At 36.2% G+C, this 57,671-nt stretch carries 54 protein-coding genes, 6 tRNA genes and 2 pseudogenes (1 of these 62 running past the window's edge); 50 read left to right on the top strand and 12 right to left on the bottom strand.

Translation table 11 applies throughout. The features are described 5' to 3' along the window. Nucleotides 1-56: the beginning of an acyl-CoA synthetase MbcS gene (gene mbcS / locus LO754_RS22345; protein ID WP_024364065.1), read on the bottom strand. It extends 1,522 nt beyond the left edge of the window; only the first 56 of its 1,578 coding nucleotides appear in the window; the start codon lies at nucleotides 54-56; the stop codon falls past the left edge of the window. A 269-nt stretch (nucleotides 57-325) separates the two neighbouring features. On the opposite strand from mbcS, the gene LO754_RS22340 reads away from it, so the two are divergent. The 18 genes and pseudogenes from LO754_RS22340 (at nucleotide 326) to LO754_RS22255 (ending at nucleotide 14,133) form a co-directional block, all read left to right on the top strand. Continuing rightward, a tRNA-Asn gene (locus tag LO754_RS22340) sits at nucleotides 326-402 on the top strand. Nucleotides 403-518: 116 nt separating this feature from the next. Next, nucleotides 519-593: transfer RNA gene (locus LO754_RS22335), tRNA-Glu, on the top strand. A 73-nt stretch (nucleotides 594-666) separates the two neighbouring features. Further along, a tRNA-Val gene (locus LO754_RS22330) sits at nucleotides 667-742 on the top strand. A gap of 14 nt (nucleotides 743-756) precedes the next feature. Beyond that, nucleotides 757-840 (top strand) — tRNA-Tyr (locus tag LO754_RS22325). Between the two features lie 20 nt (nucleotides 841-860). Continuing rightward, nucleotides 861-935: transfer RNA gene (locus LO754_RS22320), tRNA-Gln, on the top strand. Between the two features lie 13 nt (nucleotides 936-948). Then, nucleotides 949-1,021: transfer RNA gene (locus LO754_RS22315), tRNA-Lys, on the top strand. Between the two features lie 176 nt (nucleotides 1,022-1,197). Beyond that, nucleotides 1,198-2,100: pseudogene (rocF, locus tag LO754_RS22310) on the top strand (arginase). A 133-nt stretch (nucleotides 2,101-2,233) separates the two neighbouring features. Beyond that, complete coding sequence (sigW, locus tag LO754_RS22305; RefSeq protein WP_004225410.1) at nucleotides 2,234-2,797, top strand: RNA polymerase sigma factor SigW; 564 nt, start codon at nucleotides 2,234-2,236, stop codon at nucleotides 2,795-2,797. Between the two features lie 13 nt (nucleotides 2,798-2,810). Beyond that, complete coding sequence (locus tag LO754_RS22300; RefSeq protein ID WP_024364063.1) at nucleotides 2,811-3,434, top strand: anti-sigma factor family protein; 624 nt, start codon at nucleotides 2,811-2,813, stop codon at nucleotides 3,432-3,434. A 149-nt stretch (nucleotides 3,435-3,583) separates the two neighbouring features. Continuing rightward, the gene (gene cdaA / locus LO754_RS22295) at nucleotides 3,584-4,420 is read left to right on the top strand and encodes a diadenylate cyclase CdaA (RefSeq protein WP_024364062.1); all 837 of its coding nucleotides are present in this window, start codon (nucleotides 3,584-3,586) and stop codon (nucleotides 4,418-4,420) included. Continuing rightward, a complete protein-coding gene (locus tag LO754_RS22290; protein WP_231785294.1) occupies nucleotides 4,413-5,465 on the top strand; it encodes a CdaR family protein in 1,053 nt (350 codons plus the stop codon). The genes cdaA and LO754_RS22290 overlap by 8 nt, the downstream gene beginning before the upstream one ends. 320 nt (nucleotides 5,466-5,785) lie before the next feature. Continuing rightward, complete coding sequence (gene glmM / locus LO754_RS22285) at nucleotides 5,786-7,138, top strand: phosphoglucosamine mutase (RefSeq protein ID WP_231785293.1); 1,353 nt, start codon at nucleotides 5,786-5,788, stop codon at nucleotides 7,136-7,138. Between the two features lie 111 nt (nucleotides 7,139-7,249). Next, nucleotides 7,250-7,771, top strand: coding sequence for a type 1 glutamine amidotransferase domain-containing protein (locus LO754_RS22280; RefSeq protein ID WP_025220827.1), 522 nt, complete (start codon nucleotides 7,250-7,252; stop codon nucleotides 7,769-7,771). An 874-nt stretch (nucleotides 7,772-8,645) separates the two neighbouring features. Further along, the gene (glmS, locus tag LO754_RS22275; protein WP_024364058.1) at nucleotides 8,646-10,448 is read left to right on the top strand and encodes a glutamine--fructose-6-phosphate transaminase (isomerizing); all 1,803 of its coding nucleotides are present in this window, start codon (nucleotides 8,646-8,648) and stop codon (nucleotides 10,446-10,448) included. A gap of 664 nt (nucleotides 10,449-11,112) precedes the next feature. Next, nucleotides 11,113-11,820, top strand: a complete 708-nt coding sequence (locus LO754_RS22270; RefSeq protein ID WP_231785292.1) for a LytR/AlgR family response regulator transcription factor — start codon at nucleotides 11,113-11,115, stop codon at nucleotides 11,818-11,820. Further along, complete coding sequence (locus tag LO754_RS22265) at nucleotides 11,817-13,169, top strand: GHKL domain-containing protein (protein WP_231785291.1); 1,353 nt, start codon at nucleotides 11,817-11,819, stop codon at nucleotides 13,167-13,169. Before LO754_RS22270 ends, LO754_RS22265 begins: the two co-directional genes overlap by 4 nt. Before the next feature lie 102 nt (nucleotides 13,170-13,271). After that, complete coding sequence (locus LO754_RS22260) at nucleotides 13,272-13,736, top strand: hypothetical protein (RefSeq protein ID WP_231785290.1); 465 nt, start codon at nucleotides 13,272-13,274, stop codon at nucleotides 13,734-13,736. A 28-nt stretch (nucleotides 13,737-13,764) separates the two neighbouring features. Further along, a complete protein-coding gene (locus LO754_RS22255) occupies nucleotides 13,765-14,133 on the top strand; it encodes a hypothetical protein (RefSeq protein WP_231785289.1) in 369 nt (122 codons plus the stop codon). Nucleotides 14,134-14,217: 84 nt separating this feature from the next. On the opposite strand, the gene LO754_RS22250 is transcribed toward LO754_RS22255, so the two are convergent. After that, nucleotides 14,218-15,660 carry an MDR family MFS transporter gene (locus LO754_RS22250; RefSeq protein WP_231785288.1) on the bottom strand — a complete coding sequence of 481 codons (1,443 nt, stop codon included), beginning with the start codon at nucleotides 15,658-15,660 and terminating at the stop codon, nucleotides 14,218-14,220. 126 nt (nucleotides 15,661-15,786) lie between these two features. Continuing rightward, complete coding sequence (locus tag LO754_RS22245; protein WP_231785287.1) at nucleotides 15,787-16,494, bottom strand: DUF421 domain-containing protein; 708 nt, start codon at nucleotides 16,492-16,494, stop codon at nucleotides 15,787-15,789. A 198-nt stretch (nucleotides 16,495-16,692) separates the two neighbouring features. Here LO754_RS22245 and LO754_RS22240 point away from each other — a divergent pair, with 198 nt between their 5' ends. The 3 genes and pseudogenes from LO754_RS22240 to LO754_RS22230 all read left to right on the top strand — a co-directional run bounded on the left by LO754_RS22240 (nucleotide 16,693) and on the right by LO754_RS22230 (nucleotide 19,623). Then, nucleotides 16,693-17,214, top strand: coding sequence for a GNAT family N-acetyltransferase (locus LO754_RS22240; RefSeq protein ID WP_231785286.1), 522 nt, complete (start codon nucleotides 16,693-16,695; stop codon nucleotides 17,212-17,214). A 606-nt stretch (nucleotides 17,215-17,820) separates the two neighbouring features. Continuing rightward, a pseudogene (locus LO754_RS22235) lies at nucleotides 17,821-19,086 on the top strand (histidine--tRNA ligase). 33 nt (nucleotides 19,087-19,119) lie between these two features. Next, nucleotides 19,120-19,623 (top strand): GNAT family N-acetyltransferase, encoded by a 504-nt coding sequence (locus LO754_RS22230; RefSeq protein ID WP_108030753.1) that lies wholly within the window; start codon nucleotides 19,120-19,122, stop codon nucleotides 19,621-19,623. Between the two features lie 99 nt (nucleotides 19,624-19,722). Here the strand turns inward: LO754_RS22230 and abc-f are convergent, their stop codons facing one another. From abc-f to LO754_RS22215, 3 genes are all read right to left on the bottom strand, one after another. Beyond that, nucleotides 19,723-21,198 carry a ribosomal protection-like ABC-F family protein gene (gene abc-f / locus LO754_RS22225; protein WP_231785285.1) on the bottom strand — a complete coding sequence of 492 codons (1,476 nt, stop codon included), beginning with the start codon at nucleotides 21,196-21,198 and terminating at the stop codon, nucleotides 19,723-19,725. A 124-nt stretch (nucleotides 21,199-21,322) separates the two neighbouring features. Next, nucleotides 21,323-24,286, bottom strand: coding sequence for a lantibiotic dehydratase (locus tag LO754_RS22220; protein ID WP_231785284.1), 2,964 nt, complete (start codon nucleotides 24,284-24,286; stop codon nucleotides 21,323-21,325). A gap of 46 nt (nucleotides 24,287-24,332) precedes the next feature. Further along, on the bottom strand, nucleotides 24,333-25,205 hold the full coding sequence (locus tag LO754_RS22215; RefSeq protein WP_231785283.1) for an Rgg family transcriptional regulator: 873 nt from the start codon (nucleotides 25,203-25,205) through the stop codon (nucleotides 24,333-24,335). Nucleotides 25,206-25,417: 212 nt separating this feature from the next. Between LO754_RS22215 and LO754_RS22210 the strand changes: the two genes are divergently transcribed. The 25 genes from LO754_RS22210 to LO754_RS22115 all read left to right on the top strand — a co-directional run bounded on the left by LO754_RS22210 (nucleotide 25,418) and on the right by LO754_RS22115 (nucleotide 49,260). Then, nucleotides 25,418-27,010 carry an ABC transporter ATP-binding protein gene (locus LO754_RS22210; RefSeq protein WP_231785282.1) on the top strand — a complete coding sequence of 531 codons (1,593 nt, stop codon included), beginning with the start codon at nucleotides 25,418-25,420 and terminating at the stop codon, nucleotides 27,008-27,010. Further along, nucleotides 27,003-27,746, top strand: coding sequence for a S41 family peptidase (locus tag LO754_RS22205; RefSeq protein ID WP_167492696.1), 744 nt, complete (start codon nucleotides 27,003-27,005; stop codon nucleotides 27,744-27,746). Before LO754_RS22210 ends, LO754_RS22205 begins: the two co-directional genes overlap by 8 nt. Before the next feature lie 35 nt (nucleotides 27,747-27,781). Further along, the gene (locus LO754_RS23595; protein ID WP_255702602.1) at nucleotides 27,782-27,907 is read left to right on the top strand and encodes a hypothetical protein; all 126 of its coding nucleotides are present in this window, start codon (nucleotides 27,782-27,784) and stop codon (nucleotides 27,905-27,907) included. A gap of 32 nt (nucleotides 27,908-27,939) precedes the next feature. Further along, a complete protein-coding gene (locus tag LO754_RS23590; RefSeq protein WP_255702602.1) occupies nucleotides 27,940-28,065 on the top strand; it encodes a hypothetical protein in 126 nt (41 codons plus the stop codon). 32 nt (nucleotides 28,066-28,097) lie between these two features. Then, nucleotides 28,098-28,223: a hypothetical protein gene (locus LO754_RS23585; protein ID WP_255702602.1), complete on the top strand. Its 126-nt coding sequence runs from the start codon at nucleotides 28,098-28,100 to the stop codon at nucleotides 28,221-28,223. A 32-nt stretch (nucleotides 28,224-28,255) separates the two neighbouring features. Beyond that, a complete protein-coding gene (locus tag LO754_RS23580) occupies nucleotides 28,256-28,381 on the top strand; it encodes a hypothetical protein (protein ID WP_255702602.1) in 126 nt (41 codons plus the stop codon). A gap of 32 nt (nucleotides 28,382-28,413) precedes the next feature. Then, a complete protein-coding gene (locus tag LO754_RS23575; RefSeq protein ID WP_255702601.1) occupies nucleotides 28,414-28,539 on the top strand; it encodes a hypothetical protein in 126 nt (41 codons plus the stop codon). A 280-nt stretch (nucleotides 28,540-28,819) separates the two neighbouring features. Then, nucleotides 28,820-29,068, top strand: a complete 249-nt coding sequence (locus LO754_RS22200; protein WP_024364034.1) for a hypothetical protein — start codon at nucleotides 28,820-28,822, stop codon at nucleotides 29,066-29,068. Beyond that, a complete protein-coding gene (locus LO754_RS22195) occupies nucleotides 29,069-29,947 on the top strand; it encodes a phosphoenolpyruvate carboxykinase (ATP) (protein WP_231785281.1) in 879 nt (292 codons plus the stop codon). It begins immediately after the preceding gene. A 608-nt stretch (nucleotides 29,948-30,555) separates the two neighbouring features. Next, nucleotides 30,556-31,530, top strand: coding sequence for an iron-siderophore ABC transporter substrate-binding protein (locus LO754_RS22190; protein WP_231786373.1), 975 nt, complete (start codon nucleotides 30,556-30,558; stop codon nucleotides 31,528-31,530). A 174-nt stretch (nucleotides 31,531-31,704) separates the two neighbouring features. Beyond that, a complete protein-coding gene (locus LO754_RS22185; RefSeq protein ID WP_024364030.1) occupies nucleotides 31,705-32,721 on the top strand; it encodes a FecCD family ABC transporter permease in 1,017 nt (338 codons plus the stop codon). Next, nucleotides 32,714-33,754: an iron ABC transporter permease gene (locus LO754_RS22180; protein WP_231785280.1), complete on the top strand. Its 1,041-nt coding sequence runs from the start codon at nucleotides 32,714-32,716 to the stop codon at nucleotides 33,752-33,754. Before LO754_RS22185 ends, LO754_RS22180 begins: the two co-directional genes overlap by 8 nt. An 86-nt stretch (nucleotides 33,755-33,840) precedes the next feature. Then, entirely contained in the window at nucleotides 33,841-34,647 is an 807-nt protein-coding gene (locus LO754_RS22175; protein ID WP_024364028.1) for an ABC transporter ATP-binding protein, read from the top strand. A gap of 15 nt (nucleotides 34,648-34,662) precedes the next feature. Next, nucleotides 34,663-35,439, top strand: a complete 777-nt coding sequence (locus LO754_RS22170) for an IucA/IucC family C-terminal-domain containing protein (RefSeq protein WP_231785279.1) — start codon at nucleotides 34,663-34,665, stop codon at nucleotides 35,437-35,439. A gap of 299 nt (nucleotides 35,440-35,738) precedes the next feature. Continuing rightward, the gene (locus LO754_RS22165; protein ID WP_231785278.1) at nucleotides 35,739-36,743 is read left to right on the top strand and encodes an ATP-grasp domain-containing protein; all 1,005 of its coding nucleotides are present in this window, start codon (nucleotides 35,739-35,741) and stop codon (nucleotides 36,741-36,743) included. Nucleotides 36,744-36,747: 4 nt separating this feature from the next. Beyond that, entirely contained in the window at nucleotides 36,748-38,103 is a 1,356-nt protein-coding gene (locus LO754_RS22160; protein ID WP_231785277.1) for a diaminobutyrate--2-oxoglutarate transaminase, read from the top strand. Further along, nucleotides 38,097-39,509, top strand: a complete 1,413-nt coding sequence (locus LO754_RS22155; protein WP_231785276.1) for an MFS transporter — start codon at nucleotides 38,097-38,099, stop codon at nucleotides 39,507-39,509. Before LO754_RS22160 ends, LO754_RS22155 begins: the two co-directional genes overlap by 7 nt. After that, complete coding sequence (locus tag LO754_RS22150) at nucleotides 39,499-41,193, top strand: IucA/IucC family protein (protein ID WP_231785275.1); 1,695 nt, start codon at nucleotides 39,499-39,501, stop codon at nucleotides 41,191-41,193. The genes LO754_RS22155 and LO754_RS22150 overlap by 11 nt, the downstream gene beginning before the upstream one ends. Next, nucleotides 41,159-42,952: an IucA/IucC family protein gene (locus LO754_RS22145; protein WP_231785274.1), complete on the top strand. Its 1,794-nt coding sequence runs from the start codon at nucleotides 41,159-41,161 to the stop codon at nucleotides 42,950-42,952. The genes LO754_RS22150 and LO754_RS22145 overlap by 35 nt, the downstream gene beginning before the upstream one ends. After that, nucleotides 42,939-43,721, top strand: a complete 783-nt coding sequence (locus LO754_RS22140; RefSeq protein ID WP_231785273.1) for an aldolase/citrate lyase family protein — start codon at nucleotides 42,939-42,941, stop codon at nucleotides 43,719-43,721. Before LO754_RS22145 ends, LO754_RS22140 begins: the two co-directional genes overlap by 14 nt. Continuing rightward, nucleotides 43,714-44,931: a type III PLP-dependent enzyme gene (locus tag LO754_RS22135; protein WP_231785272.1), complete on the top strand. Its 1,218-nt coding sequence runs from the start codon at nucleotides 43,714-43,716 to the stop codon at nucleotides 44,929-44,931. The genes LO754_RS22140 and LO754_RS22135 overlap by 8 nt, the downstream gene beginning before the upstream one ends. Next, nucleotides 44,928-46,751 carry an IucA/IucC family protein gene (locus tag LO754_RS22130; protein WP_231785271.1) on the top strand — a complete coding sequence of 608 codons (1,824 nt, stop codon included), beginning with the start codon at nucleotides 44,928-44,930 and terminating at the stop codon, nucleotides 46,749-46,751. Before LO754_RS22135 ends, LO754_RS22130 begins: the two co-directional genes overlap by 4 nt. Nucleotides 46,752-46,865: 114 nt before the next feature. Beyond that, nucleotides 46,866-47,429 (top strand): cupin domain-containing protein, encoded by a 564-nt coding sequence (locus LO754_RS22125; protein ID WP_025220797.1) that lies wholly within the window; start codon nucleotides 46,866-46,868, stop codon nucleotides 47,427-47,429. Nucleotides 47,430-47,694: 265 nt separating this feature from the next. After that, the gene (locus tag LO754_RS22120) at nucleotides 47,695-48,636 is read left to right on the top strand and encodes a ring-cleaving dioxygenase (RefSeq protein ID WP_231785270.1); all 942 of its coding nucleotides are present in this window, start codon (nucleotides 47,695-47,697) and stop codon (nucleotides 48,634-48,636) included. Between the two features lie 15 nt (nucleotides 48,637-48,651). Then, entirely contained in the window at nucleotides 48,652-49,260 is a 609-nt protein-coding gene (locus LO754_RS22115; protein WP_024364016.1) for a flavin reductase family protein, read from the top strand. A gap of 115 nt (nucleotides 49,261-49,375) precedes the next feature. On the opposite strand, the gene LO754_RS22110 is transcribed toward LO754_RS22115, so the two are convergent. Then, the gene (locus LO754_RS22110; protein WP_231785269.1) at nucleotides 49,376-49,768 is read right to left on the bottom strand and encodes a RidA family protein; all 393 of its coding nucleotides are present in this window, start codon (nucleotides 49,766-49,768) and stop codon (nucleotides 49,376-49,378) included. 419 nt (nucleotides 49,769-50,187) lie between these two features. Between LO754_RS22110 and LO754_RS22105 the strand changes: the two genes are divergently transcribed. Further along, nucleotides 50,188-51,231, top strand: coding sequence for an AI-2E family transporter (locus LO754_RS22105; protein WP_024364014.1), 1,044 nt, complete (start codon nucleotides 50,188-50,190; stop codon nucleotides 51,229-51,231). A 116-nt stretch (nucleotides 51,232-51,347) separates the two neighbouring features. On the opposite strand, the gene LO754_RS22100 is transcribed toward LO754_RS22105, so the two are convergent. Both LO754_RS22100 and LO754_RS22095 read right to left on the bottom strand, forming a co-directional pair. Beyond that, nucleotides 51,348-52,682: an MATE family efflux transporter gene (locus LO754_RS22100; protein WP_231785268.1), complete on the bottom strand. Its 1,335-nt coding sequence runs from the start codon at nucleotides 52,680-52,682 to the stop codon at nucleotides 51,348-51,350. Continuing rightward, a complete protein-coding gene (locus LO754_RS22095; protein WP_024364012.1) occupies nucleotides 52,669-53,136 on the bottom strand; it encodes a GNAT family N-acetyltransferase in 468 nt (155 codons plus the stop codon). Before LO754_RS22095 ends, LO754_RS22100 begins: the two co-directional genes overlap by 14 nt. Before the next feature lie 84 nt (nucleotides 53,137-53,220). Here LO754_RS22095 and LO754_RS22090 point away from each other — a divergent pair, with 84 nt between their 5' ends. Continuing rightward, complete coding sequence (locus LO754_RS22090; protein WP_024364011.1) at nucleotides 53,221-54,054, top strand: MerR family transcriptional regulator; 834 nt, start codon at nucleotides 53,221-53,223, stop codon at nucleotides 54,052-54,054. 105 nt (nucleotides 54,055-54,159) lie between these two features. On the opposite strand, the gene LO754_RS22085 is transcribed toward LO754_RS22090, so the two are convergent. Together LO754_RS22085 and LO754_RS22080 are read right to left on the bottom strand one after the other, a co-directional pair. Next, nucleotides 54,160-54,513: a hypothetical protein gene (locus LO754_RS22085; RefSeq protein ID WP_024364010.1), complete on the bottom strand. Its 354-nt coding sequence runs from the start codon at nucleotides 54,511-54,513 to the stop codon at nucleotides 54,160-54,162. Between the two features lie 22 nt (nucleotides 54,514-54,535). Beyond that, the gene (locus LO754_RS22080; RefSeq protein WP_024364009.1) at nucleotides 54,536-55,228 is read right to left on the bottom strand and encodes a DUF2225 domain-containing protein; all 693 of its coding nucleotides are present in this window, start codon (nucleotides 55,226-55,228) and stop codon (nucleotides 54,536-54,538) included. A 475-nt stretch (nucleotides 55,229-55,703) separates the two neighbouring features. Here LO754_RS22080 and LO754_RS22075 point away from each other — a divergent pair, with 475 nt between their 5' ends. Both LO754_RS22075 and LO754_RS22070 read left to right on the top strand, forming a co-directional pair. Continuing rightward, entirely contained in the window at nucleotides 55,704-56,477 is a 774-nt protein-coding gene (locus LO754_RS22075; protein ID WP_231785267.1) for a Cof-type HAD-IIB family hydrolase, read from the top strand. 214 nt (nucleotides 56,478-56,691) lie between these two features. Beyond that, nucleotides 56,692-56,850, top strand: a complete 159-nt coding sequence (locus tag LO754_RS22070) for a DUF1540 domain-containing protein (RefSeq protein WP_069508162.1) — start codon at nucleotides 56,692-56,694, stop codon at nucleotides 56,848-56,850. 263 nt (nucleotides 56,851-57,113) lie between these two features. Here LO754_RS22070 and LO754_RS22065 read toward each other — a convergent pair whose 3' ends face one another. After that, nucleotides 57,114-57,530, bottom strand: coding sequence for a YuzC family spore coat inner layer protein (locus tag LO754_RS22065; RefSeq protein WP_231785266.1), 417 nt, complete (start codon nucleotides 57,528-57,530; stop codon nucleotides 57,114-57,116). Nucleotides 57,531-57,671 lie beyond the last annotated feature (141 nt).

The raw sequence follows: 57,671 nt of genomic DNA, 5'->3' as shown, positions 1-57,671 counted from the left end.
TCTAATTCCTCCGTGATGTTGTAAAGCTCTGGTGCAATTAAATCCTTTGTTACCATATGAACATTCCTCCCCAAAACAAATTTAATAGAAAATTCGTAAAACTATTTTTATTTTAACAATTACAATAATATACAGCAAGAATATTTGATACATTAAATAGAAATATTAGATTTAATAGAGAACTATTGAGGTTTGATATACGTCAATTCGAAAATTATGCAATAAATTAAATAATTTTGTTGAAAAAGTATTGCATAATTTAGAATGCTTGCTATAATAATAAATGTACTTAAGAGGTTGTCAAAACCAAATTAAATAGTATTGTTCCGAAGTAGCTCAGTTGGTAGTAGCACCTGACTGTTAATCAGGTTGTCGCAGGTTCGAGTCCTGCCTTCGGAGCCATTTTTTTGCACTTTTTTAACTAATTTATAATTTCAAAAAGAAATTTTTAAAAAATACTTGCATCAAAATGAAAATGATGTTAATATAAATCTTGTCTTGTTTGAGACATAATAAATGGCCCCTTGGTCAAGCGGTTAAGACACCGCCCTTTCACGGCGGTAACACGGGTTCGAATCCCGTAGGGGTCACCATTTTCAAAACATCGTAGTAATGCATAGGCTTAAAAAGATAAATAAACTGTGAAGAAATAACACCTGTTTCTATGGAGGATTAGCTCAGCTGGGAGAGCATCTGCCTTACAAGCAGAGGGTCGGCGGTTCGAGCCCGTCATCCTCCACCATATAGTGTTTTTTCGGAGGGGTAGCGAAGTGGCTAAACGCGGCGGACTGTAAATCCGCTCCTTAGGGTTCGGCGGTTCGAATCCGTCCCCCTCCACCAGTTTTATTTATTTAAATGATTGGGGTATAGCCAAGCGGTAAGGCAACGGATTTTGATTCCGTCATGCCTAGGTTCGAATCCTAGTACCCCAGCCATTTTTTCTTTTATGAGCCATTAGCTCAGTTGGTAGAGCATCTGACTTTTAATCAGAGGGTCGAAGGTTCGAGTCCTTCATGGCTCACTTTTCTATATATTAAATTCAAAAGTGTAACATTAACTACAGATACTAATCTCTTGCTGAAAACAGCAGGAGATTTTTTTACGTATTAAATGAATAAATATACGATTTATTGTTGGGTTGAGCCAAGTGTATTGTAGGCTTTACAATAGTCTTATCACCAAAAGGGGTATAAAAATATGAATAAACAACAAGTATCAATTATTGGAGTACCAACAGATTACGGACAAACACGAAGAGGGGTTGACATGGGTAAGTGCAATTCGATATGCGGGCGTTGTAGAGCGATTAGAGGCAATCGGACACGAGGTACATGATCAGGAGATATACTTGTTAGTCAAAAGCATGATAGTAAAGAAGTTGATAAACAGCTATTAAATTTAGAGGAAGTTATAGATATCAGTACCACATTAGCTAACCAAGTACATGAAGTGTTAGAACAAAAAAAATTTCCGCTTGTATTTGGCGGTGATCATAGTATTGCAATCGGTACGCTTGCAGGACTTGGAGAGCACTTTCAAAACCTAGGTGTTATTTGGTTTGATGCACATGCCGATCTGAATACACCTGAAACAACACCATCTGGTAATATTCACGGTATGCCACTTGCGGTTAGTATTGGATTGGGTCATGAACGTCTTGTACAAATTCGCAACTATGCACCAAAGGTTAAGCCTGAAAATGTCATTATTATCGGTGCACGTTCAGTAGATCCGGGGGAACGTGAGCTAATTCGCCAACAAGGTATTAAGGTCTATACAATGCATGAAATTGATCGACTTGGTATGACGCGTGTGATGGAAGATGCAATCGCTTACTTACAAGAACGTAAAGTAGACGGTTTACATTTATCGTTAGATTTAGATGGTCTAGACCCGCTTTATACACCAGGAGTGGGAACGCCGGTGCCTGGCGGTATATCGTATCGTGAAAGTCATTTAGCAATGGAAATGCTACAAGAATCAGGGATGTTAACATCTGCTGAATTTGTTGAGGTGAATCCTATACTAGACGAGAAAAATAAAACGGCAGATGTGGCAGTAGCATTAATAGGTTCTTTGTTTGGTGAGACACTAGTTTAATGTAAATTGTGAAAAAAATGTTTATCGCCACATCGTTTAAAAAACTTTTGTTATAATTGAATATAAATTGAAACTTTTCTTATAGTCGGGTCGTATAGTATAAGACAGTTGTAAAGGTGGAGAAGTAAACACAATGGATGCGTTAGTAAATAAGAGAATAAAACAAGTGCTTAAAGGCGATCAAAACGCATTTGCCGATATTGTGAGTCTCTATCAGCACAAACTGTACCAAGTATGCTACCGAATGTTAGGAAACAAGCAAGAATCTGAGGATATTGCACAAGAAGCATTTGTTCGCGCTTATATGAACTTGCATACTTTTGATCAAAAAAGAAAATTTTCGACGTGGCTTTATCGCATTGCGACGAACCTCTGCATAGACCGTATTAGAAAGAAAAAGCCGGATTATTATTTAGATGCGGAGGTAGCTGGTACAGAAGGGCTCGATATGTATTCGCAGATTGCAGCAGATGACCAACTACCAGAGGAACAGTTAGAGCAGATGGAGCTACAAGATCGTATTCAATATGAGATTGGACGATTGCCGGATAAATATCGTTCAGTTATAGTATTGAAATATATTGAAGAATTATCGTTACAGGAAATCAGTGAAATTTTGGATATGCCTCTTGGGACAGTGAAAACGAGAATTCACCGCGGACGTGAAGCATTACGAAAGCAATTAAACAATCTGTAGGAGGGGGAGCGTCATGAATATTTGTCCAGAGCATATTATTGATTATATGCATGATTATTTAGACGGTGACATTAGTCGTGAGCATGAGCAAGAGTTGAAACAACATTTGCAATCATGCGGTGATTGCAAGCAATTGATGCAAGAATTGAGTGAAACGATCGCCTTTGTGAAGAGTGCTTCCCATATTACAGCACCTCCGGATTTCGAAGCTGCGGTGATGGCACGTTTACCAAAACCCAAAAGTCGTGTAGGTATGCAAAAATGGATTCGTCGTCATCCGTTCTTTGTGGCAGCAGCAGTTTTCTGTTTATTTATGAGTGCTACTTTATTAGGTAGTTTCATGGATGATCAAAACTTCTCGGTCTCCAAACAACCAAACCTTGTTGTAGAAGGACAAACGGTTATTGTTCCAGAAGGAGAGGTCGTAAAAGGCGATATCGTCGTCAAAAATGGCGACTTACTTGTTGAGGGTGAAGTAGATGGCAATGTAACGATTATTAACGGTCAGTATATGGCATCTTCAGCAGTCGTTTCAGGCAATATCGAGGAAATTGACGAAGCATTCGAATGGTTATGGTATACTATCAAAAATTCCGTCAAGGCAGCAATGACATTTGAGGAAAAAGAAACTAAATAGAACTCTATACGTCCTACATGGTAGTGCACGGTAGAGGATGAAAAGTCTACTCATATGGGTAGACTTTTCATTTGAAAAAAGTTACATTTGAAAAGAATGTGCTATACTTAAATGTGTATGGATTCGCAATGAAAAGTGGGGGATGCCACGTGCAAATTATCGAACAATTCACGGATTTAACACCAGTGAATATTGCTATTAACTTCATAGATGTACTGCTCGTTTGGTACGTTGTTTATAAAATTTTAACCCTCATTAAAGGGACGAAAGCTGTCCAACTATTGAAAGGCATTTTCGTCATAATTATTGCACGTATCGCAACAGACTTTTTAGGGTTAGAAACTTTGGGGTGGATGCTAAAGCAAGTAATCGAGTTTGGTTTCTTGGCCATCATTATCATCTTCCAACCGGAAATACGACGAGGTCTAGAACAAATTGGACGAGGAAAGCTTTTCCAACGTTCGACAAGTCAAGAAGAAGAAGAGCAAACAAGACTGATTGAGGCCATGAAGAAGTCGGTTAGCTATATGGCAAAACGCCGAATTGGTGCATTAATTTCTATAGAAAAAGACACAGGCTTGAATGAATATATTGAAACGGGAATAGGTCTAAATGCAGAAGTTTCTTCTGAATTGCTTATTAACATTTTTATACCGAATACACCATTACATGATGGTGCAGTCATTATGCAGAAAGATAAGGTTACAGCAGCAGCTTGCTATTTACCACTTTCGGAAAGTCCGTTTATTTCAAAGGAACTTGGTACACGACATCGTGCAGCTCTTGGGCTTAGTGAAGTAACAGATGCGATTACGATTATCGTATCAGAGGAAACGGGAGCTATTAGTATTACGTTAAATGGAAATCTACATCGCAATCTTTCTCTAGAGGAATTCGAAACACTGTTACGCAAAATGTGGTTCGGATCAGCACAAGAATCGAATGCAGCCTCTAAGTTGACTTGGAGGGGGAAAAAGAATGGATAAAATGATGGATAGCCCATGGGTATTGCGAATCATTGCGCTTTTTCTAGCGTGCTTACTATTTTTCTCTGTTCGGACCGAGTTAGCTTCTACAGATAAAACTGCGATGACTGAACAGGTTGAAGTCATTCGAGATGTACCCGTAGAAGTTTATTATGATGATGATAGTCTCATCGTGACGGGTATTCCAAAAACAGTGAATGTCACGGTAAGGGGACCAAAACAAATCGCCTTACAAGCAAAATTAGTGAAAGATTTCTCAGTATTTGTAAATTTAAATGATTTATTAATTGGTGAGCATAGCGTTGAACTACAATACGAAAATATTTCTGATAAGTTGCAAGTGACGCTAGACCCAGCAAAAGTGAATGTAAATATAGAGGAAAAAGTCACACAAGAGTTCCGTGTAGATCCAGAAATGAATAATCGTTTAATAGATGAAGGATATTACTTAAAAGGAATGTCTGCTAACCCAGCAACTGTGTTTGTAACAGGGGCAAAAAGTGCTATTGAAAGCATTAGCTATGTGAAAGCGACTGTTACGGGTGAACAAGGCTTGAAACAACCTTTCTCTCAAGCAGCGGCTGTTAAAGTATTAGATCGTGATTTAAATAAATTAGATGTGATAATAGAACCAGAACAGGTTAAGGTACGGGTAGATATTGCTGAATATAGCAAAGAACTTCCTGTTACGATAAAGGAAACGGGCAAAGCAGCAGAAGGGATTACCATTAATCAATTAACCCTTGATACTACTAGCTTAAGGCTATTTGGCAAGAAATCTATTATTGATGTTTTAACCGAAGTACCTGTTGAAGTGGATTTATCAAAAATTACGGAATCGAAAACGTATGAATTTGATGTGAAATTACCAGAGGGTGCGACTAAAGTATCTCAACAGAAAGTTAAAATTAAAGCGAATGTTACAAAGGCAGAGAAAGCCGAAAAGGTAGATCAGGTGGATCCAGTAGAACCGGCAGAAAAGGAAACGATTGCTAATCCTACAGAGACAAATCCTGAACCTGTGACAGAAGATATTGATTCTTAAACAATAACTGACTATAATTTTAACTTGATTCATATATGAGATTTCCTGTCTCTATAAATTGTGTGATCCAGCAAAGCGAAAATGCTGACGAACATAATAGCTCAAGTTAGCACTTGTATAATTCCGTTATAGTGAATGTGCGACACTTGAGTACTGACATCTTTTTGCCTTAGAGCCTTTGAAAGTGATTTGAAGAGGCCTATATACTAGTAGATAAATAAAAAATAGACTTTTCCAAAAGTAAGCAGACGAGCCGTCCGATTGTCCGCAGGAAATAAGCATGATGCGGTCGTCTTGCATTGAAGGAGAGAACAATTAGAATGGGTAAATATTTTGGAACAGATGGCGTCCGTGGCGTCGCGAATAGTGAATTAACACCGGAGTTTGCATTTAAACTAGGCCTTGTAGGTGGCTATGTTTTAACAAAGGATGCAACAGGGCGTCCAAAGGTATTAATTGGTCGTGACACACGTATTTCAGGCGAAATGCTTGAAGGTGCACTAGTAGCTGGGCTTTTATCAATTGGCGTAGAGGTAATGCGTCTTGGTGTAATTTCTACACCGGGTGTTGCTTATCTTTCCCGAATTATGAGTGCAGATGCAGGCGTCATGATTTCAGCTTCACATAACCCAGTTGCCGACAATGGCATTAAATTTTTTGGTCCCGATGGTTTCAAGTTAACTGATGCTCAAGAAGCAGAAATTGAAGCAATTCTTGATGCTCAAGAAGATACATTACCACGTCCAATCGGTGCAGATCTAGGCATTGTAAGTGACTATTTCGAAGGTGGACAAAAGTATATTCAATACCTAAAGCAAACGGTAGATGAAGAATTTGATGGTATTCATGTAGCGCTAGATTGCGCACATGGTGCAACATCATCATTGGCAACTCATTTATTTGCCGACTTAGAAGCAGACATTTCAACAATGGGTGCTTCCCCAACAGGTCTGAACATTAATGACGGTGTTGGTTCAACACATCCAGAAGGTCTTGCTGCATTTGTGACTGAAAAGGGTGCAGATGTTGGTTTAGCATTCGATGGAGATGGCGATCGTCTTATTGCAGTAGACGAAAAAGGTAAAATTGTTGACGGTGACCAAATTATGTTTATCATTGGTAAACACTTAAATGCAGTTGGTCGTTTGAAAAAGCAAACAATTGTCTCAACAGTGATGAGTAATATGGGCTTCTACAAGGCTGTTGAAGAAAACGGCATGCATAGCGTACAAACGGCTGTAGGCGATCGTTACGTTGTGGAAGAAATGCGTGCTAATGAATACAATCTTGGCGGAGAGCAATCTGGTCATATTGTGTTCTTAGACTTTAATACAACGGGTGATGGCTTGCTAACAGGTATTCAACTCGTTAGTATTATGAAAGCTACTGGCAAAAAGTTATCAGAGCTTGCAGCAGAAATGACAATCTTCCCGCAACGTTTAGTCAATGTACGTGTAACAGACAAGCATGCAGTGACGGAAAATGCTAAGGTGGCAGCTGTAATAGCAGAAGTTGAATCAGATATGGCTGGAAACGGTCGTATTTTAGTACGTCCTTCTGGCACTGAGCCACTTGTTCGTGTAATGGTGGAAGCTGCTACAGAAACGGATTGCGAAATTTATGTAGAACGTATTGCCAATGTAGTACGTACGGAAATGGGTTTAACAGAATAATTATAAATTACGCGATCTCCCACCATTGGGAGGTCGTTTTTTTATGTTTGAAATTTTTGAAGGAGGGAAGTATAAAACAGAGTCACAATAAACAAGGGGTGTTTAATTTATATGGCTAAAATTGCAACAGTAATAACAGATATGTTTGAAGACGTGGAGTATACAAGTCCAAAGGCAGCATTAGAGGCTGCCGGGCATGAGGTCATTACAATTGACATTGAAGCAGGAAAAGAAGTTGAAGGTAAACATGGTGAAAAAGTGAAAATTGATAAGGGAATCGAGGAAGTTCATGCTTCAGAGTTTGATGCACTGTTTATTCCAGGTGGCTTTTCACCGGATATTTTACGTGCAGATGATCGCATTGTAGCCTTCGTCAAAACGTTTATGGATGACATGAAGCCAACCTTTGCAATTTGTCACGGGCCACAGCTACTGATTACAGCCAAAACATTAAATGGACGTGATGCAACAGGCTATAAATCCATACAAGTAGACTTGGAAAATGCAGGTGCTATTTTCCATGACGAAGAAGTATTTGTTTGTCAAAAGCAATTAGTAACAAGTCGTACACCAAAAGATTTACCAGCTTTTAACCGAGAAATTGTGAAATTACTTGCAAGCAAAGAGAGCTAAGCGTCGTTCCTTTTTAAGAGGCTGGGACATAACCTTAAAATATTAAATAGTGGTACATTGGTGTTGATAAATTATCGCTAATTAAATAAAAAGGAAAAACTAGTTGTTGGTAGCAAAGGCGGTGACTCCTGCTCAGGACGCACACAGCGTAAGACGCAGGCATTTTACAAGTTAGCGATGGTTGCGGCTTACTGTGCTGAGCGGAAAGCACCGCCGAAGCGGACAACAACGACACAGCAAAAAAGTGTTAGATTGGTGGCGGTCAATCTAACACTTTTTCACTTTTGTCCTAGCCATTTTGCTATTGTTATACAATCATGCTGGCATTTCTCATCTTACACTTTGATAGTTTGTCACAAAAAAAGTAGCTAAGGGTTATTTTTAATAACGAAAATTTGACGAATAGCATATGATTGAGTATTATGGAGAAGCTGACGGCTTGGGTGACCTTGTCCGCTTAGCAAGTGCTAAAGGAGGAAAGGAAGCACAAAAATCGGAAAACAATTATAGCGCCTGAGCTGAAGAAATTGGACGAAGACATCTTCAGCAGACGAGGTGGAGGTTTATCGAAAATTCGGCGGATGCCTCCCGATCGACATACCCGATTGTCATTTTTCATTTTGAAAGCATTTGAGTGATTGAATGTACAGAAAATGGAGAAGGTATAAGTAGAGCAATAGATAAATAGGAAAACTTCACGTATCGAGCAAAGCACTATTTTAGATAGCTGAAATAGTCTGAGGACGTGCGCGCATAAGTATGTTTATTTTCGTTTTGAAAATAAGCGGTACTGTTTACGCCCACCGAAAAATTTCGATAGGCTGAGGTCTAGTTTGTCATTGCGTTAATATGACAATATCGGAGGAAATATAATATGTGTGGAATTGTAGGATATATTGGTGAATCAGATGCTAAGGAAATTTTATTAAAAGGTTTAGAGAAGCTAGAGTACCGTGGCTATGACTCAGCAGGTATCGCTGTACGCAACGAAGAAGGCGTAACAATCTTCAAGGAAAAAGGTCGTATCGCCGATTTACGTGGAGCAGTAGACGAGGATGTAGCGGCTAAGGTAGGGATCGGTCATACACGTTGGGCAACGCACGGAGTACCTAACCGTTTAAACGCGCACCCTCATCAAAGCGCATCAGGTCGTTTTACGATTGTGCATAATGGTGTGATTGAAAACTATCATTTATTACAAAAAACATACTTAAAAGGCATCCCAATGAAATCTGACACGGATACAGAAGTAATCGTGCAGTTAGTAGAGCTATTTGTGAAAGATGGACTGCAAACAGCAGAGGCGTTCCGCAAAACATTATCTCTACTACACGGCTCTTATGCACTTGCATTATTAGATGCTGAAGCGGCAGATACAATTTTTGTGGCGAAAAACAAATCACCACTTCTTGTAGGTGTAGGCGATGGTTTCAATGTAGTTGCATCAGATGCGATGGCAATGCTACAAGTAACTGATCAATTTGTGGAATTACACGATAAAGAAGTCGTTATCGTGCACAAAGGTAGTGTGCAAATTACAAAATTAGATGGCACAGTAGTGGAGCGTGCACCTTACACAGCAGAGCTTGATATGAGCGATATTGAAAAAGGTACGTACCCTCACTATATGTTAAAAGAGATGGATGAACAGCCAACAGTTATCCGTAAAATCATTCAAGCGTACGAAGGTGAAAATGGCGATTTAACAATTGATGCAGCGATATTACAAGCATTGCAAGCTGCCGATCGATTATACATTATTGCTGCCGGCACAAGTTACCATGCAGGTTTAATCGGTAAACAATATTTCGAGAAAATGGCTGGTATTCCGGTAGAAGTGCATATTTCAAGCGAGTTTGGTTATAACATGCCACTACTTTCAGAAAAACCACTATTTATCTTTATTACCCAATCAGGTGAAACAGCGGATAGCCGCCAAGTACTTGTGAAAATTAAAGAGCTTGGGTATCCAACATTAACGATTACAAACGTACCAGGTTCAACGCTATCACGTGAAGCAGATTATACATTATTATTACATGCAGGTCCTGAAATCGCTGTAGCTTCAACAAAAGCATATGTAGCGCAGGTGGCAGTACTTGCACTAGCAGCATATGTGACAGCAAAAGCAAGCGGTAAAGGCTTAGAATTTGATTTAAAACAAGAGCTTGCAATTGCGGCCAACGGTATTCAAACAATTATTGATGCAAAAGATGTATTAGAAGACATCGCAGAGGACTACTTAAAAATTGCACGCAACGCTTTCTTCATTGGTCGAAATATCGACTTCTGTGTAAGTCTTGAAGGTGCTTTAAAACTAAAAGAAATTTCATATATTCAAGCAGAAGGTTTTGCAGGTGGCGAACTAAAACATGGTACGATTGCTTTGATTGAAGAAGGCACACCCGTTTTCGCCCTTGTCACACAAGAATCGGTAGCCTTAAATATTCGCGGCAATGTCAAAGAGGTAGCTGCACGTGGAGCATACCCATGCATTATCGCTATGGCTGGCGTAGACGAAGACGGCGACCGTTTAGTGATCCCGCATGTCAACGAATACTTAACACCACTTGTTTCAGTTGTACCATTACAGTTAATTAGCTACTATGCGGCACTACACCGTCGTTGTGACGTTGATAAACCTCGTAACTTAGCTAAATCAGTGACTGTGGAGTAGGGCTTAGAGTTGTGGGTGTTAATATTATAGATTTAAAATAAAGATGTACCGTTTATAAAAAAGATGTATCGTTTAAAATAAAGATGTACTGTTTTTAAAAAAGTTGCACCATTTTGTCCCTTTTTGATGTAAGAATTCTAAGTGAGTTTTAATCAAACTTTTTTATAAAAAATAACTCCTACACAAAATTAAACCCATCCATTTTGATTAATCTTTTTTCAAAATGGATGGGTTTCTTCTATTGCAAAATCAGCATTTGTAGCACGGTTTTAATTAAACTTTATTTTAAACCAACAAATATAACTGGTTCTTTAACACGCACGCAGTGAAATTTCTTAATCATTCTTTGAACGTCCTGCTGTAGAAGGCATTGTTATGTCCTGCTAACACAATGGGCTATTGAAGAAATTGAGGTAGCTACAACAGAACGATTGGTTAAAAAATAAAAAACTACACATGGACGGTTGGGCATATGCCGCCGTTTCATGTGTAGTTTTTTATTGGCATTATCCTCTTTGTAGATAAAATCTCCAAAACATATCCTTATAGAACTACAATTTTTTTATTAGGGGCTTGGTAAGTCGATACATCCTGTTGCTGTGCAACATTTATTTGACTTTCTCTATTTTAATGATAGACTTTCGACACAAGAGAGGTGATGCTTTTGAATATTTGGATATGCGATGATGAGAAAGCTATAACGAACGCAATTACAACTAAAATTAAAGTGCGTTACCCTAACGTACAAATTAAACAATTCCACAATGGGTTTGACTTACTAAACCAAGAAGGCTCTTTTGATGTATTATTTTTAGATATTGAAATGCCTGATATAAAAGGTATAGTCGTAGCTGAAAAATTAAGAGCACGCCAGCATGTAAACCCGATTATTTTTGTAACAGCATTCGAACAATATGTTTTTCAGGCATTTGACGTGCAAGCATTTCACTATTTATTAAAACCTTTTGACACGAAAAAATTGTATGAGGTATTACATACAGCACTTAACAATCGTTCTAGTCAGTTGATTGACTTACCTTATCTCATTATTAAATCTGGTTTTGACTTACAAAAAGTTTTTTACCACGAAATTCATTACATTGAAGTTTTGGGTCGTAAACTAACAGTACATATAGAAAATGGCTCATACACATTTATAGGGCGACTTAAACAGTACGAAGAAAATCTCGGCAATAGCTTTTACCGAATCAACCGCTCTTATTTAGTCAACCTTGACTATATTGCCAGCTATACTAAGCAACAAATCATATTAGATAATGGAACGATATTACCTCTTTCGCAAAAGAAATATACACAATTCCTTCAAGCTTATATGCATTACATCCATCATAAAGGATACCTACATACATGAGTTATGATAGCTTTGACATAACGAACACAATTTTCAATTGGTTAATGCAAGTTTGTACAGCTTATTTTTTCTATCGTTTTTGTCGTATTTTTATTCAGCATTCGTATTTATTGATTATCGCAATGGGCTATTTTATTGCGGTTATAGTACTAGAATGGTTGATAGGTGATATATCAAATTTTGGTGTCTATTTATTTGCATCATTAACAGCCTTTTTACTATTACTACCAATAAAAAATAGTTCTATCTATTTAAAGTTTTTTATTGTCATTACTTATTTTTCAATACGTTGGATGGCGCCAACAATTGTTATTATTTTATATCGCCCAATTAGTGATCTATCGTTTTACCTAGTAGAAAAATGGATTATTCCTCATCTATTTGATGTAACAATTGGTTACTTCGGCTATTCAATTTGGTTAATGTTTCTGCTCCTTGCTTTCTATACAATGGGCTTATGGTGTGTCATCCATTTTTACGAAAAATATATACGCATGCACCCACGAACGTTTGTAAATCGGGAAATTTTACTCCTTATTTTACCGCCGCTTATTGGGATGTCGAGCTATTTTATGATGAATCAATATCACCAAGTCATTGACGAACAGATTGGTCTAGGCGTTATAGATCCGTTTTTAAAATATTGGGGGATTCATAATTGCATTATCATTGCAGCAATGTTTGGCGTGCTTATTTTAGTGCAAAGACTTGATTTACAACGTGTACAGCAGCAAAAGCAGCTAGTCCTTGTCAATCAAACCCATCAGCTACAAGCGCATCTTCAAAGTATTGATAATCTATACAAAGACATGCAACGGTTAAAGCATGATGTGAAAAATCACTCTGCTACGGTTGAGAGGCTTATTGAAACGAAACAATTAACAGAAGCTAGCGTGTATTTAAACAGCATGCAACAGCAAATGGATTCAAAAGTGACCTCTTCTATTACAGGACATGCGATTGTTGACATTTTAATTCAAGAAAAAATAAAAAAGGCGCATGCACAAGCTGTTGTCATTGAGTCTACATTCTCCTATCCAAGCTATGTACATTGCGATGTATATGATTTTTGTATTATCCTGCATAATGCAATTGATAATGCGCTGACTGCTACAAAGAATCTACCTAATGCTTTGATAAGTATTCAATCGACGCAGCATAAATGTACGTATATCTTAACGATGACTAATCCACTCCCAACTTTTGTGAATGAACAAGGTTGCGGGACTGGACTTGGACTTCAAATCATACAAGACATTGCCAATAAATATAACGGGGCTATGCAAATCAACACAAATCATCAAATGTTCGAATTACATATCATGCTCCATTTTCAAGCACAATCATAATCTTGTATACTCTCTATGCTTAGCATAGAGAGTAGTTTTCGTTTATGACATAAAAAACGTTTTCCATGACATAATTCAACATTTTATGTAAGTTGCGTCGAAATGAAAAGTAAGATTTTAATTCGAGGTGATTGTATGTCCATCTATACTAATAGTTATTTACCTATCCAAAGTTATTTAGCGAATATCGTAAGCAATCCAAAATTAAATTTGTCTGCACAACAACAAAGAACCTTCCAAGAGGTTTTAAATGAAACTACACAACAATTTACAAAGGAAGCTGCTAAATCAAATACGCAAGCTATGCAAAACAATCAAATGTGGAAATTAATTGGTGCGGTAGGTATGAATAGTGCGGGCTTTAGCGATTTATTAATGTCAGGTATCTATACTAACTTAGGAACTTCCTCTTACCCTTTTGCAACTTTAACAAATGGGTTCAATGCTGGTGCATTTAATGCGTCAAATTTTCTTAGTAACTTGTATTATCCGAAAAATATGTCTAGTAATAATACTAATCTCTACAGTTTTTATAACAATTTAAATCAAATGAGAAACAAATTTTAAACTTACTACATTCGAAGGGAATGATTCTATGTATATAACCTCTAACAATAGTGCAACTGCTGCTAAATATGCACAATCCGTATTATCCAATCCAAAAATTCAATTAACAGAACAGCAAAAGTCAGATGTGGAGGCAATCGTAAAAAAGCACAACGCGCAAAAATCGGAAACGTATACTAAAGCAGCCTCACTTACTTCATTTACTGCTAATCCCTATAATCCATTTTATGGTGTGAAGGAGCCAGCAAATCCGTATAACTACTCAGCAGAAGAAATGCTTCAATCTAATGCCAGAAGCAACTTACATTCAGTTAATTTCACAAAATTAAAAGAGCAATTGGACTATAGACAAAATGTGGTGATGCGAAAATTTCAGTTTCTTCGAGCTCAATTATAGGAATGCTAGAGTAAAGCCTTAGTAAATAAGCCCAGAAAATTTTACAATGCGTAAAAATTTCTGGGCTTGCTAGCTCTTCATAGTTTATTTATCGCTCACTAGTTGTGGGGCTGGCTTTAAAAAGAACCAAACAATTAGTAACGTTACAAGTGCTAATATAAAAGTACCCATATAAATAAAATGTACACTGGAAGCCAATGCCTCTTGTGATTTGGTCGCTATGTTTGCTGTTGTTCCAGCATGTCCTCCAGAAGATACAAGGTCTAGGTTTTGAATACCTTGTGCATGGATCATCGTGTTGAACATTGCCCCGAAAACTGCAGCTCCTAACGTTTGGCTAAATGTATTAATAAATGTATTTAAACCAATGGCTGTTCCACGTGTTTGATTTGAAACCGCTGTTTGAATTGTTACCATGTAAATTGGCGTCACAAGCCCCATGCCTAATCCGAATAATCCAACCCCAACATAAATAAGGAAAGCGGGTGACTCTGTCGATAATGTAAATAATGAGAAGGCGGCAACGGATAGCACGCTAACCCCTAGTAGAATGATTTGTTTCGTATTGAAGCGACCTACTAGTTTACTAGAGAATAATGTACCAACTGTCCACATAACAGGTAGGGGCATTAAAATAAGCCCAGCATCTGTTGCGTTTTTCCCTAACACTCCTTGGCTCCAAATAGGAAGATACATCGTAATGCTGATAAGCATAGCACCAGAGATAAGGGTTAATATATTAATAGTTGATAAAGTACGGTTAGAGAATAAGGCTAACGGAATTAATGGTTCCGGTGATTTTTTCTCTATCAATAAGAAAATAATAAATGACACAACGGCAAAGATTAGGAGACTTATAATGGACATGTCTCCCCAGTTGTTTTTGCTGCTACCTGTTAATAATGCGTAAAGTAGAGCGATTGCACTTAATGAGAACACTGTTGCACCAAGATAGTCGATATGATGTTTTGCAGGCCTAATAGATTCTTTGTAATAAATGACAATCATTAAGCAAGCGATAATGCCAAAAGGAACGTTTAAGAAAAAGATGTAGCGCCAAGAAAGAGAGTCAACTAAAAAACCACCAACTAATGGTCCGATAACACCCGAGACCCCCCAAACGGCACTAATCCATCCTTGCGCTTTTGCACGGTCTTTCACTTCGCTATATAGGTCACCAATAATTGTCATTGTAATAGGCATGATGGCGCCGGCTCCAAGACCTTGAAGGGCACGAAAGACGATAAGCTGTTCCATTGAGGTTACAACACCGCAAAGCGCAGAACCGATTAAAAAAATGGCAGCGCCTATAAGTAATACTTTTTTGCGACCAAATAAATCTGCTAGTTTCCCGTAAATTGGGGTCGAAACGGCGGTGGCAAGCATATAAATGGCATACACCCAACTAACAAGTTCGACACCTGACAAATCACTTGTAATACGGGGGATTGCTGTACTAATAATTGTTCCTTCTACAGCAGAAAGGAATGTCATTAACATTAATGACATAATAACTTTTTTTCTCATAGTTTCCCTCTATACTTCCATACAGTTAAATTTATTCAATATATATTACCCCTAAATCTCCCAAATAACAAACCTAGTTTCACTTTGATAATATACCAAGCTAAAGCTAAGCTAAAGCCTACGATTTTAATTCCCTTTGCGGATACCTTCTTTGTTTTTCGTATAGGTTTTGATGAAAAATCCATCTGTCTGTGACCATTCCGCATACAAAATATCCTGAATTGTAGGGAAGCCTTCCTTGCGCAGTTCATCATATAACCATTCTTTGGATTTACCCGTATACCTTAATATTTCTTCGTTAATTTCTCCTTCATCCACAAATAGGAAGTTCATCGTGTCGTCTTTCGTTTTTAAATGAAGCATAGCTGGTGTGACAGTATCAAATTCAGCATATTTTTTTAGACTAACCGTACCACCAGGTTCTAAGTATAAATCACAAACTTCCCGAAGAGAGAAGACACCTTGCTGTCGTAGCATAATCCGTAACTGCTCCATTTCTAGATGATTCGCTTGTAGTTCTTTTAAGTTAAATTCACCATCTCTAATTAAAATTGACGTTTCTCCCTTTAGAAGAACTCTAAATTTATTGGAACGTTTCGATAGATTTTCGATGATGAACAGCAGCATTCCCCAAACGGCAACCGCGAACCATACATGAAGAGCTGAAATTTTGTTATCATAGATGCTTTCTTCCAATATACCACCAAGAACAATGGAATATACAAAGTCAAAGGGGGTAAGCTGTGATATTTCTTTTTTGCCCAACAAACGTGTCACAAGTAATAAAGCAATTAACCCGAAAAATAACTTCAATCCAATATTCATATACGTCATGACAACAACTCCTTTGTTGATTTTCAATTTGTCCAATCTTTACTCGCCGCTTGTAGTATCCTTTACCCGTTCTAAAAGAAATTTCATCCTCCATTTGGCTGTCCTTTCACAACCCGTGGTAGGATGATTATTGTGACCCAATTTAGATTAATCTATAATGAAGTTTAATAATTAACTAACTAGCAAAGGATTGAAACGATGACGATGGAAAAGGGAACGAATTGTCATATAGAAGAAATAGAGTCTTTATATAATGAGTTAAACGATTATCTTGATGCACATATTAATTATCCTGGATGGAAAAAAGGGATATATCCGATAAAAGAAACGGCAATTAAGGGTATACAGGAAGGTAATTTATATGTGCTGAAAGATGGAAATCATATTGCAGGGACGGTTATTTTAAGACGTGAACAGGAAATGGCTTATTCGAAAGTGGATTGGAAAATACATTTAGATGCTGAAGACATCTTGGTTATACATACTTTTGCCGTACATCCGGCTTATCTAAAAAAGGGCATTGGCACAAAAATTATGGATTTTATTATTGAGCATAGTAAAGCCATGAATATTAAGGCCATTCGCTTGGATGTATATGAAAAAAATCAACCTGCTATCAACCTCTATAAAAAATATGATTTTGCGTATATTGATACAGTTGATTTAGGTTACAGTGAATATGGTTTAGAGAAATTTGAACTGTATCAAAAGTTACTATAAAGTTTTAACTAGGGGCTGGGACATAACTAAAAAAATTTAAGAAATAGACGAAAGGTGTTCATGATTTTTTGCTAAATGGAGAACTTAGCTATTCTTGCTTTTGCAAAAAAATTAGAAGTGTAATTAATCTTGCTATGCCGTTGATGTCCGCTACGGCGGTGCTTTCCGCCCAGCACCGTAAGTCGCAACACTCGCTAACGCGCGAAATGCCCGCGTCTTACATTGTGTGCTGTTCTGAGCAGGAGTCACCGCCTTCGCTCCAACGACTAGTGAGTCAATCTAACACTTTTTCTCTTTTGTCTCAGCCACTTCTTGGGTCTATCTCCATTAGGTATTCCTTTTATTAGAAAATAATGAATTGACAAAATTATTCGTTTGGTATAAAGTTACAAATAATTGAATGGAGGAGATTATATGTCGTTTTTACAACGTCTAATTTCAGCAACTCAACATCATCATATCCACTAGTCTTGCTATCTTTATTAATTTTTTAATAATGAATAGGAAGACTATTTCTCATGAAATCGTATAACTAAGCCGAAGTTGGAGCTTATGTTAGTACGGTTTTTTTATTTTCTAAAAAAAGGAGCAATGAAGATGAAGAAAATGGATTATCAAAATGTTAGAGGAACGCAAGATTATTTACCAGAGCAAGAACGTATTCGTCGTAAAATCCGGCGTACGTTAGAAGATACTTTTATCACCTATGGGTGTAAACCACTCGAAACACCGATTTTAAACTATACAAACTTAATGGCATCTAAATACGCAGGAGGTGCTGAAATTTTACAAGAGATGTATGTGCTATCGGATCGAGGAGAACGTGAACTAGCATTACGTTATGATTTAACGATTCCATTCGCAAAGGTCATTGCAATGAACCCTACATTACCGCTGCCATTTAAACGTTATGAAATTGGCAAAGTGTTCCGAGATGGTCCGATTAAAGCGGGGAGATTTCGCGAGTTTACACAATGTGATGTAGATATTGTTGGAGTTGATTCACAAGCAGCTGAGGCCTAATTGATGATGATGGCATTAGATGCTTTTGGAAAACTAGAGCAAGATGTTGTCATTCAATATAACAATCGTAAGCTATTAGTTGGCTTACTTGGTGTTTTTGGTGTAGATGCTGATGTGCAAAGTCGAGTAATTTTAATACTCGATAAAATTGAAAAAGTAGGTCATGATGCAGTTTTAGCAGAGTTAACAGAGCTAGGTTTGCAACTTGCTGTTGTAAAGCAAATCGCATATTTTTTACAAGACGATAGAAAAAATACACTTGCTTATTTCGGCCAATATGATGAGCCTCTGATTCAAGAAGGGGTAGCCGAAATGGAAGAATTAGAACACTATTTAAATAAGCTTGATATTACAAAAAATTGTCTATTTAATCCTTTGCTTGCTCGTGGGCTAGAAATCTATACGGGAACTATTTATGAAATGTTCGTACGGGATGGTCGAATAACATCCAGTATAGGGAGCGGGGGTCGTTATGATAATGCGATTGGCGGGCTATTAGGGGGAACCGAAAAGTTCGCTACGGTCGGTATTTCATTTGGGTTAGATGTTATTTTTACAGCCATGATGTTAGATGAACAAAAAAATCAGGAGACATTAATTGATATTTATATCATTCCCATTCATACAACTGTAGAGTCTCTTGTATTAGCAAAAGCATTGCGGAAAGACTATCGCGTTGAAGTAGAGCTTAGTGGTAAAAAATTAAGAAAAGCGATGGATAAAGCAAATCGTGAAAACATTCCTTTTGTCATTGTATTGGGGCAAGAGGAAGTAACGCAAAATCACTATATGTTAAAAAATATGCAGACAGGGGAGACCGTTACTAATACTTTTATTTTCAATGCATGAATGGAACGATAACGAACGGTAAGGGGATAGATTATGGAGATTCGTATTTTAAGTAAATCAGATGCACAAGTATATCAAGAAGTGCGTTTAAGTGCATTAAGAAATAATCCGGAAGCATTTGGTTCCACATATGAGCGTGAAGTAAACGTTTCGTTACAAGAAGTTGCAGAGCGAATAGAAGCAACAGCGGAAAAGTTTGTGCTCGGTGCTTTTTATAACAATGGTTCGTTGGTAGGCATTGTAACTTTTGTGCGTGAAGACAGTCCAAAAATGAGTCATAAAGGGAATGTTTTTGGTATGTATGTTGCACCTGAAGGAAGAGGGGGTGGATTAGGGAAATTACTGATGAGCGAATTAATAAAGAGGGCGAAATGTTGTGAAGGTTTGGAGCAAATAAACTTAACAGTTGTTTCCGATAATAGTTCAGCCCAAAAGTTATATAAGTCATTAGGCTTTGAGGTTTACGGCTTAGAACGCAATGCCCTTCAATTTAATGGGCACTATTATGACCAGGAATTGATGGTGTTATATTTCTAATTTGAAAGAACTTATGATTTCACTTCTATCTTTGACTGTTTCCTCATTTGAAAACCACCCGTCTCATCGCGGGTGGTTTTAATGCCTTAGAGGCTCATTCTATTTTTCCTTGATAAGCTGTAACGTTTTATCTTTAATTTCCCAAATTTGGTCAGCTACTCTTTCTACAATAAGCTGATCGTGAGTAGTAAAGAGCACTGTTCCTTTATAGCCTAGTAAAAATTTTTCCAATGCTTCAATGGTAGCTAAGTCTATAAAATTTGTCGGTTCATCTAAAATAAGGACATTAGAAGGTTTGGCAAAAAGGGCTGCCAAAGAAATTCGTGTTGCTTCTCCACCACTCAGCGCATGTAAAGGTTTTCTAATAGTGGCTTCTTCAAAGCCAAGGTTACTGAGAATCGCCCGAATAAAACTTTCTTTATACTCACTTATCTTCATAAGATACTCTAATATACTTATGTCCCCACTCAGTTTATAATCCATTTGCTGATAAGTGCAAAATGCAATTTTCGAGGAAAGCGTGATACCATCTTGATTATTCATTATATAGTGTAAGAAAGTTGATTTACCTACTCCATTGTCTCCTACTATAGCTATCTTCTTGCCAAGTGGGAATTGGAAATCCTGTTCTGCAAGAAGTATATTGTCTCCAGCTGTAACTGTAATATTATGTCCCATTATTGGAAAACGATTATTTATTTCAAGCTCTTTCACTATCGGAAAAGAAATTGGTTTAGGATCTTTGTCAATATGAATCTCCTCTAACATATCCATTCTTTTCTCTATTGATTTAACGGTTTTCATCATACTCTTTTGAACCGTGTCTTTTTGTTTGGAAGAAGCTAAGCGATTCGGTTTGATATTTCTTTGTTTGTTTTTTTCACTAACGATAGAAATTTTCTTTGCCTGACTCTTTTTCACTTCTACAGCTTCTTGTAATCGTTCTTTTTCTTTTGTGACTTTTTGATATTTTCTTTGTAACTCCAATTTCTCTTGTTGTTTCTGTTCCAGATATTGATCGTAATTGCCGTTAAATTCTTTGATTTTCCCATTCTCTATTTCCCAGATTTTTGTGGCAATTGCATTAATAAAATAGCGATCATGGCTGACAAATATTAAAGTACCGTAGTAATAATTTAATTCTTCAATCATTATGTCAATGCCATTTTTATCTACGTGCGTTGTCGGTTCGTCTAGCAGCAGACCCATTTTATATTGAGAAAGTAACTGAACTAAACGAAATTTTGATTGTTCTCCACCACTAAGTGTTTCAACACTGTTAGTAGGAACGTTCAAGCGGCTAAGTAGTTGGGAATCTAAATAGTCAGCATTCGTTTCTTCCTTTAGCTCGCCGATTTGTTGAAAATAATTGAAATCGACAAATCGTTCAATCTTTCCATTATCAGGTGTAATCGTACCTGCAATTATATTCAATAAAGTCGTTTTGCCTTGGCCATTTTTCCCTACGATACCAATGCGATCATTTTGATAAACGGTTAATTCCTTAGTATCAAAGATTTCCTTGTCCCCAAAACTAATTTGAACATTGTTTAATTTTAAAGCAAGCTCTTCCATTTGTATCCCTCCAGTCTCAAAAATGAAGATGGCATGTTCCTCTTCTTTGAATAAAACGTGTAGATCATGCTAAAAAAGAGAAAATTATTTCCATGGAAATATAAATTGTAGAACGATGCTTGTTTTAGTTTGGGTTTAAAATAAGGTTAGCGTTAGTTGCTTTCTTTTTCATAGCAATTCGTTGTTTTAAAACTCTCCAAACCATATTTCCAACTAATTCTTCCTCTTCTGATTTAATACCAAACAGTCTTATACATGTCATATGTATTAAACTTCGAATAATATTAAAATCAAATCGATTTTCATTTAATAATTTGTTAAAGTAGTTGGACAATTGAAGCTCCCAGTAGCTCAGTTGTTCTTTGTTGAAAGCAAAATGATGAGCTAAATCAGGATTTGAAGATACAGCAATATCACTAAATACCAAATATTTATGTCTATTTTCACGGAAATTTTTTGAAAAGTCCTTATTCGAATAACCATCATCCATAATACGGAACTGTTGATGTAAATCTTTGGTATGAAGAGATAGTAGTTTAAAAACAAGATAAATAGCATGATCCACTTTATCTATTTTTTCATCTAAACAAGAAGCTAACAAACTAAGAATAAGCGTACTATCAGCACAGAAAAAATCCTCTGCCTCCGACATGGTAGTCAATCCTCCATATCTTTCGTATTCTGGGTCGTACTTTCCACTACTATAATCGATGATATCTCCGGCTATGACGCCTTGTGCTAGATATTCATCGATTCCATTAAATTGAGAAGTTGGAGAAATTCTTAATCTTATATGATGTCTATCATCAAAATAACGAATGTAAAAAGACTTAGTAATTGCACCGTTGGATTTTAGCTCTTTAATAAGCTCATTTAAATAAGTGCCTAAAAAGTCGTCTTGGAGTTCGTGCGGTAAATAAATATTAAAATGTTGCCAGTTAACTTTTCTTTCTAAATTTAATTCTTCCTTTGTTTGAAACAAAGGTAGTTGGACAAGTTTCTTAGGCTTAATCTTTTGTGCGACAAAGTTAAAAACAAACTCAGACATATAATGGTTGCCTTCTGAGTCAAGCGTAATGAAGTTTGCTAAGTTCAATGAATTTTCTTCAAGGTAAATAGTAAAAGAATTATCCGTTTTATAAATATCCCATAAAATATCTAAATCCTCTTTACGATTAGTATCGATCAATATTCTTAGGTCATTACATCTAACAAAAAGCGAATCCGGTATTTCATAAATCGTTTTCATTTCGGTAAACTTGCTGAAAAATTGATCTTGTGAGCGAATATCTCCCATATAATTTTTAATTAGCCAAGATTGAGGGATTAATTCAATGTCGTTAAAGAGAACCTTTGGAAAATGAATAAAGTCTTTCCGTATTTTTTGAATATCGAATAGTAGCGACATAATATTTGCGTAGTAATTGCTACTCCAAAATAGCAAGTCATTTAAAATATGTGGGGAAAAATGTTCGATATTGGATACATTATATTGCTCAAACTTTACTATTTTTTCGATACCACCATCTAATAATGCAGAAAGTGTTATTTTATTATCTTGTATGCTAATAAAGAGCTGCTCTAATGGAACTGATTGTTGATTTTCAGCAGTTCCATATTGAAGATTTAAATTGCCATCATAGCAATCATTCATAATATTATAGTAGTGTTGATTTTTAGGCATATATTTAACGGTAATGACCTCTGTATTAGCTTCTGCAATTTTTCTTCTTTCAATATTTTTCATTGTTGTAAAATAGGCTGGATTTATATAAGAAAAGCGTCCTTCTAAACGTCCAAGTCCCGAATTTCCAGCATACGGGGTTAGTGAAAAGTTAAGTTGTCCATTTTTACTCTCTAAATAAAAACAACTTTGTATTGTTGGAGAAATTTCGCTTTCTATTTTTAGGTCTTCAAAATGCAAATTTGCTATGTCGATTTCTTTTAAATGTCTGTATGCTGCCGTAGATGTTAGTGCTAATAATTGCATTTTTATTTTTTTCTCTAAATCTGAAGTTTTGCGTTCTAGCGAACAATTTTTCTCTCTAATCAATTGATAGTTTTTGTAGAAATCTAAAAACTTTACTTTTGAATTTCCATACTTTTCTTTGAAAAAATGGATATCAGCTTGATATCTATCACTTACAGGTACCCGTATTGCATAAGTCGATAGGAAATTAACGAAAGGTAAGAGAGTTTTTTCTATAAGATCTTTATCTAAATCAAGATTAATAACGTTAGTTTCACTATCAAAGCGAAGGTAATGTTCACAATTATGAATTGAAGCTAATAGTTTTTCCAACTTGTTTACAGTATCTATATTGAACTTGCTTATAGAATTATTTTGATTTTTTATTAAAGTTCTTATTTGCCTGATCGCATCTTTTGGGAAAGAATAATTTTTCTCTTCAACATAGCGAATTAGAAGTTCGAAGTCTTGAATAAATGTTAAATTGTCTAAATCCGTAATCAAATAGCCACCGTGGATCAATTGTTTCACTACATTTAATAAAATTTTAAATGGTAAAAGAATACGATTTTGTTCTTCGAGTTTTTTGGCTAATTCTTCAACAGTAACGGCATTTTTTGCATGGACTTGAATTGCTTCTAATAGAGAATTTATTTGAATTTTATTTGTATTAAACTTCTTTTTATCATCTAATGTCCAATTATTATATAAAAAATTGGAATTTTGGTAGACCACATTTGAATTCCACGTAACCTGTAAGCTTGCTAAATTTTCATTTTTTAGAGTGGAAATAAATTTACTTATCCATTCTGAGTCAATACTTGTATATACTTTAAAGTCATGTTGAATAATCATTTGATTTGTTGAATGATTTACTTCATCTATAGTATTGAAGTAGACAGATGAAAATAAGCCGAAGGGTGTTGCTCTATATCTAGATCTATTTAAATATTTTCTTTTAGCTAGTGTGGCTTTGTTAAAATTCTCATTCCTTTGCAATTGATGATATAAGCTACTGGAACTAGTAAAAAGTTTTTTATCAAACCAACGATCTTGATTTTCCTCGTTAGTTGAGTGATTCGCTGTTCTTACATTGATATAGGGCATCATTTCATACATGTGATTCACCTCAAAATTATTTAATTAAGAGAGGTTTTCAATTGAGTTATGTTTTTAAAGAATGGACTTTCTCTAATCCGCTATGCTCAAGTATGAAGTCCAGCATTCGATTAAACATAACTTCATGTTCGCGGGCTTCTATATGCCCAACAAACTCAATTGTTTTTATTACTTCTGAAATGGAATTTTGATCTTTGTGTATTGTGATGTCATAAAACCCTTTAAATATTTTGAACAGTGCTTTTTCAAAGAAATCGCTATCATTTAGTTGTATGGTGTTTAATAGATCAATCCATTTAGTAGTGTAAAATGAATCTTTTTGTTCAAAGGCTAAAATTAATGCATTGACTACAAGTCTAAAGCCTTCATTTCCATAAAGTATAGTCTGACTGTATTTATTAAACCTTTGAATACAACGTATAAGAATAGCATCGATTAATTCTAATGAAAAAACATACATACTATTTGTAAATAGTACTAGTTCATAATGAGTCCAAAATTCAGTACTGATTAAATACTTAAATAAACTGCTTTTTTTGCCATCAATATCTTGCCCCAACAACCTACAAATCCTGAAATTCAGAAGATCGGTCATATGTTCATTTTTTAAACCAGTAAAATCTGCCTCTAGTTTCTTCCTTAAAGAGCGCAATTCTTGAATATCCTGCACCCTATATGCTCTAGATAATTCTTTTAAAAAGCAAACTACTTTATCGCTCGCATAGTCGCTATGAATTAAGAAAAACTCATTAGGAGAAATATGCAATCTATCCATAAATAAGGATAGATTGTGGATACTAGTGTCAGTTTGACCGCTGGCAAAACGATGATAAGCAGCTCGAGTCACTATGCCATCACAAAGATCCTTTATTTTAATCTTTTTACCTTCTCTTATCATTTCAATTGTAGGACCAAACATAGCAAAACCTCCTAAAATGTATATATTTGTATACATTTTACCATTCAATCAATTTATTTCTCTATTATCAAACATATAAACAACAGCGTTTATTCGATTTGAGAATACAGTTTAAGTTGAAAGGAGGTTTTATTAAATGGGTGGATGGATTGATATTTTCTACGTAATTACTCTATTTATTTTTTAATGAGTAGGCTAGGAGGGGCTTGGATTTGAAAAAATCTATTATTTTTGGAATAAAAAATAGAAGTATATTTCTTTTGATTTCTATTTTAATTGTTTCAACATTAATGGGGACAATTATCCAATTTATTAAAGGTGATTTATTTCAAGGAGCACTTGATCAAAATTTAGATAAAGTCTCTACGTATATTTTGATTTTCGGGGTTTTAATTTTAATCGAAGTGCTATTTTATTTTTTAGAATGGAAATATGAAAATCATTTAATTAGAAATACTTTTGCAAAACTTAAAAATTCAATTATTAACAACGTATTAAAGACTAGAGACTTTTCAAATATAAAGGTGAAAAATGAACATCACTTAAATGCGTTAACGAATGTTGTTGATAGTTTAGAGTATCAATATTATAGAAGTTCTTTTGATGCTATTTACTTAACGCTAAGGATCGTTTTCGTTACAACGTCTTTACTTATTATTAATATCTATATTGGCTTAGTTGTAATTGCTTTTATGTTTCTGCCTTTATTGGTAACTAAATTATTCAAAGATAAACTGGCGAATCTTGAAAAAAGCTTTTTAAGCCAAAAAGGGGATAACCTTAGCTTTTTTAAAAATCTATTAGATAATCTAAAGTACGTAAGAATTTTAAATGCTGATGCCCTTTTTCGAAATAGGTCTAGAAATGAAATTAATAAAGAAAGAGATGCGGGGTTAAAAACGGAGAATTATAGAATTACATTAAATACAATGTATTCCTTGCTATCATATTCATCTCATTTCTTAATTCTAGCGATATCGGTTTTATTAATTATTAAAGGTCATATTACTCCTGGTGTTACGATTACCCTTTTAGGTTTAGTAGAGCAATTAAGTATGCCGATTTTATCGCTTTCAAGGAGTATAAATAATATAAACAGCACAAAAAAACTAAGAGAAGATATTAACTCCATTATCTGTGTAGAAACAGATAATCTTGAAACAGCGATTAGCTATGATAACGCAATTACTACTAAAAAATTATCCTTTAAATTTGATAATACTGTTTTCAACTATAATGATGTAACTTTCCAAAAAAACAACACACATATTATTACAGGGCAAAGTGGTTTAGGCAAATCTATATTTTTAGAATCAATATTGGGATTATTAAAGAGCAACCATACTGGGGAAATTTGTTATGACAACAATAGTCTTAAGGTTGATAGTAATCCATTTAAAGATATTATGTACGTTATGACTGACAACAATCTTTTTGATGGTTCACCTATATTTAATATTTTATTAAGAGATGAGTATAGTGAAGAAGAACTTAATTATATGAAGAAGTTTTTATCAGAAGAGAAACTTTTAAGTGAAGACGTAACAAAACTCTCTAGCGGTGAAAAGAGAAGATTGCTTATTTTAAGAGGATTAATGTCAGATAAATCGACTTTAATTTTTGATGAACCTACTTCTAATCTTGATAGTTTTAATAGTCAAATATTTTGGGATGAGCTGTTAAATATAAAAGATAAAACAATCATTGTTGTTTCGCACAACACACCCGAGGATATCTACGACAAATTTGATATAAAATACGATTTTACAAATTATGTCGATAAGGAGTCTGTGGCATATGTCTAAAGTAATCACGATAGAGGAAGAAACTTTGGAGAAAATTTTCGAAAAATTCGGAATACTAATCCAGAAAAGTGATTCTAAAATATCCATCATAGATATTTATCCTCCATTACCGAAAGAGATCCAATCCAATACGATTGTGAAAGCTAACGGTAAAGCACCTGATGTTAGTAGTAATTGGGCAGTTGGGGAAAACATAGTGGAGTTTGATAATGGTAGTCAGTGGATTTTAACTTTAGAAGACTTCGATTGGAGCCAGATTGTGTACGAAAATTTTACTAGTAATAATCACTTGTTTTTACAATGTATTAGTTTTGATGTCATTCCAGAAATAGATGAACAAATCTATAAGAAAAATATAGTGATCGATTTAAGAGTTAATTTCGGCGGGGAATTGCAGAAGATGATTAATTACTATAATTGGTTTGTTCACACCTGTAAGAAATATTCAATTGCTCATATCTATATACTCGTCTCAAATTCAACATGTAGCTCTGCTGAGTTATTTGCGGATAAATTCAAGGATGACAAAAATACCACAATTATTGGTAGTAAGACTTATGGAAAAGAGTATATCTATAAACAAATTACCGCCCCCAATAAAAAAGTTCTTATACCTATATCGAAAATAGAAACTGATTTTAATATCGATATTCCTTTTGATTTTAATTATTACTATGCCATTAAAAGCATGGCTAACACCCGTAGCTACAAGCCCCCTGAAATAATGATGCTTTAGCTATCAATTAGCACTATTAAAGGAGGTGAAAACAGATGAAAAAGTGGATTAGCCCAAAAATGGACGCATTACAAATCACAAAATTCGATAATAAAATTTTATCAATCGAATCAGCATTATATGCAAGCAGTGGACACCGTGGAGAACTGACACGTAACTAATAGCCAGCAAAAATATAAGGAGGTGAACATAGATGAAAAAATGGATTAGCCCAAAAATGGACGCATTACAAATCACAAAATTCGATAATAAAATTTTATCAATCGAATCAGCATTATATGCAAGCAGTGGACACCGTGGAGAACTGACACGTAACTAATAGCTCGCAAAAATATAAGGAGGTGAAGACAGATGAAAAAATGGATTAGCCCAAAAATGGATGCATTACAAATCACAAAATTCGATAATAAAATTTTATCAATCGAATCAGCATTATATGCAAGCAGTGGACACCGTGGGGAACTGACACGTAACTAATAGCTCGCAAAAATATAAGGAGGTGAAGACAGATGAAAAAATGGATTAGCCCAAAAATGGATGCATTACAAATCACAAAATTCGATAATAAAATTTTATCAATCGAATCAGCATTATATGCAAGCAGTGGACACCGTGGGGAGCTTACACGTAACTAATAGCCAGCAAAAATATAAGGAGGTGAACATAGATGAAAAAATGGATTAGCCCAAAAATGGATGCATTACAAATCACAAAATTCGATAATAAAATTTTATCAATCGAATCAGCATTATATGCAAGCGGTGGACACCGTGGGGAACTGACACGTAACTAATTTTTATAATTAAGTTGATTTGAAGAGGTGATCAGATGAAGAAATGGATTTGTCCTAAGATAAAAGCTTTATCAGTCAAAAAGTTTGATAATAGGATGTCGTCAATTGAATCTTCTCTATATGCAAGCAACAGTAGTGGTCACCATGGGGAGCTTACAAGAAATTAATGTTATTAAGAAGGGGCTGTGTTAAAAGTTGATTTTAGTATGGGGCAAAAATATTCAACCAGCCTAAAGAGATACATTTAACACAGCCTAATACCAAAAAGTGAGGGATTAAGATGAAAAACTATGAGTATATTGAAACTGGCAATACAGCGGTAGTAGATATTGATGGGAAAGATCCAGTTTTTTTAAATGAAACAGCATCTTCAATCATTAAAATGCATATTAACGGAACATCACTTGTAGACATCAAAAATAAGCTAATGAAAGAATACTCTATTCCTGAAGGCGATTTAAGTGAGTTTGAACAGCAAGTTGAGGTAACAATTAAGAACTTTGAAAATATGTTAGAGAGTGATGCGTGAGTGGAGCGTTTAAAGATAAATTTTAACTTTTTCGGTGATGTAATAAATATTGAGAGTAATGATTCGTATTTATTGAAGCAATTAGCATATATTTATAGAGAGTACGTAGATAACGATACTACAACATCAATTGCTTATTATATTAAAATTGAGAATCGCTCTTCTTATAACATTATGGTCAGTGATATGTTATCAAATGATAAACTAGTCATTCTTCATGGACCAGATGAAAATTCACTTGAAAAATGGGTTGAAGAGGCAACATTTCTCCCGCCCATTACAGTACCCTTCTTTAGAAATAAGTATTCATTTTTTCATGGGTGTGCAATTAGGGTGAATAATAAAACAATTGCTATTTTTGGCCCTAGTCGCTCAGGTAAGACGACATTAATAATGGAATTATTGGAATATGGTCATCGTTTAATTAGTGATGATTTATTAGTTATTGATAATGAAACAGGAGAGATTCTGCCTTTTAAAAAACCGATAGACCTTAGAAATACAACAAAAGAGTATTATGAAGATAAGTTTAAACAGATAGTTGAAAAAATTCCTAGTGAAATGCCAACGTTTCATATCGAGGAAACGGGTTTAACGACAGAGTTAATTCATATTAGCGATGTTCCTGGTTGGAATTATTATGAGAATGTCAGTAAAATTGATTCAATATTTTTTGTAGATAAGCATACGGAATTAATAGATAAGCCATATGATTTTTTTGAGTTAATTAGTAATCAGGCTTGTTTAGCTGATAACCCTTTTAAAACAGTATTAAAGATCTTTAAGAACTTAAATACTACCTCTATGAGATTGAATATTCGCGACCTTAATGTGAGCGCTCAAATTTTACGAAGCATTGAGGATAAATGCTTAAGTTAAATAGGTTAAATATGTAAAGCATTGGATAATAAAAATCCCAATGCTCTTTTTTTAATCTAAATTTATAGATGATTCTTTTTTTGGCTATGTAGTCATTAAATAAAATAGAGAGAGCCTTTTGTAAAACGAAGGGAGAGGAAGAGATGCATCTCTTTATAGAGAATATAAAAGATATCACTTTTTTGATAATCTTACTTTCTAGTTTTATTTACCGACGACAACTTAAATTAACGAAGTGGAAACGAAAGCTTACTAAAGGTGAAATGTTGATGTATTTTCTTACATCTATCGCACTTCCTATTTATGGGGTTATCTATTGTGTGCAGCTTTTGGCAACATAGCAATGATGTATAGGAAAAGGACAATAAAAGTAGCTGGAGAGAAACATGTCTGTTTTTCTTAGGCTACTAATTTTTATGCCTTTATTCATTACGATTTTTCAATAATACATACAAAAGGAAAAAATAAACATCCTAAATATTCTAAAAATATATTGAAATTCATGCTTTACATAATTATAATGATAATGATTATCATTATCGGTCATTTAATTATTTGATTGGAGGAAAATTATAGTGAACTCTATTAAATTTATAAGCTTTAGAAAGATGGTCATGTTTTTAGTATTGTTATTTGCATTGGTGTTAGTCGGATGTGGAAATAAGGAATCTGAAGATGCTTCGAATGCGGATGACAATAATACAACGCAAGAAAGTAGTACTGAAAATAGCAGTCGAGAAGTTACACATTCCTTGGGTACAACAACAATCGAAGGGACACCTACGAAAATCGTTACGCTTTATCAAGGTGCTACGGATGTTGCTGTAGCGATGGGCATCAAACCTGTAGGAGTTGTAGAATCTTGGGCAGATACACCATATTATGAGTATTTACAAAAGGACTTAGAAGGTATTCCTCTTTTAGGGGAAGAAACACAGCCTAACTTAGAGGAAATTGCAAAACTTCAGCCGGATTTAATTATTGCTTCGAAAAATCGTCATGAGGAAATTTATGAACAATTATCACAAATCGCACCGACAGTTGTTCATCAAGATGTATTTGATTTTAAAGGGACAATCAATTTAATCGGAGAATCGACTGGTAAAGAAGATAAAGCAAAAGAATTACTTGCAGAATGGGAAAGTCGTGTAGCTGATTTCCAAACAAAAATTAAAGATAAGCTAGGGGATAAATGGTCAATTAGTGCTTCGGTTGTCAATTTTAGAGCTGACCACGCACGTGTTTATCCAGCCGGTTATGCAGGTGAAATTTTAACAGAGCTTGGCTTTAAAGGACCAAAAAATATAACGGAAAATCCGCTACCTATCGTATTAAGATTTACAGATAAAGAAAGCATTCCGCAAATGGATGCAGATGTCATTTATATGTTTTATATCGAAGATGAAGCAACGAAAAAAACATTAGAAGAATGGACAAGCCATCCATTGTGGAAAGAGCTTGAAGCGGTTAAAAATGACCAAGTATATCGTGTGGAAGAGGTGTACTGGAATTTTGCAGGTGGTATTTTAAGTGCACATATTATGTTAGATGATATTTATGACAGATTTGAGCTAGAAAAGTAAGAAAGCAGATATAGTCGATTAAGGTATCGCAAGGAATGCTATTCTTTGCATCAAAAAGGGGGCTCTAAAGCGATGAGCCCCTTCATTTCTAAATAATGCTTCATCTATTGTATATGGGAAGATGCAAGAGGTGGCTAGAAAAAACATTAATAAGGTTAAGAAAGTAGGAGTTCAATGCAAAATTTGCTTACCAGTACCTCAATGAAAAAAAGTGTCTTTATTATTTGTTGTGTGTTGCTGATAGTGGCATTTATGTTAAGTGTAGCTCTTGGTCAAACATCAATTCCATTTCGATTAGTGTATGATGCTTTTTTCAACTATGATGCATCAAATGCGGAGCATGTAATCATTCGAACATCTCGTTTCACTAGAGCTGTTGTTGCTACTGTAGTTGGAGCAAGTCTTGCAATAGCAGGGGCTTTAATGCGTGCTTTGACGAGAAATCCTTTAGCCGCACCAGATATTTTAGGTGTTAACGCAGGCGCATTATTTTTTATTGTTTGTGCAATTACATTTTTTTCTATGGACTCGTTAATCCATTATATGTGGGTTGCTTTTTTAGGAGCTGGTGTTGCGGGTGTTCTTGTGTTCTTCTTAGGGTCTTTAGGAAGAGACGGCTTAACGCCAATCAAAATTGTGCTAGCGGGTGCTGCTATTTCGGCATTATTTGTCTCATTTACACAGGGATTGTTGGTGATCGATGAGCAGGGCATACAAAGTGTGCTTTTTTGGCTTGCGGGTTCTGTTTCAGGGAGAGATTTGAATATGTTACTACCTGTATTACCATTCATCGTAATAGGTAGCAGTGTGGCCTTTTTAATGGGGCGTTCCATCAATATTTTGCAGTCAGGAGATGATATTGCGAAAGGCTTAGGGCAACGCACGATTTTAACAAAGGTTGTTATGGGTATTATTGTTATCTTGCTTGCTGGGGGATCAGTCGCAGTTGCTGGTTCCATTGGCTTTATCGGCTTAATCGTGCCTCATATGGCGATGGGCTTAGTAGGTACAGATTACCGCTGGATAATTCCGTTTAGTGCAGTCATTGGTTCAACATTATTACTGTTGGCAGATATTGCAGCTCGCTTTGTGATTATGCCGTTAGAAATGCCCATCGGTGTTATGACAGCATTTATTGGTGCACCCTTCTTCATTTATATAGCACGAAGGGGGTTAGCGAAAAATGCATAATTATATAACGGTAAGAACGAAATCAAATAAAATATCTTTTCAACTATCAAAAAAAGTAGCAATGGTTACTATCCTTCTTTGTATATTGCTATGCGGCATGATTATGCTTGCGCTTTCGGTAGGGAGTGATTTTATACATCCAGTGACTGTACTAAAGGAATTGTTTGGCTACGGTACAGGTGAATATCTATTTACAATCCAAACGTTACGACTTCCTAGAGTATTGCTTGCCGTGCTAGTTGGGATGGCGCTTGCTGTATCAGGGTTAATATTACAGGGCATTATTCGAAATCCTTTAGCTGCACCGGATATTATAGGTGTAACAAGTGGTGCATCAGTAGGTGCAATGTTATTTCTTACGTATGCAACGGTGAGCATACACTACTTACCATTAGCAGCCATTATAGGAGCGGGAGTAGTATCGGCTATTATCTATCTCTTGTCTTGGAATAAGGGTGTCACGCCTATACGAATGGTGTTAATCGGTATTGGGATTTCGGCACTTACGAAAGGGATAGTGACAATGCTGATTGTCATGGGTGAAGAAGTACGCACAACAAGAGCTTACATATGGCTTACAGGTAGTTTGTATGGGGCCAATATGCAGGATGTTTACTTATTACTCCCATGGGTGATTGTTTTAAGTATCTTCACTTTTGTCATGGCAAGAGTCATTAATGTAAAAGAATTAGGTGATGATGTTGCAGTAGGTGTAGGAGTTAAAGTACAAGTTTACCGAGTATTGTTCTTGTTGATTAGTGTTATGTTAGCTGGCACAGCCGTTGCCTTTGTAGGAGGAATAGCATTCGTCGGATTAGTAGCACCTCATATTAGTAGAATGCTGGTAGGCCTTTCATTTGCCGCACTTATTCCGATTTCTGCAATGGTCGGAGCCATTATCGTAATTTTTGCAGACATTGTTGGTCGTACACTATTTTTGCCAAAAGATTTACCAGCAGGTGTATTTACTGCTGCAATTGGTGCGCCATTTTTTATTTATTTACTGTTCCGTACAAGAAATCAACATTCATAACACGTTTAGAAATGAACGATACATAAGGAACATTTTTATATAGATTCTTATGTAGCAGTACAATATGAGAAAGAGGTGTAACAATTTTGAATAATGTACTAGAGGCGAATGCATTAACAGTTACCTATGGGAATGCCAACATACTTGAGGATTTACATTTACAAATACCAAAGGGGAAAATTACGGTTTTAGTTGGTGCAAATGGCTGTGGCAAATCAACATTATTACGGACATTTGCACGCCTAATTAAACCGAAAGATGGACATGTATTATTAGACGGTGAAAAAATACGAGATTTGTCGACAAAAGCAGTTGCGAAACGATTAGCGATATTGCCACAAGGACCAATAGCGCCTGAAGGATTAACAGTTTTACAATTGATTAAACAAGGTCGGTACCCGCATCAAAGCTGGATTAAGCAATGGTCAAAAGAAGACGAGCAGATTGTCAATCAAGCATTGGAAGCAACACAGATGACATCATTTGCGAATAGCCCTGTTAATGCATTATCTGGAGGTCAACGCCAGCGGGCATGGATTGCAATGACATTGGCACAAAAGACAGACTTGATTTTATTGGATGAGCCAACGACTTACTTAGATATGGCACACCAAGTAGAAATTTTAGATTTATTGTTCGATTTAAATAGCAAAGAAAATCGTACGGTTGTTATGGTTTTGCATGACTTAAATTTAGCTTGTCGTTATGCCCATCATATCGTGGCAGTGCGCGATAAAAAAATTTACGCACAAGGAAGGCCAGAGGACATTATAACAATTGATTTAGTGAAGGATGTATTTGGCATGGGTTGCACGATTATGAACGATCCTCTTTTTGGCACACCTTTATGTGTACCGCATGGAAAGGGCATCAAGTGCTGTCTTAGAGCCTAAGCAGGAGGAACTTTTATGTTACATGTACCGAATGATAACCGACTAACGCCGACAGATATTGCTATTCTAACGGAGAACTATCGTTTTACGGAGACAAATTTGCCTGCTTCGCCCTATTCAATTTCATCCAAGAATTTGCTGTGTGGAGAGCACTGTCGTCAATATCTACAAACCATTTCGCCAATTTTTAATTCTACTTCTTTAATCACTACAGCTTCTTTATTCGGAAAGCGCTATAGCGTATTAACAATGGCGGCACCTCTGTTTGCTATGTCGATGCTCCAAAAGGGGATAAATGCGTCGATTGACAATGTTCGTGTGGAGTCAAGCTATCAGGAAGATTTATGGCTCCCAAAAATAGCATTGGTTGATGCACAAGTGTTTCTACCCATAAGCAGAGCGCAATGGAGAGATCAAATTCTCCAATCGTTATTTGCGGATAATATAACAAAGGTATGGAAGGCGCTGTCGACTACTGCTAAAGTTTCAAAAGCGGTTTTATGGGAGCATGCGGCTATGTATGTGCACTGGTTTTATGAAACGCAATTTCGCCAAGGGGCAAGTGAAAGGGAAATCGCCTTTTTAGAAGAAGACTATCAGTACATTATGACGGAAGCTCCAGGTGAAATTTTTGGCGAACGTAAAAATCCGTTTACGCGATATAATACGCCAAAGGTTATGACTAGAGGCACCGACAAGCCTATAAGACTACGTAAAACTTGCTGTTATTATTATTTAACCTCTGAAGAAGAACATGATTATTGTATATCATGCCCCAAAATGCCAACGTAAAATAAATGGTTTTCGGCTCTATTGTAGAGTGAATGAAACTTTCCTTTCTTTAAAAGTCGATAATTGATGCTAAGGCACAAGAAAAATGCCACCTTGTGCCCGTGCATTAATTATAGCAAGTAAGCGTTGTAATCCCCAAATTCCTTGAATTTAACCATGCATTAATAGTAAGAGTTTTCTTTCCTCTCCTAAATTGTGGATTATTTTTTAACATTAACTTGTAAATTGAAGCATACATTGTTATTATATAATTGATAATGATAATCGTTCTCAATTATTTTTCCGTGGGAGGTGTAGGTTTGACACAACAGCAAATAAGCAATTTACAAAATCAAATCATTATACAGAAAGCAAAGGAAATGGGCATAGTTTGTACACCATTACTTGCAGATTGTGAGGATTTTTTAGAGCTATCTTATAAAGACAAAACAGTTATTATCAATAAATCAAGGTCTCATCAGTTGTTGTTGATAAGCGGATTGTTAGCACAAAATAAGGAAGCAACAAACAAATTATTAGCAAGAAATAAACTACCTATTACCGATACGCTTATCGTAGAGGAAGTTGGAGAACCAGCTATTCAATTTTTAACAAAGAATAAAACGGTTGTAGTGAAACCTATTAATGCTAAATGTAGTTTAGGTGTAACCATTGGCATTAAAACGCTAGAGCAATTAGAGCAAGCAGTGATAGTTGCTAAACAATATAGTCAAAAGATTATGCTTCAAAGATATGTAGTTGGACATGATTATCGCGTGTTAGTAATAGATGGTGAGATGATTGGTGTTTTAGAATATCGATCAGCTTTTATAGAAGGTGACGGCTATTCGACTATTCGTCAATTGCTAGAGAATTTAAAAGATAAGCAATTGAAAAAAAACACGCTTGAGCCTGAAAATGATCAAGCAATCGAAGTTGAATCGATAGACTTGCAAAATATATTACATCGGAATGGGCTTACGCTTGATGATGTTTTAGTAAAGGGTCAACAAGTAGAGTTATTTGTGGATGACAATATGTTAGTAACGGACTTTTATGATGTTATAACAGATCGCACATCAGATATTTGTCCTGAAAATATTGAGATGGCGATTCGTGCAGCCAAAGCATTGCAAATTGATGTGGCAGGCATCGACATTCGATGTTTACATATTGATAAACCGTTAGATCAAACAAATGGCGTCATTTTAGAAGTAAATGCCTTGCCAGATTTGGTGGACCCCTCGAATTATTTTGCAAAAAGTACTAAAAATGCAGCTGAATCATATTTAACCTATCTATTAGAAATAGAAAAGGAGCAGTGACAACATGGCAACAGAGAATGTTCAAGAAGAATATTTGATGTTTCAAAGGGAGCGTGAATCAAATGCACGAGCATATTCGCGACATTTCCCATTTATTTTACAAAAAGCACAAGGTGTGGTTGTGACAGATGTAGCAGGCAAACAGTATTATGATTGTTTAGCTGGAGCGGGTACATTGGCCTTAGGGCATAATCATGATGTCATCATAGCAGCTATCAGGGAAGTATTGGATCAACAAATACCACTTCATACATTGGATTTAGCAACACCGTTAAAAATAGAATTTATGAAAGAAATCTTCTCGGCATTGCCAGCGGAAATGAAACATACCGCAAAAATACAATTTTGTGGCCCGACTGGCGCAGATGCGGTCGAAGCGGCTATTAAATTAGTGAAACATGCTACAAAAGGCAAATCTATTTTAGCTTTTCAAGGGGGATATCATGGCTCCACACAAGCAACGATGTCCATGAGCGGTAATTTATCTAAAAAACAGCATTTGCAAAGCTTACTGCCAGATGTACATTTTCTACCTTTCCCTTATGAATTTAGATGCCCATTTGGTGTGGGAAATGGTATGACTGCAACGATTAGTGCACAATATATCGAACATTTATTGGATGATTGTGAAAGTGGTGTAGCTAATCCATGCTGTGTAATTGTAGAAACGGTGCAAGGAGAGGGAGGTGTTATTCCAGCGGATGTAATTTGGCTACAGCAATTGCGAAAAATAACTGCAGAACGAAATATCCCATTAATTATTGACGAAGTACAAGCAGGGATAGGGAGGACTGGGAAGATGTTTTCATTTGAGCATGCGGGCATTATTCCAGATGTAATTATATGCTCAAAAGCGATTGGTGGTAGTTTGCCAATGTCTGTCGTCATTTATCAGGAAGCTTTAGATCAATGGCAGGCAGGTGCGCATACAGGCACTTTCCGAGGAAATCAACTAGCAATGGCAACAGGATTAGCAACATTAAAATATGTGCGCGAACAGCGTGTATTGCAAAATGTTGAAGAAAGAAGTGCTCAATTTTTTGAAGGTTTGCAACAATTGCGACGATTGTACAGTGAAATTGGCGATGTGCGTGGAAGAGGATTAATGATAGGTGTAGAAATTGTTAATCCCAATAAGCCGTTCGATCGTCTTGGACACTATCCTCCAGATGGCGAATTAGCCGCTATGATTCAGAAAAAGTGCTTTGAAAATGGATTAATTATTGAAGTGGGTGGACGTAAGGGGGCAGTACTAAGATTTTTACCACCTCTTATCATCAATAAAACTGAAACTGAAAAAGTATTAGATATATTTGCCGAGTCTGTACAACAAGCGGTTGAGCTGTATGCATTATGTTAAACATTCAAGCTATGAAGAAACATTCAGCCTTACTTGCCGTTTTTATCGCTGCCTTTTCACTCGTACTTACAAATAGTTCCTTTAATATTTTATTACCGAGCTTTATGCAGCTATATGGCATTAGTGCAAGTTCGGCGGGTTGGGTCATTTTGGCATATCTCTTGTCAATGACCATTACTATGCCTCTTACACCATTAGTCGTAGACCGCTTAGGTAGAAAAAGGGCGTATATTGCGGGTGTTGCAATATACGGACTTTCTTCTATCATAGGTGGATTATTCGATCAATATGTTCAAGTGGTGTTGATTGTCCGCAGTCTTCATGGCATTGCAGGTGGCATCATGATTCCACTATCCCTTAGTTTATTGTTTGATGTTTACGAGAAAGAAGTCCATGGACGAGTGGCGGGGATTTGGGGAATACAGCTAACAGTAGCGTCTATTATTGGTCCAACTGTTGGAGGGCTTATTATTCAATTTGGTCAATTACAATATCTATTTTGGCTGAATGTTCCTTTTGCCATCGTATCGTTATGTCTATGTGCTACTCAAATTAATTCATATCAAGTTATGCGCAAAAAAGAGATGGATTTGTTTGGCATTATTTACATGGTACTAAGTATTTTAATGCTAAGTGTCAGCATTCAACTGTTTCTAAAGCAGATTCTTCCTACGTGGCTAGTAGTCATGATGCTAGTAGGTGGTTTGCTTTTATTAATTCGATTTATTCAGTTAGAAAATAAGAAAATCGAACCGCTATTAAATTATAAGTTATTACAACGTAAAATAATCTACGCCATCACAGTGCTAATTGCTGCAATACAAGATGTCGTGATGCTTGGGGCAGTTTTTGTATTGCCACTACTATTTCAGGAAGTATATCAACTCCCGTCTTCCGCGGTAGGTGCGATGTTCATTCCGACAGCCATTTTTACAAGTTTGTTTATGTGGTTGGGAGGACATTGGATGGATAAAGGGAAATCTAAAAATTTTATAGTAGTCGGCATCGTGATTGTCGCCATATCTATTATATCCTTTTCCTTTTTACCAAAGTCTGTATCCATATTCGTATTGATTTTGTTGATGATTGGCAGGGGGATAGGCGGAGGTCTTTCGAATATGACTGTCACAACAATTGGTCTTCATACACTTTCACAAGAGGAATTACACGAAGGCTCAGCATTAGCTAGTACGATTGAACGGTTTTCTTCGTCGTTTGCAGTCATGTTATTAACGATTTATTATGACTTCAGATGGAGCATGTTAATAAATGCAGGTCTTTCCGTAGCAGACGCAAAATGGATGGCAATCAAAGAAGAATGTGTGATTTTAGGGAGCATCATGTTGGTTACTGTTCCTTTTGTATTATATATAACAAGAAAGAGAGTTGACATTGGTGTTCATTAAAGAAGGAGCTTTGCAAAGTCATCATGAAAAGCAAGCCGCTATTTATAGTTGTAAAGTGTTGTTAAATTGTTATTTGCGAGAATGCTGTGAGAATCAAAGAAAGCTACTGAAGGTTAATAGGCAGGATCATACATTTTCTCTACATTTTCAAGCAAGTCACGAAACGATTATTGGCAAGTTTACTTTTTATTCGCCGAATGGTGAGCATGAATATGCATATTTTTCCTTGCAAAATGGCCAAGCTTTAACCTTGACCTTCCTTGCTTCATTAATTGTTCAGGAATACTTGCAACACAATAAAGCCATCACACATGACCATGTACAAAATTTTATAGCTAGAGTGGAAAATAGCTATCAAAACATGGCTGTATTTTTGAAACATGCGACAAGCAGCCTTATTAACGACTACTTGTCTTCTGAACAATCACTCCTATATGGTCATCCTTTCCATCCATATCCCAAAAACACGGTGGGCTTTACATCACAGGAAGTAGCGACCTATTGCCCAGAATTACGTACTTCATTTCCGCTTTGTTACCTTGCTGTTCGATATGACATCTTTCAAGAAACGTGGGTTACTGAAAGTGCAGCACATGAATTTTTGCAAAAGTTTGAATACGATATTCGCCAGCAATTAAAATTTGATGATGATAATTATCGCATATTGCCGATGCATCCTTGGCAATATGCTTATGTGCAAACATTAGAGGCAGTGCAAGAATTTGAAAGACAACAAAAAATAAGATTTTTGGGAAGTAGCGGTCCTGTTTGTTATCCAACATCATCTGTTCGAACAGTCTATATTCCACAATTTAAATGTAATTTGAAGTTGTCTCTGTCAATTCAAATTACCAATATGCTTAGGATTAATAGCCAAGAGCAAATGACAAGAACTCTAGATGCGGCGCATTATTTGTTAGCACATGATTGTTTTGTAGAAGAGCACTATACAAAGGTTCTGTATGAAACAGGTGTCTGTACGTGCCGTTTTGAAGAGGAAGCATTAACAGCCTTATTTACGATGGCGTATCGACCAATGGTGCTAGACGAAAAATCAACCTATGTTGTTGCTAGTTTAGTAGAAGCGCCCATTCAAGGGAAGCCTTGTCGACTTTATGATTGGTTGAAAGGACAGAATGTAGAGCAATGGTTTCGACAATATATAACGATTTCTTTATTGCCAATTGTTAGACTCGCGGATAAAAAGGGCATTCACTTTGAAGCGCATTTACAAAATACGCTTATAACGCTTCGGGATGGTAAACCACATATTTTTTGGATACGGGATTTAGAAGGCGTAAGTATCGAACAAGAAAAAGTAGCTACACATAGACAAGCACAGGGACCTTTGTTTTATGAAAAAGAACAGGCGTGGTCAAGGACAAAATATTATTTCATGGTAAATCATCTAGGGTCATTTATACATGCGCTTGCAAGAGATTTTCAGTTAAGTGAAGCCCATTTTTGGCAAATTGTACGAGAAATGCTACTTGAAGAATGGGAACAAACACAGAATGAGCTAGTAGCCCATCTGTTAACGACATCTGTATTTTATGCTAAGAAAAATTTGTATAGCTGTTTAGTTGGCAAAAGTGAAACACCAGAATATGTTGCAGTTAAAAATGCTTTGTATAAGGGGAATGAATTGTATGAAATTGATGACAGCTTTCATGCCAGTAAGTGAAGCATCCTATAAGACAGTACAGGAGAGATTGAAGTGCCAAACATTAGAGGCATTGCTTTTTGAAGAAATTATTCCAGTAACGAAAAATGGAAAACATTATAGCTTCCAAGGACAAAATGTTCAAGGAGAGGCGGTCCTTTATACATGTGAAGTAGTAGAAAAATGGTCATTCGGTCGAGTGAAAGTGAAACCGAATTCCATTCAAAGAGACGGAGATGCCAATGTAAGTATCTATACTTTTCTGGAAGAAGTCGTTCAGCAGACGTTAGACGGTCAGCATACAAAGACATTTGTTCAGGAGTTATTGGAGACCTTTGTGAAGGATAGTCAGGCAAAGAGCAATCAGCCACCGTCTATACCGGCAGAGGATTTGCACTATGAGGCATTGGAAAGCCACATGATTGATGGTCATCCGTATCATCCAAGCTATAAATCCCGAGTTGGTTTTACTTTGGCAGATAATCATTTGTATGGTCCTGAATTTAATCAGGATATAGCGTTAACTTGGCTTGCTGTTCGTCGGCATTTTGTAGATATTGCCGTATTAGAACCAACTGCAATCAATGAAATGTATCAGCATCATTTACAGCCAGAGGAGTTAGCACATTTTACACAACAATTACGAGCGCAAATAGATGAAGATGAACAAGCTTATGTTTTTCTCCCCGTTCATCCGTGGCAATTTGAACATATTATAGCGACCGTATTTTACCCACAAATCGCTGATAAGACGATTATTATATTAGGGAAATCGGAAAGCTCATATCGAGCACAGCAATCCATTCGCTCGTTATCAAATCGCCATAGTGCACAAGCGAGTTATTTAAAATTACCTCTTAGCATTACAAATACATCTACTAGCCGTATTTTAGCGCATCATACGACACAAAATGCGCCTATTATTAGCGCTTGGCTAGATCGAGTTATTAAAAGTGATGAATACTTAAAAAATTGCCAGTTTGAAATTTTAAAAGAGACAATCGGAGTATCTTTCCGCTATCAAAAATTATCTGTTATGCAATATGCAGTGGCTTATGGAACATTAGGCGTCATCCATCGAGAAAATATTGCGCAATATTTGCAAGAGGATGAACAAGCGTGGCCATTAAATGCATTGATGCATAAGCAAAAAAATGGCGAGGCGTTTATTCAGCAGGCGATTGCATTGTATGGGGTAGAAAAATGGAGCCGAGCCTTAATCGAAACGCTTGTAACGCCAATTGTTCATTTACTCTATGTCCACGGAATTGCGTTAGAATCTCATGCGCAAAATATTATTCTCGTATTAAAAAATAATTTTCCGCATCGAATCATTATTAAGGACTTACATGATGGTGTGAGGTTTTGTTCTTCAGAGCTCCTTCATCCGGAATGGGAGCCAAAGTTAAATCCAGAGCCAGCCACACATCGACAATTTAATCGGTATTCATTTTTAAAAACAGCTAAAGTTTCAGAAGTAAGAGATTATACATTCGATGCTTTCTTCTTTATCTGTATGACTGAACTTTGTTTTACGCTTGAGGAGTTTGGATTGCGGGAAGAGGATTTTTGGCGCACCTGTACGGAAGTTATTTTAGCTTATCAGCAACAACATCCTCAATATAAAGAACGTTTTCAAACGTTTGATTTATTTGCAGCGGATGCTTTAATCGAGGAAATGACAAAAAGACGTATTTATGGTGATCAAACATTGTATTTTAGAAAGGCTCAAAATCCTTTACTACAGGCATTGGAGTTTTTGAAAAATGAAGAGAAATAAGTTGAAGGACAAAATAAAACGTCATCAAACGGTATATGGGTTATTTGTTTCGATTCCTCATCCAAGTGTAATCGAATTAATTGGTCACGCTGAATTTGATTTTGTCATTATTGATTTAGAGCACACGACAATTGATTTAGAAATATTGGAAAATATGATTCGTGCGGCAGAGCTACTCGAGATAACCCCACTTGTAAGAATTGCAGAAATAGATCGTACTTCAATCTTAAAAGTATTGGATTGTGGGGCACAGGGTATTGTCATTCCACATGTAAGTTGCAAAGAGCAAGTCAAACAGGTTATTGAGTATAGTTATTATCATCCGATTGGGCATCGGAGTTTGAATAGTGGCCGCCCTGCAGCTTTTGCCAAAGAACCTTTAACTGAGTATATTGCTGCAGCCAATGAAGAAATTATGATGATTCCAATGATTGAAAGCATAGAAGGCATTCGTAATTGTAAGGATATTTTATCACTACCACAAATCGGATTTGTTTTGGAAGGAGCGGCAGATTTATCGCAATCATTAGCCGTACCTTGGCAAATTGAACATCCCCAAGTGCAGAATGCGATCGAAGCGTTATATGACATTGTAAAAACATGCCATATACCGTATGCGACTGTTTCAAGAGAGATGCATCAGCATCGACGATATGCTGACAAAGGTGTACGCATCTTTGTGTTAGGGGATGACCGAAATACAGCGTTTCGAGCATATCGACAAAAGAAAATGGACTATCAAAATATAACAGGAGGCCAATATGATTGATTCGTTACTAGCTGTTATTCAGTCATTAAATACTAATAAAACAGCGCCTGTTTGTGCTTATATTTACGACTTAGATGGTATTCAAGCACATGTAAACCGAATGCTTGAAACTTTGCCAAAGCAAATATTTTTGTTTTATGCGATTAAAGCAAATCCTGATCAACGAATCATTAAGGCCCTTTTACCATATGTTCGTGGCTTTGAAGTTGCTTCTATCGGAGAATTAGTAAATGTGCGTGCAGTGTCTGAGGATGTACCAATCTTATTTGGCGGACCTGGAAAAAAGGATGCCGAATTGGAGATGGCTATACGCCAAAAGGTCTCATATATTCATGTTGAAAGTTTATTAGAATTACGACGTATTCAAATGCTCGCACAAAAGTTAAATAAAAAGGTCGATATTTTATTACGCATAAATTTACGTACAAATGCACTTCCTGAAACAAAAATTACAATGGGAGGTACTGCGAGTCCATTTGGCTTGGACGAGTCAGATATTCAACAAGCGGTGGCACTTGTACGACAAGACCCACTACAGCTTGTACAAATTAAAGGTTTCCATTTTCACTCATTATCGAATAATGTGCATGCATCATTGCATGTAGAAATGGTACGACTTTATGTGCAAAAAGCACTTGACTGGCAACGCTTGTATCAATTAGATGTGCAAGTACTGAATGCCGGAGGTGGATTTGGTGTTTCCTATAATGAAAATGAAGAACCATCTTTTGACTGGCGACAATTTACGTCCTTATTACAAGCTAGTGATATTTTGCAGGATTTAAATGGCATCCAACTCTTTTTTGAGCCAGGGAGATTTCTTGTTGCTGATTATGGCTTTTATGCTACAGAAATACTAGATATTAAACAGTCCCATCAACAGTATTTTGCCGTTGTAAGAGGTGGCACACATCATAATAGATTGCCAGCCTCATGGGGACATAATCAACCATTTCAGCTTTATGCTAGTGAAACGTGGACATATCCATTCCAACGACCTAGCTTGCACAATAAGAAGGTCCATCTAGTTGGGGAATTATGCACGCCAAAGGATCGATTGCATACAGATGCTTTTATGTCTTCCGTTCGTGTAGGTGATATTGTCATCTTTGAAAAATCAGGTGCATATTGTTGGACAATTTCACATCATGATTTTCTGGGTCATCCTCATCCAGCATTTTATTATATCCAAGGATGCCATATTCAATGATTGTACAGCAAAGTGTATCAGCAAGAGAAAGAGCTACAGAAATTATTAAGAAGGACTTAATGGATGCATTTTTAGTCGAGCAGTTCTTTGACGGGGATACGTATTCAAAGCAATCTCTTCAAGATGCAGCGAAAGAAATAAGTGCTTTATTTGCCCATTACCATTCGCATGAAGTAGAGGTCTACATAGGAAACTTTTGTTTTCTTGTTGAAAAAAGCTATAAGCAGGGTGAGCAATGGGTGCGTCATTCTCCTATTTATCGACAAGTGGCTGGACAGTGGCAGTTAATCGTGTCAATTGAAGAGCTTGCCACATCCATTTTGCAGACTAGTCTCTCTGCCAAAGCCTATCAGCATCCAGCAGTGGCAGATTTTTTAAAGGGGCTACTAGTAGCTGTTGAGCAATTAACATTGAGTATAGAACAAATGATTAATTATGATGCATCGGCTCCTCAAACACCATACCAATGGCATGTCAAAGGAGAGCTGATTGCCTCGTTTCGAGATTTACCATTTCATCCGCTTGCGAAAGCTAAAATTGGATTTTCAGCGCAAGATTATCAACAATATATGGCGGAATTTGGTCAACCCATCTCACTTCGTTGGGTCGCCATTCGTCATGATGTGGTAGTAAAAGGGAATGAGCAAACACCCATCCAATGTTTTGATTTACTTGAGGAAAAACAAAAGTATGAGATAGCGCAAGAATTTGAACGACGAGGTTTACGGCAAAGTGAGTACACGATGATGCCTGTGCATCCATGGCAGTTACAAAACATTATTTTAAAAGATTTTGAGCAGGAACTAGCCGATGGAATGATTGTTATATTAACAGCAAAAGCAGGCGATTTATGTGCGACTTCATCCTTACGTTCTTTAGCATTTAATCAACCGTCTAGCAGGATGCTAAAACTACCAGTAAGTGTACTTTCTTTAGGTGCATCGAGATATTTGCCTGTTGTTAAGTTGTTAAATGGTCTAGCAGGTGAAAAGTTGCTGCGACAAGCCATTTCTTGCGACCCTATATTAACGGAAAAGGTTATTTTATGTGAGGAACAAAATTGGTGGGGGTATATGCCTGAAACGATGGGACTGTTTGATGACCATCCCCGTCATCTAGCGGCGCAAATACGCATTTATCCAAAGCAGCTTTTAGATGCGAACTATAAAATCATTCCGATGTCATCTTTAGCCGTAAATTTAAAAGGTCATCATTATTTAGATGAACTCTTCAGCCAAACTTTAACAAAACAGCAAGTAATAGATTTTTATACAGAAATGGTAACGATGTTTTATGAAATTGCCATGAGATTATTCAAAGTAGGGGTTTTGCCTGAAATACATGGTCAAAATTGCTGTCTGGTATTAAAGAATAATCAAATCCATCGTTTATTGTTCAGAGACCATGACTCAGTTCGTCTTCATATGCCTTATTTAGAACGCCATCATATTCAAGATCCGCAATATTATATTCGACCAGGTTATTCCAATAGCTTATATAATGAAAGTGTGGAGAAGCTGATTTTTTATATTCAATCATTAGGGACACAAGTAAATTTAGCTTCCATTATGGAGGCACTTGCACAAGTATATTCTATTTCTGAGCGAACTTTATGGTATACGACGAAGCAGGCGTTAATGAAGGCTGTAACAGTTGTTGATATTCCAGCAGCAGATAAAGTAAGATTATGGAAAGTTTTATTTGAGCAAAAACAATGGTCAGTAAAACTGATTATTCGACCGCTGTTAGAGGCGGATGGTGTGCCAGGAGCGATGCCTTCTGGAAAAGGGCAAGGGTATAATCCATTTTGGAATTTATAAAGTGCATTATATTGCTGAAAATTGGTTGAGGTTTTGCATATTCTCCTACGATTGGGTACATTTTGACAATAAGTTGCATAGAATAATTTTAGAATCTGTGAGAGGATTGAGAAAATGTACTATGCTCCTTATTATGCCAATATACCAATGTATAGCTATGGAAATCAGTCTGTTCACTGGCCTGTTCCATATGAAGTAGTACTACCGAATAGTGCCTATCCATATCAAGCTGTCAACGGAAATAACAGTCAAATGAGTACCGATTATGGGCAACAGCCTTTTGTTGTAAATATGGAGGAGGCAACCAAGCGGAACAATACGTACCGTACTGCTCTATGGACAGGAAGCCATTTGCAAATTACGTTAATGAGTCTCAATATTGGTGAGGATGTAGGTTTAGAAATGCACCCACATGTCGATCAGTTTGTCTATATTGAACAAGGGCATGGGACTGTGCAAATGGGGTCGAGTAAAGAAAATTTAAGCTTTACACAAAATGTCCATGATGATTACGCGATCGTAATACCTGCTGGAACTTGGCATAATTTAACCAATATAGGGAATGTGCCATTAAAGCTGTTTTCAATCTATGCTCCTCCTAACCATCCATTCGGAACTGTCCATGCTACAAAGGCGGATGCAATGGCTTCGCACGGAGGCTATGGTCAACACAATTAATCACGATAATAATTTTTCATAGTAGAAGCAGAGTTGTTGATGTATAGCAGCTCTGCTTTTACTATGCCAAGCTAAACTCAATTTTTGGATGATATATTGACGAAATTAAAATTTACGTGTTATAATTATCTCGAATTCAAGATATATTAATTCGAGATAATTAAATCGAATGTGCAAAGCATTCTCTAATTAGAAGTTTGAAGTTGCACGTAGTTAGAAAACATATACAAAGAAAATAATTTATTTATGAAGGGGAACTGTTACTATGAACAAACATACAGAAGGAATTCACCACATCACAGCTATTGTAGGGCATCCACAAGAGAATATTGATTTTTATGCGGGGATTTTAGGTTTACGGTTAGTAAAACAAACAGTTAACTTTGACGACCCAGGCACGTATCATCTTTATTTTGGTAACCATGCTGGTAAGCCAGGAACAATTATGACGTTCTTTCCTTGGCCGAATGCTTATCAAGGGCGTATCGGCGACGGTCAAGTTGGTGTAACAACATACGTTGTACCAGAAGGAGCACTACCTTTCTGGATTAATCGCCTTGCAAAATTTTCTGTTCCATTTAAAAAAGCTGAACGCTTTGGAGAACAAGTCGTTCAATTTGATGACCCACATGGACTTCATATTGAATTAGTAGCTCGTGCAGAAGGTGAACGAAATAATTGGACATTTGGTGAAGTTACACCGGAAGTTGCCATTAAAGGTTTTGGTGGTGCAACGCTTTATTCAAGCCATCCACAAGAAACAGAAAAGGTATTAGTAGATGTGATGGGGCTTGAAAAAATTGCAACAGAAGGCGAATATGCTCGATTCAAATCAAGCGCTGACATTGGAAATATTATAGACTTGAAAACGGTATTAGGCGTACGAGGCCACATGGGGGTCGGCACAGTCCATCATATTGCTTGGAGAGCAAAGGATAATGCAGATCATTTAGCGTGGCAAGAGCATGTGATGAATCATGGGCAGCATGTGACGGAAGTAAAGGATCGTAACTATTTTAACGCTATTTATTTCCGTGAAGCAGGTGAAATTTTATTTGAAATTGCGACAGATCCACCAGGATTCGCGCATGATGAAACATTGGAGACAATGGGGAGTCAATTAATGTTACCGTTGCAATATGAACAACATCGAGAACAGTTAGAAAGCGCGTTAATCCCGATTCAAGTACGCTCATTAGATGAATAAAAAGGGGCGAGTTATTTGATTTCGATTGATCCGAAGAAAAATACAGAACGTGAAAACTATAAATTATTAGTTGGCAGCATTATTCCTAGACCTGTTGCCTTTGTCACGACTTTGTCCGAGCAGGGCATTATAAATGGCGCACCGTTTAGTTACTTTAATATCGTGTCATCGAATCCACCGATGATTTCCCTTGCAATTCAAAGAGCAACAGGGCGCTTAAAGGATACCGCTCGTCATATTTTGTATCAAGAACAATTTGTAGTGCATATTGTAGATGAGGACAATGTTAACCAGGTAAATGAAACAGCTGCTTCGTTACCAGTAACAGAGAGTGAAATTGAAAGAGCTAACTTTACAGTAATCGACAGTCAGCGAATAATTGTTCCAGGTGTGAAAGAGGCGAAAGTCCGAATGGAATGTCGCTTAGTACAAAGTGTTCCATTAATGAATAAAGAACAGCAGACAGGCGATTTGTTTATTGGTGAAATTGTACAATTTCATTTAGATGATGTGATTTATCATGAAGGACGAATAGACGCTAGCGCATTAAAGGCAGTAAGCCGATTAGCTGGAGCGAGTTATGCAAAAATCGGCGATATTTTTGACATAGAACGCCCTCAATAAAGTAAATAAGCAAAATTTATGAAAAGATATATGGCTCGTGAATGGCTTACTACAGAAAATAGTCGCCATTCACGAGCATTTCCTGTTTCTTAAATGGTAAATCCTTTTGCACCTTTTATACGATTTCCTGACATGCCCACGCATCAATTTCTACTTTTAATATGGGCGAAGCAAGTGCTACTACATATACCATTGTCATACAAGGGCAGTGATCACCAAAAAAGTCACCCATCACGTGCTTTCTTTGTGCTGGGTCAAATTCTCCAACTAAATAAAATACAACCTTTGTTAAATCTGCAACAGTCATGCCAGCACACTCAAGATTTTTTTCAATATTGTTAAGCGCTAGTTGCAATTGAATGATTGGATCTTCAGGTACAGTTCCGTCTAACGCCATCCCGATTTGACCTGAAAATGTTAGCCATCTGTTTGGGCCTGTTATTTCAATTTGGTGTACATATGGAGCTACAGGCGGGTGAATTTCCTTTGGATTTCTTGAGATTTTCATCGAATCATTCCTTACCTATTCTATTTTGGAGATACTTCCGAAATATCGTACTGAAATTAACATAAAACAAAAGAAGTTGCTTTGGATATGATAGTTTATAAGGGTATAATAGAATTATTAAAATTTTGGCTATAACGCTGATGTAGCTTTCAATACACATTAATCGTATTGTCTTTCATTCTAATTCGAAAAGTATAAAAAATCTATTTTACAATGGATTGAACTTCTTGAAAAAGGGTTGTTGAACGGAGTAATGGAAATACGCTGTCTAGACAGAGGTTTTTATCCCCCTAAACTCAAAGGACCATGAAAATGATAAATATTGATAACTAATAATTTTGTCTACTTGCTTAATATATTTCGCGTTCTGTAAGTTGGCAGTAGAGGCAGCGAAGCCGTTTTGTAGAAGGAGTGAATGCATGAGTAATTTTTTTCGAAGTAATGGATTTAAACGTTTTGTTATTCTAGCTGGGATCGCTGTTGCACTTTATTTAATGCGGAGTATGATTAACCTTATTCTTCTGACATTCATTATAACCTACTTAATGAATGAGCTTTCTACTAAGGCGACAAAAGAGTTTAAACGAATCGCACCCATCAATGAAAAAGCGATGATTGTCTCCCTTTACCTCTTACTTGTAGCTGCTATTATTGCAGTGATCTATAAGTATTTGCCGGTTGTAACCCAACAAATTACACAGCTTTTTGATTTGATTGCAGCTTTTAATCTCAATCCGAACGATAATGAGGTTGCGAGATATTTGGCGCCGACATTTGAGAAAATTGAACTTGGAAAATATTTAGAACAAGGTGTTGACCTTACGTTAAAAAATTTAACGAACATTGGGAAAGTCATTTTGCACGTGTTCATTGCACTTATTTTAAGTTTGTTCATCCTTTTGGAGAAGAAACGAATTATTGAATTTACTGCAAAATTTAAAGATAGTAAAATTGGTCCGCTTTACGACGAGTTAACATATTTTTCTAAAATATTTATTCGTTCTTTTGGAAAAGTAATTGAAGCGCAATTTATCATTGCTGCGGTAAACTGTGTTTTATCCGTTATTGCTCTTTCTATTATGGGCTTCCCACACTTAATTGCACTTGGAATCATGCTTTTTATTCTTGGTTTAATTCCTGTAGCAGGCGTAATTATTTCATTGGTACCGCTAAGCATTATTGCTTACAGCATCGGTGGACCGATGTACATTGCTTACATTCTGATTATTGTCGTGGTGTTGCATGCGATTGAGGCTTATTTCTTAAATCCAAAGCTCATGTCTGCCAAAACAAATCTTCCTATTTTTTATACATTTATCGTCATCCTATTCTCGGAGCAATTCCTCGGGGTATGGGGATTAATTATCGGTATTCCATTGTTTATGTTCCTGCTCGATATTTTAGGTGTCACGTCTTTAGAGGAGGAAACCCAACGATCTGTAGCTATCAATGACCATAAGTAAACTAAAAGGAAGCATCGCTTTATGCGCATGCTTCCTTTTTTGGTGCCTGCGGTTCTCGCAGGAGTCGAGCAACCCCTCACTACAATCAACAAGGAGGCACGCACACAATTTACCCACTAGTTTGAATAAACCGCGCGTGGCTTTCTTTTAATAAATATGAGAATGAGCAATGCTGTAATGCCTTCAGCAACCGGGAAAGTCCACCAAATTGCTTGCGCGCCGAATAATTTAGGTAGCAATAGGAGTGCTGGAATAAATAAAATAATACTGCGTAGTAACATAATCGTTGTTGCAAGACGGATTTTTTCAATTGATTGGAAAAATTCTGCAAGCACCATATTCATACCTAAGAAAACGTAGCCAATTGCAAAATGGACAAAGCCTTGTGTTGCCATTGTGCGAATTTCAATTTTACTATCTCCAAACAGTTCCATTAATTGAGAAGGAAATAGCATCGCAATAATGGCAATGCTTAAACCGAGTATGAGAGCGGTAGCTAAGCCGATCTTCAAAAGCTCGAGTAAACGTTTTTTTAATCTGGCACCGTGGTGGTAACTGACTAGAGGTTGGAGTGCCATACCAATGCCTAAGAACACAGTTAATAATACCGTATGAATATAGTTAACCATTGCATAGGCTGTCACACCGTTTGCTCCTAAATAGTGCAGAAACGACACATTATATAAAATCACGATTAACGCCATAGAGGCTTCTACAATAAAACTAGGTAAACCAATGGCGAATATTTTTTTCAAATCGGATACGTTGAAAACAGTAGAGACAAATTTTAATTCAGAGTGCTTTCGGAAGAAATGGAGACATAGTACCGACATGCCGATGATAGTAGAGATTGCCGTCGCTAACGCGCAACCCTTTACACCGTAATGGAGTACGAAAATAAATACGTAGTTTAAAAGGATATTTAAAATGGATGTTGTGATTAAACCCATCATAGCAAGCTTTGGATTTCCATCATTTCGGATGAAAATGCTTAATAAATTTTCGATTGTGTAAAAGACACCGAATATCAAAATGACATGCAAGTATTCTTGGACATAAGGATAAGTCACATCACTTGCCCCAAAAATATAGGCAATTTCCTTTAAATTTAATAAAAGTAGTAGCACTAAAGTTAAAACTACCGCCAGCATCGTTGTAAACGAAAGTGTAAAAAGTTGATGTGCGCGTTTTTTATTACCTTCTCCAAGTGAAATGGAGTACAATGTTGCACCGCCCATACCAATCCACAGAGATATGGATAATAAGATGGAGAAAATCGGCACAGCAATATTGACGCCTGCTAGAGCAGTTGGACCAACGCCATGACTGACAAAAATACCATCGACTAAAATATTTACTGACATCAGTAGCATACCAATCATCGCTGGGAATAAATAAGAAAGAAATAATGGTCTTAAGGGTCTTGTTTCAATTGGATTAATGGTCGTCATGAGTACGTACCTCTCTTACCATTACTTTTTCGCCCTTTTCATCGAGTTCCCCATTAAAGACGAACCCAAATAGTTGATAGAGATGAATGGCTACTTTATTGTTGTCATAAACACTTAAAAATATTTTTTCGCAATTGTATGTTGCCTGTAAAAAATCGATTAGCTGTTGCAAAAAGTATTTTCCGAGCCCTTTATGCTGATAACGTTCATCGATTAAATAACGGTCAAGCCATACTCGCTGTGATCCATCCTCATGAGGAAACAGACCATACATTGCGAAGCCGACTACGGTATCCTCCCTATATAAGCCAACGGGTATAAAGCGTTGGTCAGACGCTGCTTCGTCTAGGCATTGCTGTGTCGTTTCAATAAAGTCCTGCTGATTAGCAGCAATGTGTAATGCTAATACGTTTTGTTTGTTTAAAGCTGTGATGTCACGTATTTCCGTGAACATAATGTCAAAACCTTTCTAAATTTATTGTGGATAGCTACAATCTAAAGTATATAGTAACTATATAGTCAAGAAAGGAAATTTAAAATGCTTAATAAAAATGTAAAATATTTTACAACTGGTGAATTTGCCAAACTGTGTAAGGTTAATAAACAAACACTGATTTACTATGATCAAATCGGCTTGTTATCACCTATTATGAAAGATCATAAAGATTATCGTTATTATACAATTGCCCAGTATGATTTTTTTAGCGTCATCGAATTGTTAAAGACAGTCGGTATGTCGTTAAAAGATATTCAAAAGTATATGGCAGATAAATCACCTGAAAATTTTTTAGAGTTAATGCATCAGCAAAAAGCGCTTGTAGCAAAGAAGCGGCAAGAGCTCGAAATGATAGAGAGTATTATAGAAGTGAAAATTGAAACAACAGAGGACGCCTTGCAGACAGATTTTGATAGTATTACGATTGGTCATTTTCCAGAGGAAACATTGTATTTAAGTAAAAATATTGAAGATTCCACTGAAGAACAGTTTGTTAAGGCGGTCTCGGATTTTATTGATGAATTGGATCGCTCGCAGCTTGATACAGGTTATCCGATTGGTGGCATTACTAGAAGAGAGCAAGTTTTAGCAGGGAACTATGATAATTATTGTTACTTGTATATGGAGCAACCACATCCCCAGGAAGGGCATCCTTATTTTAAGGCGATTGAAGGGGACTTTATTATTGGCTATCATCTCGGGTTATCAACAGAACTTGGACAAACGTACGAACGATTATTTAAGGTTATGGCTGAAAGAGGCTACGAGCTGGGGCAGTATGTATATGAGGAATATATTTATGATGCAGTGATTAAAAACCGAGAAGAAGAGTATGTAACAAAAATTATGATGGAAATAACAAAAAAGGCGAACTAGCATAATGGCTGCTTACATAAAAAGAATCTACGACACTGCGGACGCTGACCACAAAGTGAGTAGATTCTTTTTATATGTAAAAGCCCTTAGCAATTGCATGCAAGTTTATTTGTAATGGTAAGCGTTCGCTCTTGGATTGTTGCGTTGAATTTTATTAAACCATGCTTCGTCTTTTTCTTCTTGTTTTAAGGTATTAACGATGGTTGAGGCACAGTTAACACAAATTTTAGCTTGTGTAATTTTACCGCAACGTTCACATGGTGCACCAAGATTAGGGAAGATAGATGTTTTTAATTTTCCTGTCTTTACCCATTTATATAGTAAGTCAGATGAAATACCTGTTAATGCAACAATTTCATCATTTGTTAATTGACGATTATTTTTCCGTAGTAAAAAATGATGTAATTCCGAGAAAATATCCTCTTCTCGAGCGTCTATTTTTTTTTCGAAAAGTAGCATTTTATTCCTCTCCTTTATCTAGTTATTTAATGATTTCTTTATTTTCAATGACATTGTGAGGGTGTTCGTCATATTTGTAGTTTTCCCAACGATTGCGTGCTAATTTTCGATATTTATTTGAAACACTGCGATCCCCAATCAAGCGGGAGAATCCTTTTTTGGCTTCTCCAATATCACCGAGGCGAAGGCTTAATTCTGCATGTAAATATAGAATTCGCTCGCTGCCTTCTTGATTGGATGCAAAAGATTTACTGTAAAAATCTCTCGCAGCATATAAATAGTGAATTTCAGATTCGCTTTCATTTTTTAAACGGTAAAGCCAGGCTATTTTCAGTGCGATATTAGCCATTAATAGTGCCTCTTCCATAGAAGCCTTTGCAACGAGGTAGGCTAATTTGTAGCTTATGATAGCATCTTCGATAGTCCGTTCTTGACAGATGTTCATGGGCTTTTGTAGTTCTTTAATATATAGTTCGTCGATTAGTAGCATGAAAGGTCCGTAAGTTCTCGTCATAGATTTATGGTAGGCATATCCGCAATGTGGGCATACAGCAACTTCATACAGCAATGGATTTAAACCTTCATAAACAGGCATAAAATCCGTTTGTTCTTCGACTACTTTATAACGATTCGGACGTACTTTATATGTTGTATATTGCTTTTTACAAAATTTGCAATCCACATTACTTTCGTAGTAGTAAATATTAAAACCCATATGAATCAACTCCTCTGTGTCGAGTTTTTAACATTTCTTTAGTTCTACTTAAATGGACATAACACTCGTTCAATATATTTAATGGATTTTCGACTATTTTAGCAATTCTATGTTTTTTGATATAATCCTTTAGCATTATTAAAGTAGTGTCAAATGAATGGTTTTATTTTTATGTAAAGAGAATGTTAGTTTAAATACACTAGCAATAGTATGTATCGGTGGTATATGTGGAAAAGTTAAATAGTTATGCCTACATTGTTAAAATTACGTCAGACATACCTAGAGAGCTTTTTGTTATTCATCTTTTAGTAGGTTTATTATAATACATGTAGGATAATTTTACTATTCATTAATATGCTGAATATAAAGTAACTTTGTGAACGGCTAAAAAGATTAAGGATGTTTCGGTTATGCTCTTTTTGGTGTAAAATAATTGAAATTATTGATAGTTAATTTAAAAGGAGCGCATACATGTATGGATTGCAAAATCGTCTTTTTTGATGTAGATGGTACATTGATCAATTATGAGGATGGTTGTATTGAAAGTAGTACCAAGAATGCTTTACATACACTAAAAAACAAAGGGATTCGATTAGTCGCTGCAACTGGTAGACCACTATCTATGTGTCAGGACTTACATAAATTAGGGATTGATACATTTATTACGGCGAATGGTGCTTATGTTCGGCACGGAGACCAAATCATCTATGCCAGCCCCATCGCTCAAACTATTGTACAAAGTGTTAAAGCTTTTGCTGACGACCATCAAAATAGCTTGTCATTTTTCACTGAACAATTATCGATGAATAGTGTGCAGCACCCTGCAACACTAAAGGCAATGAATGAGACATTGTCTTTAAGACAATATCCGCCCGTCAATAAAAATATTTTAAATGAGCAAGTTTACTTAATGTGTTTATATGTAAATGAACAGGTAGAGAAAAAGTATAGAACACAATTTCCAAATTTGAAGTTTGAAAGATGGCATCCTATGATTACGAATGTTTTACAAGAGGATGTATCAAAAGCAATTGCTGTTGAAGCTGTACTTAGTTATTTCAATTTACATCCAAAAGAGGCGATTGCTTTTGGGGATGGAGATAATGATATAGATATGCTAAAGCAAGTTGGATATGGTATTGCAATGGGCAATGGAAGTGTAGCCTTAAAAAATATTGCGGATGAGGTCACGATGGCATCGAATAAAGGCGGCATTGATTACGCCTTGCGCAAACTACAGTTGATTTAAAAAGAAATGTCAATAGTCAGTAAATATCAAATAATTTGAAATATCAGCAAATTAATATAAATCTTATAGAATAATTAATAATTCGGTAAATATATTTATTTTGCATTATTTTGAAAATTGTAGTAAAATAACCCTGATTTTTAACTTAATTATTGAAATGTTATCTGTGATTATTTAGAATAATTTTAAATAGATTTGAGGGGGGTGTGATACGATGGCACAACAGATTCTATGTGAAGTCAATAACTGCACGTATTGGGGTTCAGGAAACAAATGTACTGCAGAGGCTATTTACGTTGTTAGTCAAAAAGGTCAGCGGGCATCCAATAGTGAAGAAACAGGATGCAAAACATTTACACCTGAAGAGCATTAAGGCCGGTAGAAGCTGGGGCACAAGAGAAAAAGTGTTAGATTGACGACAATCAATCTAACACTTTTTTGCTTTGCGTTAATGTATGCTACGGAGGATGTTTTCAAATGTCGTAATTGGTTATATCTAATTGAACAATAGGGTAGGTGCATTTTTTCTTCTTACCCCACATAATCCAATGGGTGATACCAGCTACTTTAGCATAATCATCTATTGTTTATAAGTTCTGTCGGAATATATAGATACGAAAATAGCAAGTCTCTTAGTCACCAATATAACACTAACGCTAAACTACAACACCCACCTTCTCTCAAAACAATACGAATATTATCTGGCGTATATTTCGCTTCAAACTTCGTTGTAATTCCAGCAGAAGAAATAAGTTTTTGGACTTCATCTTGATTGGATAGCTGTGCGGCGTTTTTAAGATCATGTGCAAATTGATCAGAATCCTCAATTTTCTCTGTCAGTAATTGCACTTGTTGCATAATTGTTTGCATCCCTTTTGCTGACGTCTTTAACTTTATGGTATTAATAGGCGGATAAGGGCTTGTTGTCGTGGTAGGCATGGCAAGTTGTCTAGGGACATGATGGGGTGTAGGTGGGATAGACATTCCCCAATTTGGATAATGGTTATAAACATAATACGGATAAGGATTGTAATACAGCGGATTTCCTCCCATCCATTTGCTAATCTCTTATGTATCTTATGTAGTTACATAACGTTTTGTGTGAGGCTGTTCTTCTTTCAAGACAGAGCATAAGGCATATATAATGATTTGCATTAAAGGGAATTAAAGAAAAAAATAGAATAAGTAATAGAT

The organism is Lysinibacillus sp. GJ-1, assembly GCF_021166035.1.
In the GTDB taxonomy this organism is placed as follows: Bacteria; Bacillota; Bacilli; order Bacillales_A; family Planococcaceae; genus Lysinibacillus; species Lysinibacillus sphaericus.
Note: the sequence above shows the minus strand (reverse complement) of the source record. Positions and strands in the feature narration are given on the sequence as shown.

Excerpts from the sequence above, each read along its gene's own strand:
- LO754_RS22145 (WP_231785274.1), top strand. The coding sequence starts at position 41,159 with ATGAAATTGATGACAGCTTTCATGCCAGTAAGTGAAGCATCCTATAAG.
- LO754_RS22085 (WP_024364010.1), bottom strand. The coding sequence starts at position 54,513 with ATGCTACTTTTCGAAAAAAAAATAGACGCTCGAGAAGAGGATATTTTC.
- LO754_RS22135 (WP_231785272.1), top strand. The coding sequence starts at position 43,714 with ATGATTGATTCGTTACTAGCTGTTATTCAGTCATTAAATACTAATAAA.
- LO754_RS22300 (WP_024364063.1), top strand. The coding sequence starts at position 2,811 with ATGAATATTTGTCCAGAGCATATTATTGATTATATGCATGATTATTTA.
- LO754_RS23575 (WP_255702601.1), top strand. The coding sequence starts at position 28,414 with ATGAAAAAATGGATTAGCCCAAAAATGGATGCATTACAAATCACAAAA.
- LO754_RS22245 (WP_231785287.1), bottom strand. The coding sequence starts at position 16,494 with ATGACGTATATGAATATTGGATTGAAGTTATTTTTCGGGTTAATTGCT.
- LO754_RS22070 (WP_069508162.1), top strand. The coding sequence starts at position 56,692 with ATGGCACAACAGATTCTATGTGAAGTCAATAACTGCACGTATTGGGGT.
- LO754_RS23580 (WP_255702602.1), top strand. The coding sequence starts at position 28,256 with ATGAAAAAATGGATTAGCCCAAAAATGGATGCATTACAAATCACAAAA.
- LO754_RS23585 (WP_255702602.1), top strand. The coding sequence starts at position 28,098 with ATGAAAAAATGGATTAGCCCAAAAATGGATGCATTACAAATCACAAAA.
- LO754_RS22180 (WP_231785280.1), top strand. The coding sequence starts at position 32,714 with ATGCATAATTATATAACGGTAAGAACGAAATCAAATAAAATATCTTTT.
- LO754_RS22205 (WP_167492696.1), top strand. The coding sequence starts at position 27,003 with ATGTCTAAAGTAATCACGATAGAGGAAGAAACTTTGGAGAAAATTTTC.
- LO754_RS22160 (WP_231785277.1), top strand. The coding sequence starts at position 36,748 with ATGGCAACAGAGAATGTTCAAGAAGAATATTTGATGTTTCAAAGGGAG.
- LO754_RS22200 (WP_024364034.1), top strand. The coding sequence starts at position 28,820 with ATGAAAAACTATGAGTATATTGAAACTGGCAATACAGCGGTAGTAGAT.
- LO754_RS22280 (WP_025220827.1), top strand. The coding sequence starts at position 7,250 with ATGGCTAAAATTGCAACAGTAATAACAGATATGTTTGAAGACGTGGAG.
- glmM (WP_231785293.1), top strand. The coding sequence starts at position 5,786 with ATGGGTAAATATTTTGGAACAGATGGCGTCCGTGGCGTCGCGAATAGT.
- LO754_RS22075 (WP_231785267.1), top strand. The coding sequence starts at position 55,704 with ATGGATTGCAAAATCGTCTTTTTTGATGTAGATGGTACATTGATCAAT.
- LO754_RS22190 (WP_231786373.1), top strand. The coding sequence starts at position 30,556 with ATGGTCATGTTTTTAGTATTGTTATTTGCATTGGTGTTAGTCGGATGT.
- LO754_RS22065 (WP_231785266.1), bottom strand. The coding sequence starts at position 57,530 with ATGGGAGGAAATCCGCTGTATTACAATCCTTATCCGTATTATGTTTAT.
- LO754_RS22230 (WP_108030753.1), top strand. The coding sequence starts at position 19,120 with ATGGAGATTCGTATTTTAAGTAAATCAGATGCACAAGTATATCAAGAA.
- LO754_RS22265 (WP_231785291.1), top strand. The coding sequence starts at position 11,817 with ATGAGTTATGATAGCTTTGACATAACGAACACAATTTTCAATTGGTTA.
- LO754_RS22220 (WP_231785284.1), bottom strand. The coding sequence starts at position 24,286 with ATGTATGAAATGATGCCCTATATCAATGTAAGAACAGCGAATCACTCA.
- LO754_RS23590 (WP_255702602.1), top strand. The coding sequence starts at position 27,940 with ATGAAAAAATGGATTAGCCCAAAAATGGACGCATTACAAATCACAAAA.
- LO754_RS22290 (WP_231785294.1), top strand. The coding sequence starts at position 4,413 with ATGGATAAAATGATGGATAGCCCATGGGTATTGCGAATCATTGCGCTT.
- LO754_RS22095 (WP_024364012.1), bottom strand. The coding sequence starts at position 53,136 with ATGTTCACGGAAATACGTGACATCACAGCTTTAAACAAACAAAACGTA.
- LO754_RS22090 (WP_024364011.1), top strand. The coding sequence starts at position 53,221 with ATGCTTAATAAAAATGTAAAATATTTTACAACTGGTGAATTTGCCAAA.
- LO754_RS22170 (WP_231785279.1), top strand. The coding sequence starts at position 34,663 with ATGTTACATGTACCGAATGATAACCGACTAACGCCGACAGATATTGCT.
- LO754_RS22240 (WP_231785286.1), top strand. The coding sequence starts at position 16,693 with ATGACGATGGAAAAGGGAACGAATTGTCATATAGAAGAAATAGAGTCT.
- LO754_RS22105 (WP_024364014.1), top strand. The coding sequence starts at position 50,188 with ATGAGTAATTTTTTTCGAAGTAATGGATTTAAACGTTTTGTTATTCTA.
- sigW (WP_004225410.1), top strand. The coding sequence starts at position 2,234 with ATGGATGCGTTAGTAAATAAGAGAATAAAACAAGTGCTTAAAGGCGAT.
- LO754_RS22250 (WP_231785288.1), bottom strand. The coding sequence starts at position 15,660 with ATGAGAAAAAAAGTTATTATGTCATTAATGTTAATGACATTCCTTTCT.
- LO754_RS22130 (WP_231785271.1), top strand. The coding sequence starts at position 44,928 with ATGATTGTACAGCAAAGTGTATCAGCAAGAGAAAGAGCTACAGAAATT.
- LO754_RS22110 (WP_231785269.1), bottom strand. The coding sequence starts at position 49,768 with ATGAAAATCTCAAGAAATCCAAAGGAAATTCACCCGCCTGTAGCTCCA.
- abc-f (WP_231785285.1), bottom strand. The coding sequence starts at position 21,198 with ATGGAAGAGCTTGCTTTAAAATTAAACAATGTTCAAATTAGTTTTGGG.
- glmS (WP_024364058.1), top strand. The coding sequence starts at position 8,646 with ATGTGTGGAATTGTAGGATATATTGGTGAATCAGATGCTAAGGAAATT.
- LO754_RS22185 (WP_024364030.1), top strand. The coding sequence starts at position 31,705 with ATGCAAAATTTGCTTACCAGTACCTCAATGAAAAAAAGTGTCTTTATT.
- LO754_RS22120 (WP_231785270.1), top strand. The coding sequence starts at position 47,695 with ATGAACAAACATACAGAAGGAATTCACCACATCACAGCTATTGTAGGG.
- LO754_RS22260 (WP_231785290.1), top strand. The coding sequence starts at position 13,272 with ATGAAAAGTAAGATTTTAATTCGAGGTGATTGTATGTCCATCTATACT.
- LO754_RS22255 (WP_231785289.1), top strand. The coding sequence starts at position 13,765 with ATGTATATAACCTCTAACAATAGTGCAACTGCTGCTAAATATGCACAA.
- LO754_RS22125 (WP_025220797.1), top strand. The coding sequence starts at position 46,866 with ATGTACTATGCTCCTTATTATGCCAATATACCAATGTATAGCTATGGA.
- LO754_RS22100 (WP_231785268.1), bottom strand. The coding sequence starts at position 52,682 with ATGACGACCATTAATCCAATTGAAACAAGACCCTTAAGACCATTATTT.
- LO754_RS22080 (WP_024364009.1), bottom strand. The coding sequence starts at position 55,228 with ATGGGTTTTAATATTTACTACTACGAAAGTAATGTGGATTGCAAATTT.
- LO754_RS22140 (WP_231785273.1), top strand. The coding sequence starts at position 42,939 with ATGAAGAGAAATAAGTTGAAGGACAAAATAAAACGTCATCAAACGGTA.
- LO754_RS23595 (WP_255702602.1), top strand. The coding sequence starts at position 27,782 with ATGAAAAAGTGGATTAGCCCAAAAATGGACGCATTACAAATCACAAAA.
- LO754_RS22215 (WP_231785283.1), bottom strand. The coding sequence starts at position 25,205 with ATGTTTGGTCCTACAATTGAAATGATAAGAGAAGGTAAAAAGATTAAA.
- LO754_RS22155 (WP_231785276.1), top strand. The coding sequence starts at position 38,097 with ATGTTAAACATTCAAGCTATGAAGAAACATTCAGCCTTACTTGCCGTT.